At 70.2% G+C, this 56,988-nt stretch carries 53 protein-coding genes and 1 pseudogene; 17 read left to right on the forward strand and 37 right to left on the reverse strand.

The features are described 5' to 3' along the window. Positions 1–216 precede the first annotated feature (216 nt). Positions 217–3,291 carry a DUF3427 domain-containing protein gene (locus FXF52_RS23145; protein ID WP_148799968.1) on the forward strand — a complete coding sequence of 1,025 codons (3,075 nt, stop codon included), beginning with the start codon at positions 217–219 and terminating at the stop codon, positions 3,289–3,291. Between the two features lie 1,287 nt (positions 3,292–4,578). Here the strand turns inward: FXF52_RS23145 and FXF52_RS23150 are convergent. Both FXF52_RS23150 and FXF52_RS23155 read right to left on the reverse strand, forming a co-directional pair. Next, the gene (locus FXF52_RS23150) at positions 4,579–5,223 is read right to left on the reverse strand and encodes a response regulator transcription factor (RefSeq protein ID WP_148799970.1); all 645 of its coding nucleotides are present in this window, start codon (positions 5,221–5,223) and stop codon (positions 4,579–4,581) included. Then, positions 5,175–6,551 carry a histidine kinase gene (locus tag FXF52_RS23155; RefSeq protein WP_255472241.1) on the reverse strand — a complete coding sequence of 459 codons (1,377 nt, stop codon included), beginning with the start codon at positions 6,549–6,551 and terminating at the stop codon, positions 5,175–5,177. Before FXF52_RS23155 ends, FXF52_RS23150 begins: the two co-directional genes overlap by 49 nt. A 38-nt stretch (positions 6,552–6,589) precedes the next feature. Between FXF52_RS23155 and FXF52_RS23160 the strand changes: the two genes are divergently transcribed. Then, on the forward strand, positions 6,590–8,716 hold the full coding sequence (locus tag FXF52_RS23160; RefSeq protein WP_148799972.1) for an MMPL family transporter: 2,127 nt from the start codon (positions 6,590–6,592) through the stop codon (positions 8,714–8,716). 622 nt (positions 8,717–9,338) lie between these two features. On the opposite strand, the gene FXF52_RS23165 is transcribed toward FXF52_RS23160, so the two are convergent. From FXF52_RS23165 to FXF52_RS23200, 8 genes are all read right to left on the reverse strand, one after another. Further along, positions 9,339–10,466, reverse strand: coding sequence for a hypothetical protein (locus tag FXF52_RS23165; protein ID WP_148799974.1), 1,128 nt, complete (start codon positions 10,464–10,466; stop codon positions 9,339–9,341). Beyond that, positions 10,463–11,071, reverse strand: coding sequence for an RNA polymerase sigma factor (locus FXF52_RS23170; protein ID WP_187413648.1), 609 nt, complete (start codon positions 11,069–11,071; stop codon positions 10,463–10,465). Before FXF52_RS23170 ends, FXF52_RS23165 begins: the two co-directional genes overlap by 4 nt. A gap of 132 nt (positions 11,072–11,203) precedes the next feature. Next, on the reverse strand, positions 11,204–11,443 hold the full coding sequence (locus FXF52_RS23175; RefSeq protein ID WP_148799978.1) for a hypothetical protein: 240 nt from the start codon (positions 11,441–11,443) through the stop codon (positions 11,204–11,206). A gap of 316 nt (positions 11,444–11,759) precedes the next feature. After that, positions 11,760–13,913: an MMPL family transporter gene (locus FXF52_RS23180; RefSeq protein ID WP_148799980.1), complete on the reverse strand. Its 2,154-nt coding sequence runs from the start codon at positions 13,911–13,913 to the stop codon at positions 11,760–11,762. A gap of 237 nt (positions 13,914–14,150) precedes the next feature. Next, complete coding sequence (locus tag FXF52_RS23185) at positions 14,151–14,948, reverse strand: ABC transporter permease (RefSeq protein ID WP_148799982.1); 798 nt, start codon at positions 14,946–14,948, stop codon at positions 14,151–14,153. Beyond that, the gene (locus tag FXF52_RS23190; protein WP_148799983.1) at positions 14,945–15,865 is read right to left on the reverse strand and encodes an ABC transporter ATP-binding protein; all 921 of its coding nucleotides are present in this window, start codon (positions 15,863–15,865) and stop codon (positions 14,945–14,947) included. The genes FXF52_RS23185 and FXF52_RS23190 overlap by 4 nt, the downstream gene beginning before the upstream one ends. Then, positions 15,862–16,233 carry a hypothetical protein gene (locus FXF52_RS23195; protein ID WP_148799984.1) on the reverse strand — a complete coding sequence of 124 codons (372 nt, stop codon included), beginning with the start codon at positions 16,231–16,233 and terminating at the stop codon, positions 15,862–15,864. Before FXF52_RS23195 ends, FXF52_RS23190 begins: the two co-directional genes overlap by 4 nt. Further along, positions 16,233–16,838, reverse strand: coding sequence for a helix-turn-helix domain-containing protein (locus FXF52_RS23200; RefSeq protein ID WP_148800102.1), 606 nt, complete (start codon positions 16,836–16,838; stop codon positions 16,233–16,235). Before FXF52_RS23200 ends, FXF52_RS23195 begins: the two co-directional genes overlap by 1 nt. A 279-nt stretch (positions 16,839–17,117) precedes the next feature. Between FXF52_RS23200 and FXF52_RS23205 the strand changes: the two genes are divergently transcribed. Beyond that, positions 17,118–17,891: a DUF2306 domain-containing protein gene (locus tag FXF52_RS23205; protein ID WP_148799985.1), complete on the forward strand. Its 774-nt coding sequence runs from the start codon at positions 17,118–17,120 to the stop codon at positions 17,889–17,891. Positions 17,892–17,988: 97 nt separating this feature from the next. On the opposite strand, the gene FXF52_RS23210 is transcribed toward FXF52_RS23205, so the two are convergent. Further along, positions 17,989–18,927, reverse strand: coding sequence for a PrsW family intramembrane metalloprotease (locus FXF52_RS23210; RefSeq protein ID WP_255472243.1), 939 nt, complete (start codon positions 18,925–18,927; stop codon positions 17,989–17,991). Positions 18,928–19,166: 239 nt separating this feature from the next. Here FXF52_RS23210 and FXF52_RS23215 point away from each other — a divergent pair, with 239 nt between their 5' ends. The 4 genes and pseudogenes from FXF52_RS23215 (at position 19,167) to FXF52_RS42505 (ending at position 21,073) form a co-directional block, all read left to right on the forward strand. Then, positions 19,167–19,520, forward strand: coding sequence for a nitroreductase/quinone reductase family protein (locus tag FXF52_RS23215; protein ID WP_148799986.1), 354 nt, complete (start codon positions 19,167–19,169; stop codon positions 19,518–19,520). 76 nt (positions 19,521–19,596) lie between these two features. After that, positions 19,597–20,121: an SMI1/KNR4 family protein gene (locus FXF52_RS23220; protein WP_148799988.1), complete on the forward strand. Its 525-nt coding sequence runs from the start codon at positions 19,597–19,599 to the stop codon at positions 20,119–20,121. A 251-nt stretch (positions 20,122–20,372) separates the two neighbouring features. Continuing rightward, positions 20,373–20,711 (forward strand): annotated as a pseudogene (locus FXF52_RS44135) (cyclopropane-fatty-acyl-phospholipid synthase family protein); the annotation flags it as partial. Between the two features lie 86 nt (positions 20,712–20,797). Beyond that, on the forward strand, positions 20,798–21,073 hold the full coding sequence (locus FXF52_RS42505; RefSeq protein ID WP_222870622.1) for a hypothetical protein: 276 nt from the start codon (positions 20,798–20,800) through the stop codon (positions 21,071–21,073). A 65-nt stretch (positions 21,074–21,138) separates the two neighbouring features. Here FXF52_RS42505 and FXF52_RS23230 read toward each other — a convergent pair whose 3' ends face one another. The 4 genes from FXF52_RS23230 to FXF52_RS23245 form a co-directional block, all read right to left on the reverse strand. Continuing rightward, positions 21,139–22,347, reverse strand: coding sequence for a low temperature requirement protein A (locus tag FXF52_RS23230; protein WP_148799990.1), 1,209 nt, complete (start codon positions 22,345–22,347; stop codon positions 21,139–21,141). A gap of 165 nt (positions 22,348–22,512) precedes the next feature. Continuing rightward, the gene (locus tag FXF52_RS23235; RefSeq protein ID WP_148799992.1) at positions 22,513–24,747 is read right to left on the reverse strand and encodes an FtsX-like permease family protein; all 2,235 of its coding nucleotides are present in this window, start codon (positions 24,745–24,747) and stop codon (positions 22,513–22,515) included. Next, complete coding sequence (locus tag FXF52_RS23240) at positions 24,744–25,415, reverse strand: ABC transporter ATP-binding protein (RefSeq protein WP_148799994.1); 672 nt, start codon at positions 25,413–25,415, stop codon at positions 24,744–24,746. The genes FXF52_RS23235 and FXF52_RS23240 overlap by 4 nt, the downstream gene beginning before the upstream one ends. Next, complete coding sequence (locus tag FXF52_RS23245; RefSeq protein ID WP_148799996.1) at positions 25,412–25,936, reverse strand: PadR family transcriptional regulator; 525 nt, start codon at positions 25,934–25,936, stop codon at positions 25,412–25,414. Before FXF52_RS23245 ends, FXF52_RS23240 begins: the two co-directional genes overlap by 4 nt. A 141-nt stretch (positions 25,937–26,077) precedes the next feature. Here FXF52_RS23245 and FXF52_RS23250 point away from each other — a divergent pair, with 141 nt between their 5' ends. Next, positions 26,078–26,752 (forward strand): hypothetical protein, encoded by a 675-nt coding sequence (locus tag FXF52_RS23250; protein ID WP_148799999.1) that lies wholly within the window; start codon positions 26,078–26,080, stop codon positions 26,750–26,752. A 251-nt stretch (positions 26,753–27,003) separates the two neighbouring features. Here the strand turns inward: FXF52_RS23250 and FXF52_RS23255 are convergent, their stop codons facing one another. Together FXF52_RS23255 and FXF52_RS43890 are read right to left on the reverse strand one after the other, a co-directional pair. Next, entirely contained in the window at positions 27,004–27,594 is a 591-nt protein-coding gene (locus tag FXF52_RS23255; RefSeq protein ID WP_148800001.1) for a hypothetical protein, read from the reverse strand. Between the two features lie 11 nt (positions 27,595–27,605). Then, positions 27,606–28,103, reverse strand: a complete 498-nt coding sequence (locus tag FXF52_RS43890) for a sigma factor-like helix-turn-helix DNA-binding protein (RefSeq protein WP_148800004.1) — start codon at positions 28,101–28,103, stop codon at positions 27,606–27,608. A gap of 268 nt (positions 28,104–28,371) precedes the next feature. Between FXF52_RS43890 and FXF52_RS23265 the strand changes: the two genes are divergently transcribed. Together FXF52_RS23265 and FXF52_RS23270 are read left to right on the forward strand one after the other, a co-directional pair. Next, a complete protein-coding gene (locus tag FXF52_RS23265; RefSeq protein WP_148800007.1) occupies positions 28,372–28,983 on the forward strand; it encodes a TMEM175 family protein in 612 nt (203 codons plus the stop codon). A gap of 407 nt (positions 28,984–29,390) precedes the next feature. Beyond that, positions 29,391–30,893 (forward strand): IS1634 family transposase, encoded by a 1,503-nt coding sequence (locus FXF52_RS23270; RefSeq protein WP_370518018.1) that lies wholly within the window; start codon positions 29,391–29,393, stop codon positions 30,891–30,893. Positions 30,894–31,780: 887 nt separating this feature from the next. Here FXF52_RS23270 and FXF52_RS23275 read toward each other — a convergent pair. Next, a complete protein-coding gene (locus FXF52_RS23275; protein WP_148800009.1) occupies positions 31,781–32,356 on the reverse strand; it encodes a matrixin family metalloprotease in 576 nt (191 codons plus the stop codon). 293 nt (positions 32,357–32,649) lie between these two features. Then, positions 32,650–33,417 (reverse strand): PPOX class F420-dependent oxidoreductase, encoded by a 768-nt coding sequence (locus tag FXF52_RS23280; protein ID WP_148800011.1) that lies wholly within the window; start codon positions 33,415–33,417, stop codon positions 32,650–32,652. 98 nt (positions 33,418–33,515) lie between these two features. Here FXF52_RS23280 and FXF52_RS23285 point away from each other — a divergent pair, with 98 nt between their 5' ends. Then, entirely contained in the window at positions 33,516–35,513 is a 1,998-nt protein-coding gene (locus tag FXF52_RS23285; RefSeq protein ID WP_148800014.1) for an FG-GAP-like repeat-containing protein, read from the forward strand. A gap of 51 nt (positions 35,514–35,564) precedes the next feature. On the opposite strand, the gene FXF52_RS23290 is transcribed toward FXF52_RS23285, so the two are convergent. The 5 genes from FXF52_RS23290 to FXF52_RS23310 all read right to left on the reverse strand — a co-directional run bounded on the left by FXF52_RS23290 (position 35,565) and on the right by FXF52_RS23310 (position 39,364). Beyond that, positions 35,565–35,939 (reverse strand): YciI family protein, encoded by a 375-nt coding sequence (locus FXF52_RS23290; protein WP_148800016.1) that lies wholly within the window; start codon positions 35,937–35,939, stop codon positions 35,565–35,567. Between the two features lie 13 nt (positions 35,940–35,952). After that, positions 35,953–36,612 carry a DUF998 domain-containing protein gene (locus FXF52_RS23295; RefSeq protein ID WP_148800018.1) on the reverse strand — a complete coding sequence of 220 codons (660 nt, stop codon included), beginning with the start codon at positions 36,610–36,612 and terminating at the stop codon, positions 35,953–35,955. Between the two features lie 77 nt (positions 36,613–36,689). Next, positions 36,690–37,937, reverse strand: coding sequence for an RNA polymerase sigma factor (locus tag FXF52_RS23300; RefSeq protein ID WP_148800021.1), 1,248 nt, complete (start codon positions 37,935–37,937; stop codon positions 36,690–36,692). A 67-nt stretch (positions 37,938–38,004) separates the two neighbouring features. Further along, positions 38,005–38,904 carry an alpha/beta fold hydrolase gene (locus FXF52_RS23305; RefSeq protein WP_148800024.1) on the reverse strand — a complete coding sequence of 300 codons (900 nt, stop codon included), beginning with the start codon at positions 38,902–38,904 and terminating at the stop codon, positions 38,005–38,007. Further along, the gene (locus FXF52_RS23310) at positions 38,897–39,364 is read right to left on the reverse strand and encodes a hypothetical protein (RefSeq protein WP_148800027.1); all 468 of its coding nucleotides are present in this window, start codon (positions 39,362–39,364) and stop codon (positions 38,897–38,899) included. The genes FXF52_RS23305 and FXF52_RS23310 overlap by 8 nt, the downstream gene beginning before the upstream one ends. 132 nt (positions 39,365–39,496) lie before the next feature. Between FXF52_RS23310 and FXF52_RS23315 the strand changes: the two genes are divergently transcribed. Continuing rightward, entirely contained in the window at positions 39,497–39,862 is a 366-nt protein-coding gene (locus tag FXF52_RS23315; RefSeq protein WP_148800029.1) for a VOC family protein, read from the forward strand. A gap of 20 nt (positions 39,863–39,882) precedes the next feature. Here FXF52_RS23315 and yidD read toward each other — a convergent pair whose 3' ends face one another. The 4 genes from yidD to FXF52_RS23335 all read right to left on the reverse strand — a co-directional run bounded on the left by yidD (position 39,883) and on the right by FXF52_RS23335 (position 42,629). Next, on the reverse strand, positions 39,883–40,260 hold the full coding sequence (gene yidD / locus FXF52_RS23320; protein WP_255472245.1) for a membrane protein insertion efficiency factor YidD: 378 nt from the start codon (positions 40,258–40,260) through the stop codon (positions 39,883–39,885). Between the two features lie 87 nt (positions 40,261–40,347). After that, positions 40,348–41,163, reverse strand: coding sequence for a hypothetical protein (locus FXF52_RS23325; protein ID WP_148800034.1), 816 nt, complete (start codon positions 41,161–41,163; stop codon positions 40,348–40,350). Beyond that, complete coding sequence (locus FXF52_RS23330) at positions 41,160–42,176, reverse strand: hypothetical protein (RefSeq protein ID WP_148800037.1); 1,017 nt, start codon at positions 42,174–42,176, stop codon at positions 41,160–41,162. The genes FXF52_RS23325 and FXF52_RS23330 overlap by 4 nt, the downstream gene beginning before the upstream one ends. Positions 42,177–42,329: 153 nt before the next feature. Next, entirely contained in the window at positions 42,330–42,629 is a 300-nt protein-coding gene (locus FXF52_RS23335; protein WP_255472246.1) for a helix-turn-helix transcriptional regulator, read from the reverse strand. 115 nt (positions 42,630–42,744) lie between these two features. Between FXF52_RS23335 and FXF52_RS23340 the strand changes: the two genes are divergently transcribed. Beyond that, complete coding sequence (locus FXF52_RS23340) at positions 42,745–43,605, forward strand: AraC family transcriptional regulator (protein WP_148800040.1); 861 nt, start codon at positions 42,745–42,747, stop codon at positions 43,603–43,605. Between the two features lie 15 nt (positions 43,606–43,620). Here the strand turns inward: FXF52_RS23340 and FXF52_RS23345 are convergent, their stop codons facing one another. Next, on the reverse strand, positions 43,621–44,799 hold the full coding sequence (locus tag FXF52_RS23345; RefSeq protein ID WP_148800042.1) for a phosphotransferase: 1,179 nt from the start codon (positions 44,797–44,799) through the stop codon (positions 43,621–43,623). Positions 44,800–44,943: 144 nt separating this feature from the next. Here FXF52_RS23345 and FXF52_RS23350 point away from each other — a divergent pair, with 144 nt between their 5' ends. Both FXF52_RS23350 and FXF52_RS23355 read left to right on the forward strand, forming a co-directional pair. Next, positions 44,944–45,501: a hypothetical protein gene (locus FXF52_RS23350; protein WP_148800044.1), complete on the forward strand. Its 558-nt coding sequence runs from the start codon at positions 44,944–44,946 to the stop codon at positions 45,499–45,501. An 84-nt stretch (positions 45,502–45,585) separates the two neighbouring features. After that, complete coding sequence (locus FXF52_RS23355) at positions 45,586–46,014, forward strand: VOC family protein (RefSeq protein WP_148800047.1); 429 nt, start codon at positions 45,586–45,588, stop codon at positions 46,012–46,014. A gap of 4 nt (positions 46,015–46,018) precedes the next feature. Here FXF52_RS23355 and FXF52_RS23360 read toward each other — a convergent pair whose 3' ends face one another. Next, positions 46,019–47,176, reverse strand: a complete 1,158-nt coding sequence (locus tag FXF52_RS23360) for a hypothetical protein (RefSeq protein WP_148800052.1) — start codon at positions 47,174–47,176, stop codon at positions 46,019–46,021. Between the two features lie 241 nt (positions 47,177–47,417). Between FXF52_RS23360 and FXF52_RS23365 the strand changes: the two genes are divergently transcribed. Next, the gene (locus tag FXF52_RS23365) at positions 47,418–48,959 is read left to right on the forward strand and encodes a gluconokinase (RefSeq protein WP_148800055.1); all 1,542 of its coding nucleotides are present in this window, start codon (positions 47,418–47,420) and stop codon (positions 48,957–48,959) included. A gap of 36 nt (positions 48,960–48,995) precedes the next feature. Further along, positions 48,996–50,501, forward strand: a complete 1,506-nt coding sequence (locus FXF52_RS23370; RefSeq protein WP_148800057.1) for an SLC13 family permease — start codon at positions 48,996–48,998, stop codon at positions 50,499–50,501. A gap of 162 nt (positions 50,502–50,663) precedes the next feature. On the opposite strand, the gene FXF52_RS23375 is transcribed toward FXF52_RS23370, so the two are convergent. From FXF52_RS23375 to FXF52_RS23405, 7 genes are all read right to left on the reverse strand, one after another. Next, on the reverse strand, positions 50,664–50,936 hold the full coding sequence (locus FXF52_RS23375) for a hypothetical protein (protein WP_148800060.1): 273 nt from the start codon (positions 50,934–50,936) through the stop codon (positions 50,664–50,666). A 462-nt stretch (positions 50,937–51,398) separates the two neighbouring features. Continuing rightward, complete coding sequence (locus FXF52_RS23380) at positions 51,399–51,716, reverse strand: putative quinol monooxygenase (RefSeq protein ID WP_187413649.1); 318 nt, start codon at positions 51,714–51,716, stop codon at positions 51,399–51,401. Positions 51,717–51,735: 19 nt separating this feature from the next. After that, a complete protein-coding gene (locus FXF52_RS23385; RefSeq protein ID WP_148800066.1) occupies positions 51,736–52,494 on the reverse strand; it encodes a MerR family transcriptional regulator in 759 nt (252 codons plus the stop codon). A 140-nt stretch (positions 52,495–52,634) separates the two neighbouring features. Further along, complete coding sequence (locus FXF52_RS23390) at positions 52,635–53,273, reverse strand: hypothetical protein (RefSeq protein ID WP_148800069.1); 639 nt, start codon at positions 53,271–53,273, stop codon at positions 52,635–52,637. Between the two features lie 122 nt (positions 53,274–53,395). Next, entirely contained in the window at positions 53,396–53,908 is a 513-nt protein-coding gene (locus FXF52_RS23395; protein WP_148800072.1) for a hypothetical protein, read from the reverse strand. Positions 53,909–53,970: 62 nt separating this feature from the next. Then, positions 53,971–56,298: a bifunctional diguanylate cyclase/phosphodiesterase gene (locus FXF52_RS23400; protein WP_255472248.1), complete on the reverse strand. Its 2,328-nt coding sequence runs from the start codon at positions 56,296–56,298 to the stop codon at positions 53,971–53,973. Positions 56,299–56,397: 99 nt separating this feature from the next. Then, positions 56,398–56,919 carry a transcriptional regulator gene (locus FXF52_RS23405; protein ID WP_255472249.1) on the reverse strand — a complete coding sequence of 174 codons (522 nt, stop codon included), beginning with the start codon at positions 56,917–56,919 and terminating at the stop codon, positions 56,398–56,400. Between the last annotated feature and the right edge of the window lie 69 nt (positions 56,920–56,988).

The following is a 56,988-nucleotide window of genomic DNA, read 5'->3' on the forward strand; positions in this document are numbered from 1 at the left end:
TTCGTGCATGTCCTGGCTCATGCGATACCGGCGACTCGTCCGCCGCTACGACCGCAAAGGCGACCACTACGAAGCCTTCGCCACCATCGCTAGCACCCTGATCTGCTACCGACGCCTCACCAAATGAGATGCGCCCTTAGTCATGAAGCCGACAGCGGTACGTCGTGCTCGGCAGCGGGGCAGCGCTTCAGCCCTTGACCGGCTACCTTGCCAAAGGTGACGGATCTTGAGCCCGGCATCTATGAGCACCTGATCACCCAGGACCTTGTCAAGCGGCTCCAGCATGTCGGCCCTGCTCAGGTTCAGCACACCCCGCTCGATCCGGGCGATGCTCACGACCTACTTGCCCGGCACATCACCGCTTTAGCCCGACGCGCACTGCTCGCAGTCGGCGGTGGCGAAAACAAGCTCGCCCGCCAGGTCGAGCTAGCCAATCGCATCACGGAGAGCATCGCCCAGGCCGAACCACGCGCCGTCGGCGCCGACGACCAGATCGCCGACGCGGAGCACCTGCTACACGCCATCGCGGCCCCGCCGACTCCTCCTGCCGCCCCCGCCTTCCCAGTACGCCCCACCACCCCCCTGTCCACCGGCGCCCTGCTGGTTAACGGCCGCCACCAGCCGCGCATCGGCCACGAGGTCACCCACGAGATGGCTTCCGCCGACGAGGTTGACCTGCTCTGCGCATTCATCAAGTGGCATGGCCTGCGCATCGTCGAGCCGGCGATCCGCGCCCTGATCGCCCGCGGCGGCCGACTCCGGGTCATCACCACGACGTACATGGGCGCAACCGACCAACGGGCCCTGGATCGGCTCGCCGAGCTGGGTGCCGACATCAAGGTCTCCTACGAGACCAGGACCACCCGGCTGCACGCCAAGGCGTGGCTGTTCCGCCGCAGCAACGGAACCACCACCGCGTACGTCGGCTCGTCCAACCTCTCAAAGACCGCGCTGGTCGACGGCGTCGAATGGAACGTGCGGATCTCGAACCTGGAGCAGCCGCACGTCATCGACACCTTCGAGGCGACATTCACCGACTACTGGAACGACTCTACCTTCGAGGCGTACGACCCCACGAAGGACGCCGACCGGTTGCGGGTTGCGCTGCGCGGCGAGCGTCCCGACGAGGCGCCGACCGAGATCGCAAACCTGGATGTCCGGCCGTTCCCGTATCAGCAGGAGGTTCTGGACGACCTGGACGCCGAGCGGCTGGTGCACGGCCGCTGGCGGAACCTGGTGGTGATGGCGACGGGCACCGGCAAGACGGTGGTAGCCGCGCTGGACTACCGGCGCCTTCGCAAGGCTGGCCAGGTCAACTCCCTGCTCTTCGTCGCTCATCAGGAGCAGATCCTGCGGCAGAGCCGGTCGGTGTTCCGGCAGGTGATGGGGGACGGCAGCTTCGGCGAAACCCTCGTCGGTGGGGCTCGGCCGAAGGACTGGAAGTACGTCTTCGCCTCGATCCAGTCACTGCAGCGGCAGGAAATCGACCCCGACGCGTTCGACATGGTGATCGTCGACGAGTTCCACCACGCCGAGGCACCAACGTACGCCCAGCTGCTGGAACGGCTGCGGCCGCGCGTCCTGCTGGGGCTGACCGCGACCCCGGACCGGAGCGACGGCGGCGACGTGCGGCGGTGGTTCGACGGCCGCGCCTCGGTGGAGCTGCACCTGTGGGAGGCCCTCGAGCGACAGTTGCTGGCGCCGTTCCAGTATTTCGGGCTGCACGACGACGTCGACCTGTCGCAGCTGCGCTGGAAGCGCGGGCAAGGGTACGACCCAGCCGAGCTGGATGGCGTCTACACCGGCAACCACGCACGCGCCCGGATGATCCTGCAGGCGGTCCGCGACACCGTCGACGTGGCGCGGATGCGGACGCTCGGGTTCTGCGTAAGCATCGGGCACGCCGAGTTCATGGCCGACTGGTTCACCCAGCACGGGGTGCCATCGGCGGCCGTGACCTCGCGGGTCGATCGCGACGGCCGGCACGCGCTGATCGATCGCTTCCGCAAGCGTGAGCTGCAGGTCCTATTCACCGTCGACCTGTTCAACGAGGGCGTCGACCTGCCGATGGTCGACACGATCCTCATGCTGCGCCCCACCGAGAGCGCCACCATTTTCCTCCAGCAGCTCGGCCGCGGCCTGCGCCTGGACGACGACAAGCCCTGCTTGACCGTGCTCGACTTCATCGGCGGGCAGCACGCCAACTTCCGCTTCGACCTGCGCTGGCGGGCCCTGACCGGAGTCAGCCGGCGAGCCATCGGGGCCGCCGTGCGCGATGGCTTCCCGTCACTGCCGAGCGGCTGCCACATCGAGCTGGACCGGGTCGCGAAGGAGATCGTGCTCGCCAACCTGAAGTCGGCCCTGCCAACCTCGAAGAACGGCCTGGTGGCAGAGCTGCGGCAGCTCGGTGACGTGAGCCTGGCCGAATTCCTGCGGGAGACCGGCCTGGAAATCGAGGACGTCTACCGTTCGGCCAGCATCGGCGGGTGGGCCGGGCTCCGGCGCCTCGCAGGAATCGACAGCTCGACCGGCGGGCCGGACGACCGCGATCTCGGCCGGGCCATCGGACGGATGCTACACATCGACGACGTCGACCGGCTGGACCTGCTCGCCCGGGTCGCGAGCGGCGAGCAGCCCGGCAGCGGACGGCTGCTGGACATGCTGCATTTCAGCCTCTGGGGGCCGTCAGTGCCGCTGACCGAGCGCGACGCGCGGCTCAAGCGGCTTTGGGCGGAGCCGGCGCGCTGTGCGGAGCTATGCCAGGTCGTCGAGGTGTTGCAGGATCGCATCCACCGGGTCACGCCGGAGCCGCAGTCCGACCGGGTGCCGTTGCGGGTGCACGCCCGCTACAGCCGCAACGAGGCGTGCACGGCCTTCGGGATGGCGAACCCGGGATCGCTGCGTGAGGGCGTGAAGTGGCTACCGGACGAGCAGGCCGACCTCTTCTTCGTCACGCTGGTCAAGTCCGAGGAGCACTACTCCCCCACAACGATGTACGCCGACCGGGCCATCACCGACAGCCTGTTCCAGTGGGAGTCGCAGAGCACCACGTCGTCGGCCTCGGCCACTGGGCAGCGCTACATCCACCACGCCGAGCGAGGGTCGACGGTGCACCTATTCCTGCGGGAGACCAAGATCGCCGACCGCGACCTGGGCGCGCCGCCGTATCTGTATGCAGGGCCGATGACGTACCGGCGGCACACTGGCGACCGGCCTATGCGCATCGAGTGGCAGTTGGCGCGCCCACTCCCCGCTGACCTCTACGCCGCTGCGCGAGCCATCGCCGCCTGAGCGGCGTGCAGACGCCCGCCGCGCCGTTGTCGCAAGCCGGTCCTCTGTTAGGAGCAGCGGCAGATGCCGAGGACCGAGATGCGTACGGCGCACGAGGGGCAGATTTCGGCAGGAGGCCGGGGTGCCGCTCGTAGCGAAGGGCTGATGCCCACCACCGCTGGTCGGCTGCTCTTCGGTGGTGACGACGTCCGAGTAGGGCGCGGGGCAGCGGTGGGACTCATTCCCAACGCCCTCCGCACGTCTGCCTCTGTGCAGGTGGGCCAGCCCCGCCGCTGAAGGCGGCGAGCCATCCCCGCCAAGCTCATTTCGGGGTCGCTCGCGGCTAAGTAACGGGCCGCCTTTGCGAAGCTGCGCAGCCGCCGACCCACCATCGCACTGCCCTGTTGAACAATTACCTCCTGCAGGTGGCCCGGCTGCTGGCTGTCGGCTCGGGTCGCTCTGCTGGGAGCACTGCGGCCCTGGTGCGGGGTGGTGGGGAACGGATGACGTTTCAGCGCCCGGTCGACAGCCAATGAGTCGATGAAGGCCCATCGTTGGCGGAGTCGCTTCGCAATCCCCTTGGGGCCGATGTTTGGGATTCTCGCTCGAATGCCATGGGCGGCATCCGCGATTTCTCGGTCTGTAGGGCGACGGCGAGAAGCGGCAGGGTCCTGCCCTCTTCTAGTCGCAGAACTATTCGTTGACCGTCGTCGGCCCGACGGGCCCTTGGTCGTCCGGGGCGAAGCCACGCCGACGCGCTGCGCCGAAGGCGACGAGACCAGTCTGTCGAGCCAGATGTCCGGAGTACGGTCGGCGGCGTCGTCGTTCTCCCAGTCGTACCCCGGCAGCTCCGAACCGCGTCCTTCAGCATCGGCGTAGAAATCTCCGATGCTTCGTCCCACCACCGCCACCCCCGAGATCTGACGTGCCCCCAGCTGCGAGAGCAGGGATTCTCAGAATGTTGGTCCATGCTGCCCGCCGTCAGAACCGTCGATTGGCCAACAGTCCTGACCGAACGGCGGCTGTTGATGACCGCCATATGACTACAGGCAGCGCGCCTACAGTTCAGTCCGGCCATGGCCGGGCGACGCAAGGGAAGCACGGCTAGGGTGTCGGTCGGCTGTGTGACCATTCTGGAACGACGTGGGCGGATCCGGCGGCATCTGGGCCGCTCTGGCATGGGCACCGCGCTCAGAGCGCCCGTGACACCCGTCCGTCATTCTGCCGAACATTCTCCACTACCCCGCGCGAATCTCACTGGCGACCAGCAACCTTCTCGGACCCTTGACAGTCCTGGCCGCGTGAGTCTCAGCCGTTCAGGTACGCGAGCACCGCCAGCACCCGCCGGTTGTCGTCCTCCGACGGCGGCATCCCCAGCTTGCTGAAGATGTTGTTGATGTGCTTGCTGACCGCCTTCTCGGTGACAAACAGCCGACCCGCGATAGCCGCGTTGGACCGTCCCTCAGCCATCAGCCCCAACACCTCCCGCTCCCGCGCAGTAAGTTCCCCCAACCGATCAGGGCCGGCGTTGCGGGCCAGCAGCTGCGACACCACCTCCGGGTCCATCACCATCCCGCCGCCAGCCACCCGCTGCACAGCGTCGATGAACTGCCCAACGTTGGACACCCGGTCCTTGAGCAGGTAGCCCACTCCCCCAGCTCGATCGGCGAGGAGTTCCCGCGCGTACAGCTGCTCGACGTGTTGGGATAGCACGAGGATCGGCAGCCCCGGCAGCTGCGCCCGGGCGGCGAGCGCCGCTTGCAGGCCTTCGTCGGTGAAGGTGGGTGGCAGGCGTACGTCGAGGACGGCGACGTCGGGGCGGTGCCGGGTGAGCGCCGGCAGGACGGACGGCCCGTCGGCGACCGCTTCGACGACCTTGTAGCCGTAGGCGTCGAGGATGCGGGTCAGCCCGTCCCGGAGGAGGGCGAGATCCTCGGCGATGACAACTCGCACGGCAGCTCCATGGTCACGACGGTGGGTCCACCGGGCGGACTCGTCACCGTCATCGTGCCATCGAAGGCTGCCAGCCGGCGTCGTACCCCGGCCAGGCCGGTCCCCGCGTCCACGGTGGCGCCGCCGCGGCCGTCGTCACCCACCACCATCTTCAACACGCCGTCGTCATAGAAGAGCTGTATCCAGGCGCGGCCAGCGCCGCTGTGTTTGGTGACGTTGGTCAGCGCCTCGGCGACGGCGAAGTACGCCGCGGATTCGACCGCTGCGGGTGGGCTGCCGGCTAGCTGCACGTCGAGGTCGACGGGCATTGGTACGGCCAGGGCGAGGGCCTGCACCGCCCCGTCGAGGCCCCGTTCGGCGAGCACGGGCGGGTAGATGCCGCGGACCAGGTCGCGTAGCTCGGCGAGAGCGTGACCGCTGGCCTCCTGCGCCTCGCTGAGCAGCCGCTGCGCCGCGACCGGGTCGTCAGCCAGGAGTTTCTCGGCCAGGCCGATACTCATCCGCAGGGCAACCAGCCGGGCCTGCGCCCCGTCGTGCAGGTCGCGTTCGATCCGGCGTAGCTCGGCGGCCTGGGTGTCGATGGTGTCGGCGCGGGTGGCGGTGAGGTGCCGGACCCGCAGGGCCAGTTCCTGCGCCCGGGTGGGGGCAAGGAACAGGCCGGCGAAGCGGAAGTGCAGCCACATCAGCCACCGTGCGGCGACCAGCCCGCCGGCGAGGAGCAGCCACCCCTGCGGCGCGGCCAGCCACGCCTTGGCGAGGTTGTCCATCGGCCAGAACACGCCGTAGCCGTACCAGTCGATGGTCAGGTAGAGCACCAACGGCACGAACAGCACACCCTCAAGGCCGTACGCGGGCAGCACGAACGCCAGCAGGCACACGCCGCCGGTGATCGCACCGGGGATCAGCCAGGCGAAGTCCCGCCAGGTCGCCGGGTCCCCGACCACCCACCGGAACCGCCGCCAGGTGCCGATCCGGGCGCCCGCGGGCACCGGCGCGTACGGCGACGCGATCGGCGCCCCGGACCAGCGGCTCAGCCGCCGTTGCAGCGTCAGCGACGCCCGCACCAGCACGGTCACCGCCGGGAAAATCGCGAACCCGATGCCGAGCGCGGGGATGAGCGCGAGCGAGACCACCGACAGCACGAACAGCGCCACGTTGGTGGTCAGGCTGAGCAGGGCCACCGCCAGGCCCTGCACGGCGGCGAGCGCGCCGGGCCGAATGAGCCGCCAGACGACCGCGCGTACGGAGCTGTCCACGCCGCCATTCTCCGCCCCGCGGGCCAGCGGAATCGGTGGTACTACCACCACCTGCCGTTCGGGACCTGCCACTCCTGCCTTCACTCCTTTCCGTCCCAAGGATCAAGGGCATGACCAGGGAAAAGAAAACGGCACTCGCCGGGCTGCCGTCCGGCCGCCGCAGCAAGTACGCGATGCTCGTCTTCTGGCTCGTCCTCATCGCGGCGGCCGGGCCGCTGGCCTTGAAGCTGACCGAGGTGCAGGACAACGACGCCCTCGGCGCGCTGCCCGCCACCGCCGAGGCCAGCCGAGCCGTGCAGCGGGCGCAGGAGGCGTTCCCGGACCCGCAGAAACCCCTGGCCGTCGCCGTCTACACCCGCGACGCCGGCCTCACCGCCACCGACCGGACCAAGGTCAACGCCGACCGCGCAGCCTTCGCCCGGTACGCCGACGGCGGCCAGGTGCCACCGCCGGCGCCCAGCGACGACGGCAAGGCGCTGCTGCTCTCCTTCCCCGTCGCCGGGGACGCCGACCAGCGCGCCGACGCGGTCGCCGCCATCAAGGAACGCCTCACCGACGGCGCACCCGATGGGTTGCGGACGGCGCTCACCGGCCCGGCCGGCGGCGAGGACGACGTCTTCGACGCGTTCGCCGGCATGGACACCACACTGCTGCTGGCCACCGCCGCCACCGTCGCGTTGCTGCTGCTCATCACCTACCGCAGCCCGGTGCTGTGGTTGATCCCGCTCGTCACGGTCGCGCTGGCCAACCAGCTCGCCAGCGCCGTGGTGTACCTGCTGGCCAAGCACGCCGGGCTGGCCGTGGACTTCCAAAGCCAGAGCATCCTGACCGTGCTGGTCTTCGGCGTCGGCGTGGACTACGCGCTGCTGCTCATCGCCCGCTACCGCGAGGAGCTGCGCCGGCACGTCGACCGGCACGCGGCGATGGCCGTCGCGTTGCGCCGGTCGATCGGCGCGATCGGCGCCTCGGCGGCGACCGTGGCGATCGGGCTGCTGTGCCTGCTCGCCGCGCAGCTGCCGTCCACCCGGGGGCTCGGGCCGGTCGGCGCGGTCGGGATTGTCGCGGCGCTGCTGGCCATGACGACGCTGCTGCCGGCCGTGCTGGTGATCTTCGGGCGGTGGCTGTTCTGGCCGTTCGTGCCCCGCTACTCCCCCGACGCGGTCGGAGTCGACGTGGCGGCGCAGCACGGGGTGTGGCGGCGGATCGCCGGGTTCGTCGGCCGGCGGCCCCGCGCGGTGTGGCTGGGCACGGCGGCGGCGCTGGTCGCGTTGAGCTTCGGCATGGTCAACCTGAGCATCGGCATGCCGCACGACGAGTCGTTCACCAAGGAGGTCGGTTCGGTCACCGGGCAGCGAATGATCGAGGCGCACTACCCGAGGGGATCGGTCGCACCGGCCGAGGTCCTGGCCGCCGCCGGTTCGACCGAGCAGGTGGTGGCCGCCGCCCGTACCGTGCGCGGGGTGGCCGAGGTCCGCGCGCCGGAACCCTCGCCCGACGGCCGGTGGGTGCGAATCGCCGCGGTGCTGGCCGACACGCCGGACAGCGACGCGGCGCTGGACACCGTCAAGCGGCTGCGCGCGACGGTGCACGCCGTGCCGGGTGCGCAGGCCCTCGTCGGCGGGGACACCGCGTACCTGATCGACGAGGAACGCACGGTCGACCGGGACAACCGGCTGGTCGTGCCGCTGGTGCTGGCGGTCGTGTTCGTCATCCTGGTGCTGCTGTTGCGGGCGCTGGTCGCGCCGCTGCTGTTGCTGGCCAGCGTGGTCCTGTCCTACGTCGCCGCCATGGGCGCGGCCGGGCTGATCCTCGACGCGATGGGCTACCCGAAGCTGTTCGTCGGGATTCCGCTGCAGACGTTCCTGTTCCTCGTCGCCCTCGGCGTCGACTACACCATCTTCCTCACCACCCGGACCCGCGAGGAGACCGCGCGGCTCGGGCACCGGCAGGGTGTGCTGCACGCGCTGACCGTGACCGGCGGGGTGATCACCAGCGCGGGTGTGGTCCTCGCGGCCACGTTCGGCGCGCTGAGCGTGCTCCCGCTGGTGCCGTCCGTCCAATCGGCCGTGATCATCGGCGTCGGGGTGCTGCTCGACACGTTCCTGGTCCGCAGCCTGCTCGTCCCGGCGCTGGCCCTGCACGTCGGCCGCCGTACCTGGTGGCCGAGCTCCCTGGCCCGGCCGGCATTCCGGCCGGTCGCGGCCCCGCCGGCCGAGCAGATACCGGCGGCGTCGTAAGCATTCACGCGTGCCGGCCGTGCCACAGAGGTACGGCCGGTGCCGCACCCGGATCGGTCACCGCTCGTGGCTTGACCGGCCGCACGGTGCCCCGATGTCGCCGCTCGCATATGCGGCGGCGATCCCATGGATGGCCCTCCGGGGTAGCCGCTCGTCCTCGCGTTTGCAGGCCAGCGCGGAAACCTGACCGGCAGCGTTGCTGCTCTGCCGAGCGAAGTACATATGGCCAGCCATACAAGGGGCAGCACTACCAAAGTGCCGCCCAGCGCCCACAGGATGAGGTGAAGCTTCCCTGAGGCGTAATCCAGCAGTTGGGCCAAAACCCTCGACAATGCCGATCGGTATCCCAAGCGCGACGAGGGCGCCCCACAGGCATGAGCGCGCAGAGGCGCGGCTGGGCCGTTACGGCGATGTCTTGCATGGCGCTTCTTGACCATTTGCAGGCGTTGCAGTGGAATCTGCCACCGACGCTCGGAGGGGGATGGTGCACAGTCAAGTTGTGGTCAGGCCGTCGCCAGGCCGTCTGGCGCCGAGCAGGCATGACCAAGGACGACCATTGGCGACGACGTTTACCCAGGGCACGGGCTGTGGCTGGGCGGCTAGCCAGGTGCGGCTGTAGGACTTACCTGTAGCTGGTGAACTGCAGCAGGGTAAACGCACTGCGGCCCTGCCAATGACTTGCATTGAACGCGTCATCCGTGTATGAGCCAGCAGGAAGATAGGTTGCCGAATCATGACTTTCTTGGCTTACCTTGCGAGCCGGCTCGTTTCTACATGCGGGTAAAGCATCCGTATTCAAACATCTCGGGCTGGTCTTTGCTTCGATCGCCTCCACTATTAGCCTGCCGCCAGAACTCCCGGCCAGGGCGGAGTGGTGGATCAACAGTGCATAGCGCACTGCACCTACTACCACTAGGGGCATGCGAGCGCCAACTCCTTGCGCATTAATGGCGTCGCTGCATTCAACCTCAAGTTGTTGCCTCGGTGCGACCGCTCGGGTGGCTTGCTCGTAAAGCATGCCTTCCAATCGCAGGGGCCCACTCCATCTTGGGGCGGCTGGAGATTGGGATCTGTAGAGTCGCACGAGCCTTCCGAACGTTTCCACATTCTCGGATCGGCACAGCAACGCGGCACCCCCCGCGAAAGCCTCTATCCGGGACTCGACGCACGCCTCAATGACTGCCTTCCTAGCAATTGAAGTGAACCTGTCCGCGGCGCAAAGTCCCTCTAGCGCTTCATTTCGAGTGCTGGATGCGTGCCGAGCCGCAGTATTCAGGCGCTGCTCTTCTTCCTTTGCTTCGCCCAAGATTCTGTCGGCCTCTTGGCGGGCCTCTTCTAGAATCTTTTGGGCTTCCGCACGGGCTTGGGCGATGGTATCGGCGGCGCGTCTTAGGGCAGCGTCCCGATACTCCTCTGCGTCCTTGCGTGCCTGGGCGCGGATCGATGCTGCTTCCCGCCGTGCAGTCATGGTGTACTGCGCGGTCGGCCAATTGAAGTTACGCGATTCCCGGCTGAGTGCCACGATTGGAAGACTTGCCTGATTGCCGATATTAGAGCTGCACGTGACGTCCGAGGGAATGGGCTTCTCGGCCGCCGCCTGCTTGAGCCACTCCCGACGCCTGGCAAGTTCGCCGTTACCCAGTCGCGCGGCGACGATCTTGTCCGCCAGTTCGCTGACTTCGTTTGCCAGCTCCTCCAGGGACTCCGGCTTCGGGTCGGCCGGGTCCAGGTGGCCATCGTAAGTAGTCACCGGGTCTCCTTCCTTGTGCCCTGAGCGCCGAACTCGTTGTTCTCTCGCTGAAGCTCCCGTTCCAGCTCGACCTTGAGCCGGTCGCGAGCGAGCTGCAGCAGCTTGCGCACGTTGGCGGGCTTCTTGCCAAGCTTGACGGCGATCTCGTTGGGGGTCAGGCCGTCGTACTCGTACGCCATCACCGCCCGCTGGTTGTGCGGGAGTTGCTTCAGGTGCTGGAGCACCCACTCCCGCTCCTCCCAAGCGGTCATCGACGTGTCCTCGAAACCAGCGGGGGTGAGATGGCCACCGCGGAGTGTGCGGGGCAGTCGCTCGGCTTCACGCGCTCTGTTCTTCCGGATCCGGTTGATCAGCGCCGTCCGGGCATACGCCAGCGGGTTGTCCACCGTCTGCACGATCGTCTCCCACTTGCGGAGGAGCTCCACCATCACCTGGTTGACGACGTCCTCCGCCTCGTGGATGCTGCGGACCTCGATGAGGGCGGTCTTCAGCAACGAGGGGTAGGTGCTGTCGATGAACTTGTCGACGTCGCTGGCGACCGGCACCGTCGCGTCGGCATGCGGCGCGGGTGCCGCCTGCGCCAAGCCCTTGTCCGCTCGGACCACGGGCGGCCTCCCCATCTCTTCGTCGGTGACTCCCGCTCTAGGGAGGTAGGTCCACGGGAACCAGGATCTGTGAAACTGGTCTTCGAACTTTTTGGGAGGGGCGGCACCCCGCCGGGATGCCGCCCGTCTTGGCTATCGATGCACGATCACGACCAAGCTGCCGATGATCACCGCCGCAGCCGCCGCGATCCCCGTGACGGGGAGGCTGACGGTGGCCAGGTAGACCCCGCCGACTCCCGCCAGAACACCGTTTGTCACCGCGAGCAGGCCCTTGGTGCCCAGCCGGCGCGCCGGGCTCCGGCGGGCCGACCGCTGACGGGTTGCGCCAGCGGCATCGGAGGTGGAACCGGTGTTCGTCACATCCCTGTCCAACTTAGACGATCTCCTCACGTGCCGAGAGCAGCCCTCGCTGCCCTCCCGGGAGATGTGGTCCGCGGGGGTAGGTAAACGTGAAAGTCGCGATCGAGCCGGCTGCGCGGAGGACGCCGGGAGGGCGTGACCGCCTAGGCGACGGCCGTGGGCAGCGTGCTTGTGCAGATCGAGGCGATCTCCTACTGGAGGTCACCCCGGAGGGGGGTGAGGACTGGGCGAAGGCAGCAAGAAGGCAGCGCGAGCTTTGATGAGGGTCTGATCTGAACCTCAGCAGGCGATACCTGGCACCTGCTTAGCCACCTGGGCGCGCCGCCCGCTAGGCGTTCGCCACGCTGGCCGGTTCCGGCGGGAGCTGCCGGTCGCTGGCCGGCCGTTGGTCGCCGTGGCCCGGCCACCACGCCTTGTGTCCGATCAGCGCGGTGAGGGCGGGGACGAAGAACATCGACATGACGAACGCCGACAGCACGATGCCGATCGCCACCGCGAAGCCCATCTGCTGCAGGAACGAGATCGGCGCGAGCATCAGCACCCCGAACGTCCCGGCAAGGATCAGGCCCGCCGCGGCGACCGTCGGGCCGGCGTGTTCCACGCCGATGGCAGCGGCCTCGTGCGGCTCGTTGCCCTCCCGCGCCTCCTCCCGTAGTCGGGCGATCATCAGGATGTTGTAGTCGGTCCCGATCGCCACCACGAAGAGGTAGAGGATGATCGGCAGCTGGAAGGTGACGCCGGGCTTGTCCTGCAGCCCTTGGAAGAGATAGACCGTGGCACCCAGTGTGGCGGCGAAGTTGAGCAGCACCGCTATCACGAGGTAGATCGGCGCGACCAGGCTGCGCAGCAGCAGGGCGAGGATGAGCGCGATCAGGCCGGCCGCCACCGGCAGGATCACCGACAGGTCGCGGTTGTTCGCCGAGTTGATGTCCGCGAAGATCGCGGTGGTGCCGCCGACCAGCGCCCGGGTGCCTTGCGGGGCCGCCTTGTGCAGGGCGTCGCGCAGGTCGTCGCGGACGAGGGTGATCGCCTTGTTGGAGACCGGGTTCTCGTTGAGCAGCAGGTTGACCCGGGCCACGCTCGGGTCGCTGCTGCGCTCCGGCGGCTGCACTCGGCCCACTCCCGGGGCGCCCGCCGCGGCCGCGGCGAAGTCGCTGACCTGTTGCTCGGTCAGCGGTGACCCGTTGCCGGTGGTCAGGTAGACCTCGGTGGGGGCGAGCGCGCCGGCGGCGAACCCGTGCTGCAGGTCCTTGGCGGCCTTCGCCGACTCGGTGTCCTGGGGGAAGCCGGCGCTGAAGTCGTAGTCGGCTTTGTAGCTCAGCACGCCTGCGGCGAGCGCGACCAGCAGGGCGCCGGATGCCGCCGCGACGAGCGCCGGCCGGCGTCCGATGGCGCTGCCGAGGCGGTGGGACATGGTGGCCTTGGGGGGACGCCGCCAGGCCTTGGACGGCCAGAAGACGTACCGGCCGAGCAGCGACACGACGGCCGGGATGAGGGTGAGGGAGGTGACCAGCATGACGGCGACGGCGATCGCGAGCGCCGGGCCGAGCGAGCCGAAGAAGCCCAGGGAGGCCAGGAGCAGCACGAGGAACGCGACGATGACCGCTCCCGCGGCCGAGGTGATGACCTCGCCGACCCGCTGAACGGAGACGATCATGGCGGTGCGCTTGTCGTCACCGGCGCGTAGCCGCTCGCGGTAGCGGAAGAGCAGGAACAGGATGTAGTCGGTGCCGATGCCGAACAGCACGATCAGCAGGATCGTCTGCAGATCCTGGCTGACGCTGAGGTCGAACGCCTTGCCCGCTGCGGCGACGAGCCCGGTCGTGATGGTCAGGACGACACCGATGACCACCACGGGCAGCAGCGCGGCGATGGGACTGCGGAAAATGATCAGGATCAGTCCGATGATCAGGATGATCGTCGCGATGCCGACCACGGAGAAGGCCTTGTTGAAGGTGTCCTCGTTGTCGACGAAGCTCGCCACGTCGCCAGCCACGCCCGCGGTCAGCCCGCTGCCCGCCAGGTCCGGGCCGATGGCCGCCCGCAGGTCGCGTACGGCGTCGAGCAGCCCTGGGTCGTCCGGGGCGACCGCACTGAGCCCGACGTTCACCACCTGCACCGACTTGTCCGGCGCCACCGCCTGCGGGCCGGTCAGATAGCCGGAGGTGTGCGCGATGTTCCTGGCCTTGAGCGACTGGGCGAGCTGACCCACCTTCGCCTGGTCGGCCGGCGTGAGCGGCTGCCCGTCGGCGCGCTTGACCACGATGGTCGCCGTCGCGGTGGCCTGCTGCGGAAATGCCTTCTTGCCGAGTTCGGTGGCCTGCACGGACTCGTACGAGTGCGGCAGGAAGCTTTCCTGGTCGGCGGAGGTGATGTCGCTCAGCGACGGTGTGGTGAAGACGATGGCGGCTGCTGCGAGCAGCCAGCCGCCGATCACCCACCACGCCCTGCGTACGACGAATCTGCCCAGCCGCTCGAACATGGCTACCCCCCGTGTGTTCGGCACCACCGTCTGAGGCCTGGAGCGCTTGTGGACTCCCGCCCGTCACCCTGCCCGGCAGCCTCGGTTACCCCCTGTCACACCATAGCGTCGACTGTCACTCCTTTTCGGATGGCGCGACGTGCAGCTTTTCCAGGTTCGGGTACCCGGCCGGCCCGACCGGGTGCCCGATCTGTCGCACCAGTGGTTGCCGAGCGCGCTCAGCCAGCGCGATGAAGGTCAGGTGATGTCGCGGCGCACGGAGCTGACGACGGCGATCAGAGTGGCGGCGAGTGCGTACGCGGTGAGCAGCAGCGCGCCGGCGGCCGGTGGCAGGAGGTGGACTGCGGTGCTGCCGAGTTCTTGTGACATGGCGTCGGCGAGGTAGGTGAAGTCGGTGAGGGCGGCGGTGGCGCCGCCGGGCAGGACCGGGTAGAGCACGTTGACGCCGGGGATCATCATGAGCAGCGCCTCGCCCATGTACAGGTAGCCGATCACGAGGCACAGGGCTACGACCTGGTTTCGGACCAGGGCGCCCACTCCGACGCCGAGCAGCAGGTACACGACCATGGCGAGGCCGATACGGGCGAGCAACGCGAGAACGGTGCCGGGTGGCAGGCCGAGCGAGTCGCCGCGGGCGGCGGCGACCGTGAACAGGGCCGCGGCGGCGGTGCCGGCGAGGATCAGCCCGTACGCCAGTCCGGCGACGCCGTAGGTGGCGAGTTTGGCGGCGACCACCTGCCAGCGGCGGGGCGCGAACAGGAACGTGACGGCGGCGGTGCGGTGCCGGTACTCGGAGGTGACGGCGAGTGTGCCGGCGGCGGCCGGCACGAATGCGGTGTAGCCGAGGATGCCGAGGATCGAGCGGACCCCGGTTTCGGTGTCCATGCCGGGCATGGGCGGGGTGAAGTTCTCCGGCCCGACGAGCGCCATCGCGCTCATCATGCCGCCGCCGAGCAGGGCTGCGGCGAGCAACAGCCCGCGCCACATCCGGGTGGCGAGCAGCCGGCGGAACTCCGCTTTGATCAGGTGGTTCATGGGGCGGCCGCCTTGTCGGTGGTCAGATGGAGGAAGAGTTGTTCGAGGCCGGGTGCCTCGGTGACCAGCTCGTGCACCCGCAGCCGGTGCGCGGCGGCGAGGTCGGCGACGTCCGGCGCGTCCAGCCCGTGCACCCGGAGCCGGCCGCCCTCGACGGGTTCGACTCGCGGTGCGTCGCGGTCTGGCCGGCTGACCCGCAGGGCGGCGGCCAGTTGGTCGGCATCCGGCGAGCTCACCAGCACCGCCGGTGGTCCGGCGAGCCGCGACCACGGCCCGGCGGCGATGAGCTCGCCGCGCCGGATCACCACCACGTCGTCGACGAGCTGCTGGATCTCGCTGAGCACGTGGCTGGAGATCAGGACGGTGCGTCCCTCGTCGGCCAGCTGGCGCAGGAAGCTCCGCAGCCACCGCATGCCTTCCGGGTCGAGGCCGTTGCTCGGCTCGTCCAGCAGCAGCACCCGGGGGTCGCCGAGCAGCGCGGTGGCGAGGTTGAGCCGCTGCCGCATGCCGGTGGAGAACCCGCGGGTGCGGCGGTCGGCGGCCTCGGCGAGGCCGAGCAGGTCGAGCAGCTCGGCGACCCGGCTGTCCGGGTAGCCGCCCATCGCGGCGTAGACCCGCAGGTGGTCGCGGGCGGTGTGGCCGGGGTGGAACGCGTTCGCGTCCAACACCGCGCCGACGGTGCGTGATGGCCGCGGCAACCGCCGGTACGGCCGGCCGCCGATCGTCGCAGCGCCGGACGTGGGCGACACGAGGCCGGTCAGCATGCGCATCGTGGTGGTCTTGCCGGCGCCGTTCGGGCCCAGGAACCCGGTGACCACGCCCGGCTCGACGGTGAAGGTGAGATCACGTACGGCGGTGACGGCACCGTACCGCTTGGTCAGGTGCGAGACCTCGATCTTCAGGCGGTCGTCGCTCATGCGCGGGCCGCCATCGCGCGTCCGACCGCGTCCGCGATACCGGGCGCGGCCGGGTGGGAGAGCACGACCTCGTCGAACTCCCCACCTGCGGCCGCGCGGTCCAGGACGAGGTGCAGTCCCGGCTCATCCCGGCGCGCGGCCACGAGCTGACGGGGGCCGCCGAACAGACCCCAGACGCCGATCTTGACGAAGCCGGACACGACGATTCCGCGCCGGCCGCCGCGGGCCAGGCGCAACGGGCCGTCGACCGCGGTCGCCTGCCGTACGGCCGCGACCGGGATGGCCAACCGCTCCCGCCCGATCCAGAGCCGCTCCCACCCGGTGAACCGGATGTCGACCAGGTCGCCGGTAACCGTGACCGATGCCATCAGCCACTTCCTTCCGTCGTGCCCGAGCCTTCTTCCCGCTCCGGCGTCTCTTGTGTGGTGTCGCTGGGTGTCGGCTGGTCGGCCGGCAGCAGGATGGTGGCCAGCAGCCGCGGCACCCGGCCCTTGCCGGGCTCGTTGCGAAGCAGCGGCCCGATGACCTGGTTGAGGTCGGCGGCGAACTTGGCCAGCTCCGCGTCGGTCAGGTGAAGCACGAGCTGCTGGTATCCGACCCCGTCGGCGACGAAGTCGATCCGGTCGCGGGCGAGGTAGCGGGAGAATTCCGACAGCAGGCTCGACACGAACGCGGTGAAGTAGCGGGCGTGATCCTCGGGTGTCGCGGTGGCCAGGGCCTCGGCGTCCAACGTCGCGCCGTGGGCGGGCAGCGCGTAGACCCGCTCGACCGCGCCGCGAATCTTGCGCGCCTCCACCACCTCAATCAGGCCGGCCTTGACCAGCGTGGCCAGGTGCCGGTACAGCGTGGCCTGCGGGATGTCCGGCAGCAGCGCCACGAGGTCGTGGGTGGTCAGCCGTCCACCGGATACCGCGCGCAGGATCCGGATGCGCACCGGATGCAGCGCCAGCTCTGCCCAACGCCCACTCGACATCTCCACGGGCCAACCTTATCACTATCGAGATTGATAACGCATCCGGCCGGGTAACGGCGCGTGGACGGGGTAGGGCCAGCACCACCGCCAATGCGGGACCCAGCACCGCTGACCCGACGGCCGGCACAGCGCAGTCGTTCCATCCGGTTCGTCGCGTCACGAGCGGCACAGCCAGCCGTGGTCGGTCGCGGGACCCGGCAGATCGGGCCGGGTGGGTGAACGCCGGCTGCCCTCGGTCAACGAGAAGGCCAGCCGATGTGAGACGACAGGGGAACCGATATGCCCACGACGGTCGACAACTCGTCAACCCCGCCGGCCACCGGCGCACCAGCCGGGCAACCGGCCGGTCGCAGACGCGCGCGGCGGCAGTTGCGCTGGACGGTACCGCTGCTCGTGGTCGCGGTTGCGTTCGTCGGGTACGCGCTGCCGCCCTACGTGACGCTCGATCCGAGCCGGTCCCGGCTGCCGGTCCCGCAGGGCTACCCGCAGTACTACCCGCTGCTGGTGGCGCACATCCTGTTCGGCTCGGTGGCACTGCTCGCCGGCTGTTTCCAGGTCTGGCCATGGTTCCGCCGCCGCTACCCGACCGCGCACCGGTGGATCGGCCGGGCGTACTTCTTCGCCGGAGTCTTCCCAGCGGGCATCGCCGTATTGGGCGTCGCACCCCTGAGCAGCACCGGCTTCGTCTCACAGGTCGGCAACACCATGCTCGCGGTCCTCTGGCTCGCCACCTCGATCGCCGGATACCGGATGGCACGGCAACGCCGCTTCGTCGAACATCGCCGGTGGATGATCCGCAGCTTCGCCCTGACCACATCGATCGTGCTGAACCGGGCGTGGCTGATCCTCTTCGTCATCCTGCTGCTGCCCCACGTCGACACGACCTACGGCGGCGATCAGGACGCGATGATCCGGGCAGCGGCCGGCGCCAGCGTCTGGATGAGCTGGGTGGTCAACCTGCTCGTCGCCGAGTGGTGGCTGGACCGCGGCGACGCCCGCCGCCGGATCCGCCGCACCGGCCAAGCCGCCAGCAGCCGCCACGACGCGACATGACGACAGGTGAACCGGGCCGACCCCGACAGCGGAAGACGATCCCAGCGGCCGGGCGGGATCCGCGCGGCATCGGTTGACCAGGCGTGGCGTCGCGATCTCAGGTGGTCGGCGGGCGGATCGGCACCCGCCACCCGTACGCCGGCGGCGGCATCCGCGGCGCGCGGCGCGCGGACCGCACCAGCGCCCACAGCCAGAGGAGCCCGACGACGGCCACGAGCGCCAGCCCCGCCAACTCCAGTACGGCGAAGACCGCGACCTGCCCAGGGGTCGGCCGGACCAGCCCGCCGTGCCGACTCACGGTGCCTCCGGTGAGCAGCACGGTCAGGATCAGCGCGATCACGTGCATGCCGTCCCAGAACGCGTGCAGCAGGGACACCCCGAGGTAGGCCAGGACGAGCCGCCCGGTGACCACGAAGTGCTCCCGGGTGCTGGACGAGAAGAGCACCCCGCCGAGGATCGCCGTCCACAGCCCATGACCGAACGGTGTAATCACGCCGCGCAGCAACTCGGTCACGACCGCCTGCGTCACCGACAGCCCGTGGGCGGTGAACAGCGCGGTGAACGCATACCCGGCGGTTTCCAGGGCCGCGAAGCCGAACCCGACCGAGGCGCCGAGGATCATCCCGTCCCGTGGCGCCTTCACATGCAGATGCCGGGTGAGGAACGCCAGCACCGCGAGCTTCACGGCCTCCTCGATGAGCCCCACGCCGAGGAACAGCCACCACGACGGGCGCAGCAGATAGGACTCCAGCAGCGACGCGGCCAGCACGCCGAGCACACCGCCGGCCAGGAACGTGCTCAGGATCAGCCCCGGGGTGAGCTCGCCGGTCTCCCGCCGCTGGAACGCCCACACCACGAACGTCACGGGCACCAGGAAGCTGCCGAGCAGTACCAGCGTCGGCACCAGGGCGGGGTTGCCGGTCAGGAAGATGACCACCACGGTGGCGAGCCACAGGGCCAGGCCGACCAGGAAGATCCGCAGCCACGGCCGCCGGCTCCTCGTCAGGGGCGGCGGTTGGGGGTACGCCTGGACCACCGCCGCCTCCTCGGAACTCGTCCGCGGCCTCCGGCACCGCTCGACGCAGGTATGAGATCTGAGAGTTCATCGTAAAAGGTGCGCAGCACCCAAAAGGAGCGTTACGAGAGATGGGCCGGCCGGAACAGGCGGCGCGGGTGCTCCGTGCCGGTGACAAGGTCGCGGAACCGGCGGCGGACCGGCCCGGGGCTTCATAGCCTGGCAGGCGGGAGCACTCGGGGCAGCCGTCGGAGGGCAACGTGGCCAACGCGATCAGGGACGCTCTGCAGGGCGTCAAGGAGGTCGAGATCACCGTGACCGGCCGGAAGACCGGACGGCAGATCTCCCACCCGGTGTGGTTCGTGCAGGAGGAGGACAGCGTCTTCCTGGTACCTGTCACCGGCTCGGACAGCGACTGGTACAAGAACGTCCGACGCACGCCGATGATCCAGATCGCCGCGAACGGCACGGCGTTGAGTTCCAGCGCCACCCCGATCACCGACGCGGACCGGGTCGACCACGTCGTGGCGATGTTCCGCGACAAGTACGGCACCGACCAGTTCGAGGCGTACTACCCCAAGCACGACGTCGCCGTCCAGGTCCCCCTCGGATAGCCCAGCTCCTGCGAGCGGCGGGGCGCGGCCAGCCCGGCAGCCGAGAAACGTCAGACGGCGCGGCTAAGGTGCCGACGTGGATCAGGATCGCCGTGAACTGCCGGTGCCGCTTGCCGAGGCTCACGAGCCGGGATTCGACTACAACCGGGGCGACGGGGTCGACTTCGAGCCGTACGAGGCGTTTCTCACCGCCGAGGAGACCGCCGAGTGGTTCCAGGCGTGGACCGGGAACCCGGAGCTCGACGGCAGCGACTTCCGGGTGTTCGGGCAGGACGGCACCGGCGGCATCGCCGCGTTCTGGCTGGTCCGCCCGGGCGAGCCGGTCGAACGGCAACCCGTCGTGTTCCTCGGCTCCGAGGGCGAGACAGCGGTGGTGGCGCAGGATCTGGCGACGTACCTGTGGCTGCTCGCCGACGGGTTCGGGCCGCTGGAGGCGACGATGTACCCACGGCACGAACACGTCCCACGGGTAGACGCGCACCGGGCGCGGATCGCGGCACGATGGGCGCCACACGCCCGACGGTCGGCGGCCGAGGTCATCACCGCGGCCCGCGCCGAGTTCCCCAGGTTCGAGGAACTGGTCGACTCGATGTGCCGGTAGGCGTACGACTATCAGCGGATCGTCAACGTGACCGCCGCAGTGGCCTCGACGCGGCCGGCCGCCAGGCTCTTCTGTACACCCTTGTGACTGGGGTGGCCGAGAGTTGACCGGCGCGGCCGCTCTGCGGGCTACTGAGTGGCCGCCATCGATTGCCGTGGCGGCCGCGAAACGGGGATGCGCCGTCCAACCGGGCTTGGCACCCTCAGCGGATGCAGACCACTGACGACCTCGCCGCCTCGCGCTACGTGCGGATGCGCTGGAACACGCCACTATCGGAGGAACACGCCGCTCTGCTTCTGCAGCGGCTCGACGTCCGGCCGGGCGCGCGCGTGCTTGATCTCGGCTGCGGGTGGGGTGAGTTGCTGCTGAGGGCGGTTGCCGCCGGAGGAGTGAGCGGCGCAGCTGTGACGACGGGCGTCGGGGTCGACACGGATGATGGCGCTCTCGTGCGGGGGCGGGCACTGGCGGCTGGGCGGTCGTTGGACAAGCACGTCACCTTCGTGACGGGGGAAGCGGCGACCTCGCGGGAGACAGGCGATCGTGTCCTGTGCGTTGGCGCCTCGCATGCCTTCGGCGGAACGGTCAACGCCCTCAAGGCGCTCGCCGAGTTCGTGCGGCCTGGTGGCCGGCTCTGTTCGGCGACGCGTTCTGGGAGAAGCCACCGACGGCCGAAGCTGTGGAGATCTTCGGGGAAGAGACGGCGTCGCTCGCGGATCTCATCGAGCAGGCCCGTGAGCTGGGCTGGCGAGTCCTGCACTTCAGCACCGCCGATCAGCGAGAGTGGGACGACTTCGAGTCCACCTGGCGCGCGGGCCGGCAGGAGTGGCTGCTGGAACACCCGGAGGACCCTCGCGCGGCGGCGGTTCGCGAGGAACTCGATGACCGGCTGCGGGAGTACGTCGGCATCTATCGCGGTCTTCTCGGTCTTGGCTACTTCGTCCTCGGTCGCTGAACGGCCCGACTCCTGGTCCTGCCATCGCTACCTCAGTAATCCGCTTGCGAGACTGCCCCACGTTGTCAGGGTGGGGTGGGCTGTTCGTCGGGGTGGCGGTGTGAGCGCCGGGTGTCGGCGATGGCGACAAGGAGCAGAACGATGGCGGCGGCGCCGGAGACTGCCAGTGGTGGGGCGAGGGTCATCGGGACGACCAGGGCCACAAGGGCGGTGACGCCGACAGGGCGGGACCGGGAGACGCGGGCATAGACGACGTACTCCAACACGGAGCGGCCGACGAGGAAGATGGCAGGCCCGGCGAGGATGACGGACGACCAGGTGAGAGGGGTGTGCATCGCGGGGTGCTTCTCGACCAGGTCGTGCCCCACGCTGGTGGTGATGACCCCGAGGATCATGGTCAGGTGAGCAACGCCGGCGACGCGGCCGGCGTGGGCCGGGTGTGACGCGGCCAGGACCGCCTCGTCAACCAGTTGACCGGCGACGTGAAAGTACAGGCGCCAGAGCAGGACGGTGGTCAGGAACGCCACGGCCAGTGCGGTGATCCGGTACGGGCTGGCCGGCACCTGGGTGAAGGTAACGCCCACGGAGAGCAGCGGCTCACCGAAAGAGATCATCAGCAACTGTTGGTAGCGCTCGGCGAGGTATCGGGCAGCCGTCGCCCACAGGTTGGCCAGACCGGCGCCGAGTCGGGGCACGGGCCAGCCGCGGGCGTTCGCGACGAATTCAACGAGCACCGCCAAGGCCCACAGCGCCGGGCGGACGGGCCCGTGGGACACCGCGCCGACCAGCCACGGGACGGAAACGACCGCGTACCAGTAGAAGAACCGGAGGTAGGCGGTACGCACCTCGGGCACCGTGGCGAGGAGACCGATCGCCAGGGTTCTGCCGGCCTGCATGATGATGTAGGTGCAGGCGAAGGCCACGGCTCGCCCGTCGAAGGCCCACGACACGCTGACACCGAAGATCAGCACACCGAACACGCTGGCGATGACGGATCCCTGCACCGCGGGCCGCCGCGGATCGAAGCGGGCGGTGATGTAGGTGGTCAAGGTCCAGACCCGCATCAGTGGCAGGAACAGCAGCAGGGCCTGCCCCAGCACCGCCCAGCCTGAAGGCCCGGGCGACTCGGCCAGCACGTCGAACGCCAGTGCGACCAACCGGCTGAGGATGAACACCATGGCCAGGTCGAAGAACAGTTCAACGAACGTCGCCTGCTCCGCCGCGCCCTTGCGGAGCAGCGAGCCCCGATCCCAGCGCGGAGCGTTCGTCGTCACCACCTCAGTAAACCCAGGTGTCGACAACGAAAACGTCGAAGACGGACAGCCCGCGTGCCGCTTACCGAGCGCGCCTCAGTCCGCACCGTCGGATGTGCGGGCGCGGCCGGACGGTGGTTGCCCGTCCGGCCGCGCCCCTCGGTGAACCTGATGCAGGACGCGGGGTTACTCGTTGCGGGCGGTCTCCGGGCCGGTGATGCGGCGCAGGAGCGGCAGTGTCGAGGCGATGATGCCCAGCGACACCGCAAGCCCACCGGCGACCATCAGGTAGAACGACAGGTGCGGCGCCAGCAGCGTGTAGCCCAGCTGCGCCCGCAGGAACAGGTGCGCGGCCAGGAATCCCATCCCGATCGCCACCGCGGCGACGAGCAGCAGCGGTACGACGGTCTCCAGCGCGACCACCCGGCGCAGGGTACGCAGCCGTACCCCGGTGAGGCGCAGCATGCTGAACGGCCGCTTCCGGTCACTCAGCCCGCCGGCCACGCTCACCGCCAGGCTGCAGCCGGCGATCGGCAGGCTGGCCAGCATGACCACGTTGGCCAACTGCTGGAACTGCACCATCTGTTGCGCGGAGTTCGCCTCCCATTCGCCGACGCTCGCGGGGAAACGTCCGAGCGGGAACGCGTTGATCAGCATCGTCCGGGCCTGCTCGAAGGCGGAGGGGCTGGTGGTGTTGACGACCACTGACAGGATCGGCTGCCGGTCCACGTCGGTGGCGGCGACGCCGGCGGCGGCGCCCCAGACGTACGTGTCATTGGTCAGGTCGAACGCCCGCATGCCGATGAGGTCGGGGGGAACGACCGCGACCTGCCCGCCGGCCGGGCAGCTGCCGAACACCTTCAGACGGTCCAGCTCGGCGCAGGTCACCAGGCCCGGCCAGTCGACCGGAGCACCGCCGTCCCCGCCGACACCGGCTTCACGCCCGGAGTTGACGTGCACCACCGTCACGCTGCGCACACCGGGGATCGCGGCGAGCCCGGCCGGGATCCGGTCCGCGGCCGGCGCGGGACCGTCCTCGGGCCAGAACGTCTTGGCCAGCGACGTGGCGGCCACCGAGTCGGTGCGCGGCTCACCGCGGTTGGCCACGTACGTGGTGATCGTGCCGGTCGCCACGCTGGTCACGAACAGCGCCACGATCAGCCCGCTGACGGACCGGAAGCCGGCCTGCGGGTTGTCCGCGAGGCGCCGTCCGGCGATGAGCGTGGCGGGCCGGCTCGCCCGCCCCGCGAGGACCCGGGCACCGATCATGGTCAGCCACGGCCCGGCCAGCACCAACCCGACCAGGATCAGCACAAACCCCGACAGGTACGCGGTGATCTGGCCGTTGGTCGTGGCGGGCCGCCGGCCGATGAAGTAACCCAGCTCGGCGAGGCCGGCGATCAGCGGGATCAGCCGCCAGGCGCGCGGCGGCTTCGGGGTCACCCGCCGGCTCACGCCCAGCGGTGAGATCTGCACCCGGCGCAGCGCCAGCACGGACGCCACGACCGCGCCGAGCGGGATGCCGAGCGCGACCGCCAGGACGTTGATGACGGTGAGCGACAGGTCGGCGGGGAAGAACGGTTCGCCAGCGAACGGGATCGCGGCGAGTCCCGGCCGGCACGCGAAGAACAGGCCGAACCCGACCGCCGTACCGGCTGCGGCCGCGACTGTCGACTCCACGGCCGAGATGACGGAGATCTGCCGTGGCGTGGCGCCGATCAGCCGCATCGCGGCGAACCGCTGCTCGCGGCGGTTGGCGGCCAGCCGGGTCGCGGTGCCGATGAAGATGAGCACCGGGAACAGCAGCGCGGCCGCGACGACGGACAGCACAAGGGTCAGGCCGGCACCGTTGATCCCGACGTAGCAGCCGTGGCTGCAGTCGCTCGGGGAGGTGGTCATGATCTGGTTGACCTTCTTGGCCCCCAACTGCTCCAGCTCGGCCGGGGCGCGGCCGATGACGATCAGCAGCGACTCCGGGGAGGGCAGCGCCGCCCGCCCGATCGTGCCGACCTCGTGGCCGGGGAAGCGGTCGCCGAGTTCCGCGGCCGGGGTGGCCCGCAGCAGCTCGCCGAGCGCGGGCGACACGTAGTACTCCCCAGGCCCGGGCAGGCGCGGGAGGCCCGGCGGGACGGGCGCGTCCGGGCCCAACGCCGCGACCTCGACCCGGCCGATGGACTTGCCGTGGTAGTAGTCCTCCCGCAGCAGCCACCACATCGGGTCGGCCGACGCATCGGAGGACGCCGGCGCGACAGCGGTGTTGAGCCAGCCGTACCGCTGGTTCTGCGCGTCGACCGCGTTCATGCCGGCGAGTGTCGTCAGGAGCATGCCGACGCCGAGCGCCACCGCGGCGGCGATGATGACGAGCCGGACGGCCGCCTCCCGGCCACCGGACAGCGCCAGCCGCAAACCGAACCGGATCACGAGTGCACCAGCGCATTCACCTTGCCGTCGCGCACGATGACCTGCCGGTCTGCGTACGCGGCGACGCGGGCCTCGTGGGTGACCAGCACGACGGTGGTGCCCTGCTCGCGGGCGGAGGCGACCAGCAGGTCCATGACCTGCTCACCGGTCAGCGAGTCGAGCGCCCCGGTCGGCTCGTCGGCGAACAGCGCCCCGGGCCGGGCGACCAGGCCGCGGGCCAGCGCGACCCGCTGCGCCTGCCCGCCGGACAGCTCACCGGAGCGGCGCCGCTGCAGCCCGGCCAGGCCCAACCGCTCGAACCAGGGCCGCGCCTGCTCCAGCGCGGCGGCCCGCTTGACGCCGCTGAGCAGCAGCGGCAGGGCGACGTTCTCCTCGGCGGTCAACTCCGGCACGAGCTGCCCGAACTGGAACACGAACCCGAACTGGTCCCGGCGCAGGACGCTGCGCTGATGCTCGTTGAGGGTGTCGATCCGGCGGCCGTCGAAGTGGATCTCACCGGCGTCCGGCACGAGGATGCCGGCCAGGCAGTGCAGCAGGGTGGTCTTCCCGGAGCCGCTCGGGCCCATGATGGCGACGATCTCGCCGGGAGCCACCGCAACGCTGGCCCCGCGCAGCGCCGGGGTCTCGCCGAAGGACAGGTGCACCTCGCGCGCCTCGATGGCCTTCATCGCCGGACCACCTTGCGCAGGGCGTCCAGCCGGGCGACGGTGGTGTCGATCCAGTGCAGGTCGGCTTCCAGGTGGAACAGGCCGTGGTCGGCCAGCATGGTGTCGACCAGGTCGCCGCCGCGGCGGATCTCGGTGAGTTCCTTCATCCGCCGCAGGTGCGCGGCGCGCTGCCGGTCGAGGTACTCCTCGGCTGGGCGGTCGAGCATGAGCGCCAGCACGACCTTGGTGAACAGCACGGTCTGCAGGTTGGGTTCGGCCTCGACCGGCTCGGTCAGCCACGACTCGACCTCGGTCGCGCCGCGTTCGGTGATGACGTAGCGCTTGCGTTCGGGGCCGACGCCGGGCTCGACCTCGCCGATCACGATCTTGCCGTCGCGGGCGAGCCGGCCGAGGGTCGCGTAGACCTGGCCGAACGGCAGCGGCTTGCCGCGACTGAAGAAGGTGTCGTAGTCGCGCTTGAGGTCGTAGCCGTGGCTGGGCTCGCATTCGAGCAGGCCGAGGAGGGTCATGGGAACGCTCATGCCGACACCATACCCTGAGGGTATACCTCGCGTATATATCCCCGGAGTATATCGACGATGATGCACTCCGGGCACCCGCGGCAGCCACCGGTGGTGCAGTCTCTGTCGAGAATGGAGAGGTTCTACGACCGAGGAGCCCCGGTGGATTTCGGACTGGACCAGGCGGACAAGATCGCCAGCGTGGTAGGCGCCGTCATCGCGGTGATCGCGCTGGCCTTCACCATCCGTGGGGCAAGAGGGCAGCAGACCGATTCTCGGACCGGCTCCGGTGCCAAGACGGCGATCTGGCTGACCGCCGGGTTGGCGGTGATCGTGCTCTGCAGCGTCGGGTCCTGGGGCCTCATCAAGGCCGTCTCGAAGCTCGCTGATGGCAACTCCGGCGACAGTCCGTCGGACGCACCGGCAACCTCCACGGAAACCACATCCGGTGCCCCCGCCTCGCCGACCACACCCGCCGCCGCCCCCGTGCTATGGCAGGACGAGATCCGCCTTGACAGCACGCCGCGCGACTTCGACAAGGAACCACCAGCGCTCGGGAACACCAGCACCGACCGCGAATCGGACGGATATCTCAACGACTCGAGGTACAACGAGTTCTGGGGCGGAGGAGTGGTGCTGTGGCCAGAGCAGGCCGACCCGTCCCGCAACGACTGCGCGCAGCGCTTGCAGACCCACGGTGTGAAGGAAGTGAACATCGATGCGCGCAGCCGGATCTGCCTGAAGACCAACCAGGGCCGAATCGTGTTCATCAAGGTGCTGCGCCGCGACGGCGACAGCGGATACCTCGCCCAGGTGACGTTGTGGAGCAGCAACTAACTGGCCTCTGCGGGCGTACGCCGACCCCGTCACCGCCACCACCAGGGGAGTTCCCGCTCCGGGATCCCCGCCACGACCATCCGGTCCCACTGACCGACCGCACCAGGCGCCGGCTCGGGTGCGTTTGCTGCCACGTGGCCGACAACAAACGCACCCGGACGCAGCGACGGACAAACCGCTGGGTCGGCTCCCGCTCGACGGAACTCAGCGCCCGACGGCTCGCGACAGGCCCGGGACGAAGGCGACGCGCGTCACCGTCGCGGCTTCGAGCAGGTCAACTTGTCCTCCCAGGCGAGGCCGAAGGCGACAACCCCGCCATCCGGCTCGACCACTTGGATTACCACCACCGACCCGGGCTTCATGGCCGCCGGGTCGATCACCACGACGACCTCGTCGGGCTGCTGCTTTGTCGACGGGAAGACCGCCCCCATGTTGCGCGGGGCCGGGACCGAATTGCACATCGTGCCATCGGTCGTGACCTTCGCCCGCACCCCGGCGTCGGCGAGCGCCTTGCGCAGGGCGTCCGGGTCGGCGAGTTGCTTCCTCGACAGCGTCAGGGCCACGGTGCCGTTGGGATTGCTGACCAACGAGAACGCGGCCGGGTGCATGGGGGTCGTGGCGGCCGGCCGCTGCGCGGTCGGCGGCGCGCCCGGCCCCGAGCCGGCCAGCGACGGCACGCCCACCGCCAGCCCGGCGGCGAGCGCCACCGCGGCCATGGTTACCACGCCCGCCCGGCGCCGGCGGCGCGCATTGCCCGCGGCGACGATCTCCTCCGCCGGCCGCTGCATGTCCAGGCCGGACAGCCCGTTCGACACCGCATTCAGTACATCTTCGTCTCGCACGTTCGTTCTCCTCAGCTTTTGGCAGGGGCGAGTTGGCCGCGCAGCGTCGCGACGGCTCGCGAAAGGTGAGCGGCGACAGTTCCCGCGGCGATGCCGAGCACCTCAGCGGTGGCACGGGTGTCCAGGTCGAGGAAGACCCGCAACGCGACCACCTCGCGTTGTCGGGCGGGCAACTGCCGCAACGCCGCCATCAGCGTCGGGTCCACGCCGCCCGGGTCCCGGTCGACCACCACGTCGTGCACGTCGGCCAGGGCGACCTCCCGGCGCCGTCGCCGCCACGCCGACACCCTCGCGTTCAGGGCGGTACGGACCACCCATCCCTGCGGGGCCGGGTGCCGGCTGACCTTCCGCCAGGACATCCAGGCCCTGGTGAAAGCCTCCGCCACCAGGTCCTCAGCGCCCTGGCGATCACCGGTCGCCGCCACCACCGCCTTCAGGCAGGCGGCACGGTGGAGCCGGTAGAACTCTGCGAACTGTGCGTGCTCACGTCCCACGTGCCGTACACGCATCAGAGCGCCGGCACCCTTACCGCCCGGCCGAATTCGGCGAGAAAATTTTGCCGGTGTGCGAGCGGCATCCGAGGGTGCGGTCGCCGTTCACATCTCGGAACAACGCCGGAGGGCGGACCGGGTTCGCGCGGTGGTACCGCCGCCACAACCGCCAACCAACGACAAGAATCTCCGTGGGGCGGCCGTACCTGCACCTCGTCGCAACGTCTAGTGTGCATGTCCCGTAGCAGGCCAGGCCGCGTGCCTGACGGAGAAGGGCGGTGGCGCGGTGAGGACCAGCCGGCTGGAGGCGTTCAGCGATGGCGTGCTCGCCATCATCATCACGATCATGGTGCTTGAGCTGAAGGTGCCAGAGGGTCACAGCTTCTCCGACCTCGTCCACACCAGCGGCCTCGGGCTGCTGACGTATCTCCTCAGCTTCGTCTATGTGGGCATCTACTGGAACAACCACCACCACATGTTCCATCTTGTGCAGCGGGTCAGGGGCGGGGTGCTGTGGGCGAACCTGGCGTTGCTGTTCTGCCTCTCGCTGTTCCCGTTCACGACGGCCTGGATGGACGACTCAAGGTTCGAGCGAACCCCGGTCGTCATCTACGGTCTGAACCTGTTCGCCGCGGCCATCGCCTACTTCGTGCTCCAGACGGTGATCATTCACCAGCAGGGACCAGAGTCGCCGCTGCGGCGAGCCATCGGCACCGACGTCAAGGGCAAAGTCTCCCCGGTGTTCTACACCGTCGGGATCCTCAGCGCCCTGCTTGTCCCGGGCGGGCATGTCGGAGTGGGCATTGCCCTGGCCTGCTTCGTCGCCGTGGCGATCATGTGGGTCGTCCCCGACCGCCGCATCGACCGGGTGATCCGTCAGCACGAAACCCAGGGCTGAGGAGCGCACAAGTTCTGGGCGCTCCGTGCGGCGGGATCCGCCCCATCCGCGACCTCGGGCGACTTGTCTGTGGCCGGCCGCTGGCGGCAGTCCTCGGCAACCGGCATCCGCCACTGAACTGCTCATCAACGCCCTTTCCTGGTGTGCAAAGCGTGCAGCGTTGCAGGGCGTAGGGCTCGGATTGCAGTCAGGGACCTGTGCAATCACGCGGTCTAATTCCCGACTTGGCTCACGGTTGGCTGATTCTGGGGCCTGCGAGGCTGTGACCTGGGGTGTTGCGTCGGGAGGCACGCACTAAATGGGTCGGGTTCTATCGTGTCGGCTGTGGCGTACGTGCGGACGGTGAAGACGGCGTCCGGAGCGCGGGCGGTGCAGATCGTGCACTCCGAGCGGCGGGCTCGCGGGATATCGAGCACATCGGGTCCGCGCACACGGATGCGGACCTGGAACTGCTGAAGGCGGTGGCTCGGCAGCGGATGGCCGTGGGGCAGGGCGAGTTGGATCTGCGTCTGCCGAGCAGCCCGGCCAACGGGGGTGACCCGTTGCCGATCACGTCCACGAGGGCCGGGCACCTGTTGGATGCTTTGGGCCGCGGGTACGACGCCCTGGGGTTCGCCGCGGCGGCCGAGCAGGACGAGGTGTTCAAGGCGTTGGTCCTGGCCCGGATAATTGACCCGACCAGCAAACTCGACTCGGTGCGGGTGTTGGACGAGGCCGGCGCGTGGGCGCCGTCGTACGCGACGATCAAGCGGCGGTTGCGGCTGTATGCCACGGGAGGCAAGGCTTCCGGGGCCGGCGAGAAGACCGAGGGCGTGCCGGTCGAGGACGGCGCTGAGCCGACGTGTGATCCGGCTGGTGGCCCGTGGCGGGCGCGGCTGGCCCGCGCCTGCGCCGAGCATGTGCGCCTCGGGCCGGCGACGTTCCTGCTCTACGACGTCACGACGTTGTACTTCGAGGCCGACGAAGGTGACGGGTTCCGTGAGCCTGGCTTCAGCAAGGAGAGGCGTCTCGAACCGCAGATCACCGTCGGTCTGCTCACCGACGGGTCGGGATTCCCGCTGATGGTGCATGCGTTTGAGGGCAACCGGGCCGAGACCACCACCATGATGCCGGTCCTACGGGCCTTCCTCGACGCACACCGCCTGTCGGATGTCACCGTCATCGCCGACGCGGGGATGGTGTCGGAGGCGAACAAACGCGCGATCGAACAGGCTGGGCTGTCGTTCATTCTCGGCGCCCGCCTTCCCGACGTGCCCTACGTCGTCACAGAATGGCGCGACGCCCACCCCGACGCCGAGATCCCCGACGGGCACGTGTTCGTCCAGCCGTGGCCGGCCGGCCACGGCGACAAACGCCGCGACCACACCATCTTCTACCAGTACCGGGCTGACCGGGCCCGACGCACCCTTCGGGGTATCGACACCCAGGTCGCCAAGGCCGAGAATGCCGTCGCCGGCAAAACAGCGGTCAAGCGGAACCGGTACGTACGCCTGACCGGAGCGACCAAGAGCGTGAACCGGGCCCTGGAGGCCAAGAACCGGGCCCTGGCCGGCATCAAGGGCTACGTCACCAACCTCCCGAACCCGGACCCGCAGCAGGTGATCGGCGCCTACAGCCGGCTGCTACAGGTGGAGAAGTCCTTCCGGATGTCCAAGACGGACCTGGCTGCCCGGCCGATCTACCACCACACCCGCGAGTCGATCGAAGCCCACCTGACCATCGTGTTCGCCGCCCTGGCCGTGTCCCGCTGGATCGAGAACACCACCGGCTGGACCATCAAACGCTTCGTCACCACCGCCCGCCGCTACCGCACCATCCAGATCCAAGCCGGCGACCACACGATCACCGCAGCCGACCCCATACCCGCCGAGCTCCAAGCCGCCCTCGACGTCATCCAAGGCACGCACTAAATGAGCCAAGTCGGGTCCGCCCCATCCGCGACCTCGGGCGACTTGTCTGTGGCCGGCCGCTGGCGGCAGTCCTCGGCAACCGGCATCCGCCACTGAACTGCTCATCAACGCCCTTTCCTGGTGTGCAAAGCGTGCAGCGTTGCAGGGCGTAGGGCTCGGATTGCAGTCAGGGACCTGTGCAATCACGCGGTCTAATTGCACATTCCGAATGCCGAGCAAGCACCCGTGTGGCCGAAACCAGCGGCTACAGGGGCCACATGGACGCGCGGAAGAGAACCCTGAATTTAATCACCAGGGCTCTCTTCCGCATCCGTCCACCTAACTCCTAAGATCTGCCGATCTTGGGTCAACCGTGGTAGGCAATTCCGTAGCCACACCAACGTTTCGGTAGACTCCATCCCGGAGCTCGAATATTCCCTGGTCGCCAGTAATCGTGAAGCGACCAGTGCTGTCATTCGGCTCAAGATGAAAGGGACTGACAAAAAGTAGGTAATCCTTGCCAGCCCTCAGCAGTGGAGAGGTCAACGGAGAGGGCACAGCACTCGTACCGAATTGTTGAATGGAGAGGCGACTGGAGTCCGTTGATCCAGAAATAACAGACTTGACCTCAACTTGCGTGATGGTGATCGGTATGCCGTTGAGATCCCCCGTCGAGGCCGATGTCGGGGATACAACAACTACGGCGCTGCTGTCCTTACGCAGTTCGGAGATCGAGCGGTAGGTAACAGACCGGCTAACGTTAATTTTCGAGTCCTGTGTGCCGTTGGCCTGAGTGCCCATACCGCAGGCCGCAACAAGCGGACCCATAAGAACGAGCGAGGTTAACACGAGAATCGTGCTTTTTCTGAGGCTCATCACAGACGGTCGCCCCCATGTCGTGACCCCAATTAGTACAGGAAGTTCACGCCGTCGATGTCGCCTGCCCGAGGAGTTGTCAGTCTGCAGACGTCGTAGCGGGTATAGGTGTCGGGCTGCATGATCGGCACATTCGTACAAGAACCTGCGGAAGAGTGTGCTAAACCAAGTGCATGACCCAGCTCGTGAACCATAACGCTCTGACGCTTTGCGCTTGAATAGCCGTCAGTGTAGTAGGAGTTCCACCAAGTGACGAGGCCGATACTCCACAAGCCACTCGATCCGCAACTGGGATTGTTTTGGTTGCCATCGAGGGTGATGCCGTCATAACCCGAATTGCCGAAGTTTCCGTTGGCGATGGTGATGTTGGCACCCGACGTGACCTTAGTGAGCGAAACCGGCGTCGACGTGTTCGTCCATGCATTTGCGCTAGCCGTCGCAACGCTAGCATAACCGGACGTTGTGGTGCTGTCCTTCCATTTTAGGGCTGGGGTAGAGAACTTGCAGCCCAGGAGGGCGTAGGCTGAGGCTGGGGAAGCGGGAGTTAGTACACCGCCGACGACGACCGCAGCAGCTACTGCCACCGAGCCAAGTTTACGTAGATTCATGGAGACCCTTCTATGGTAGTGATTGTCAGATCTTGACATGATAATCCAACGTCGTCAATGACTAAGCGACGTCTCGTAACCTCGGGTCGCCCGGCTCTGCTCTGCGCAGCAGATTGGTCGATGTCCGCTAGGAAGAAGGGCTTGACCAGGCGGGCGGGGCCGCCGGTGCCCGACGACCTGGCGCGACGACTCACATCCATCGAGTTTGAGACAATCAACAGGCCCGCACACGTGGCCAATCGCCGGCACCCAGCAGCAAGGAGTGCGGACGGCTGGAACGATCGGCCAGACCTTCAGCTCAGCTCGAAATGCACCGTGCGGCCGGTCTTCGCCCGCCCGAGCCGGTGCATCAACGGCACGAGCACCCCGTGCAGCATCGGGTGCTTGCGTACGAGCGCCCGGCTGGCCGCCCGATACTCCGCCCCGCTCAACCGCCGCGCCACCGCCTCCACGGCCGGCCCGGTCGGCTTCCCCAACGCCGTCGACGGCGCCACGGTCACCCGCGGGTTGTTGCAGAGCCGCCTGGTCTTCCACGCCTTCTCGAAGCTGCGCACGTACGCCCGCTCCCCCGCCACCGCGATGCTCACCGCCGTCGGCACGGCCGTCCCGTCCCGCCTGTACGTCGTGAGCACGACCGTCTTCTGCCGCACCAGCGGCGCCCAGGCCGCATCCGGCGCGGAGTCGACATACCCGACCACCCAGCCGAGCTGCCGCAGCCGGGCGACCAGCCCGGCCAGCGCCAGGACCGCCAACAACCCGACCGTCCAGGTCTGCGCCGCGCTGCCGCCGAGGTGCGCGTCGATCACGTGCGACACCGTGTGCGCGACCCCGCCGACCAGGTAGCCGGCGAGCGCCACGGACAGGGCGTCCGCCCAGATCAGCGCCAGCAGCAAGGTCGCCCCGATGCCGAGCTGGAACGCCCCCACGTCGTGCACGAAGTGCTCGTGCGGCGGGAAACCCACCGCCGAGCTGAACGAGTCCGGGGACATCAACGCCCACACCCCGGCCACCAGCGACGCCGCGCCGAGCAGCGCGGCCACCGCGCGTACCAGTGCTCTCATGCCGGTGGGACGGGCCCGCGGCCGGCGATGTGACGTGCCATGACGGTGTGACGCCGTTTCCAACGGATTGATCTACAACGGGGGACGGAGGACGCCTGATGGCGCGCACATCCCTGCGACGACTCGGCATCGCCCTGGTGGCGGCGCTCGTCGCGGTAACCCAACTGACCGCAACGCCGGCACAGGCCGGGCCGGCGATCTACCCGCCACCGGCGACGAGCGCCGCAGCAGTCTCCTCCACCCAGATCCGAGTGAGCTGGCAGGCCGCCCCGCAGGCGTCCGCCTACCGGATCTCCCGATCGACCGGGTCAAGCGGCCCCTACACCCAGGTCGGCAGCAGCACCGGCCTGGAATTCCTGGACTCCGGGCTCGCCCCGGCCACCACCTACTACTACGTCGTGCAGGCCGAGTACCGCAACAAGCTGTCCGGCCAGTCGCCGCAGGCCAGCGCCACCACCCTCCCGGTGCTGCCCGCACCCACCGGCCTCCGGCTCACCGGCACGCCGTCGACCATGGATCTCACCTGGACGGCGGTGACCGGCGCGGCCCGCTACGAGATCTGGCGCCACCACCCAATCGACGGGGACACGCTGATCACCTCGACCACCACAACCTCCTTCCGGGAGACCGGGCGGACGGACGGGTACTACTACCAGTACAAGGTGCGGGCGCTGACCGACAGCGGCGCGGCCGGGCCGTTCGCGTCCGGATCGGCGTACAGCGGGCCGGCGACGTCCACCACGATCGCCGTCAACCCGACCCGGTCCGAGCAGGGCCAGTGGGTGGCGCTGTCGGCGCGGGTCAGCCGGGCCGACGGGGCCGAGCCGTGGGGCAAGGTGGTCTTCGTCTCCGGCAGCGAGGTCGTCGGCCAGGCCGACCTCTGGCACGGGTACGGCGCGGTGGTGATCACCCCGAAGTCGAGCTCAATGACCTACTACGCCCGGTTCGAGGGCTACGGCGGCATGTCCAACAACGGGGGCAGCTCGTCGGCCGATGTACCGCTCCAGGTGGACCCGGCGTACGGGAAGGTGTCCTTCGGCCCGGCCGAGGCGGCCGAAGTGGGCTCGACCGAGACGGCGATCGCCGCCGGCGACCTCACCGGTGACGGGCTCACCGACGTCGTGCTCACCACGGGCATCCAGGCCGACGCCGGGGACCTGAACCACTCCGTCTACCTCTACGTCCAACTGCCCGAGCACCGGCTCGCCGCGCCCGTCCGATACGCCACGACCGTGCCGACCGGCGGCAGCATGGTCCCGGTCATCGCCGACGTCGACGCGGACGGGCGCAACGAACTTCTTGTCGCCTCCGGCGACGGGCTCGACCTGTACCGCCAGTCCGCCGGCGGCCTGTCCGCCCCCGTGGCGTTGCCGTTCGGCGCGGCCCTGGGCGACGTGCACGCCGTCGACCTTGACCGGGACGGCCAGCTCGACCTGGTGGCAACCATCAACGAGTCGGTGCTGGTGCGCTACGGCACCGCTGCAGGCGAGTTCACCGCGCCGGTCACCGTGGCCACCCCGCTGTCCGGCTCGGTCCTGGGCATCGCCGACGTGACCGGCGGCCCCGGCCTGGACCTGGTACGCCTGGACGGACGGCAGGTCATCGTCGTCGAGCAGACGTCGGCGCGCACCTTCGCCCCGCCGTCCGGCATTCCCATGCCGCAGGGACAGGAAATCGACGCACGATCCCTCGCGGCCGGCGACGTGACCGGCGACGGGCGGGCCGACGTGGTACTCACCGTCACCGGCAACATGCCGGACCCGCGGATCTCCGTCCTCACCCACGACACCGCCGGGACGCTCGGCACCTGGCAGATCTACGTCTCCTACGACATGCCCGAACCGCTGGTCCTGGAGGACATGGACGGCGACTCGCGCCTGGACGTGGTGATCGCGCACGGCGGCTGGTACCGGGTGGGGGTGATGCTCCAGCGACCCGACGGCCGGCTGGGCCGGGAGCAGCTGGGCTCCAACCCGTACTACGCGACCCACTACGAGCACCGGGGCCTGGCGGTCGGCGACATCAACAACGACGGGCACAAGGACGTGCTGCTGGCCGACTACAACAACGGCCTCGTGGTGATTCCCGGGGCGTGACGCGACGGCGGGCGGTACCGGCGCAACACCGGTGCCGCCCGCCCTCTCCGCTCAGGCCTGACCCGGACCCTCGAACACCCGGCGGACGTCGACCTCGACGTCGATCCCGTGGTCGATGAAGACGGTGATGAAACGCTTACCCCACTCCACCGCCTCCTCCTTCGACCGCACCTCCAGCAGCGCGAACCCGGCGATGAGTTCCTTGGTCTCGGTGAACGGCCCGTCGGTGATGGTGGTCTTGCCCTTGGTCGCGGTGATCCGCGACGCGTCCTCCTTGCTGCTCTTGCACAGCCCCTCGGCGGCGAGCAGGATCCCGGCCTTGGCCACCTCCTCGATGAAGGCGCCCATCTGCTTGATGAACTCCGGGCTCGGGTCGAACGCGCCCGGAGTGTTCTCGTCCAGCTTGTGCATCAACATGTAGCGCATTGCAGGGTTCCCTTCAGGAAAGGTCCGCGCGGACGCGCGCGGACACGGCGGTGAGCCAACCGAGGATGAAGACCGAGCCCAGGGCCATCCGGATGCTGATGCTGCCCTGGTCGGGCCACGCCATGACGATCACGGTCGCCAGCGCGCACAGCACCGAGCACAGCGCCCAGCCCCACGCGCCGAGCCGCTGGAAGCGGCGGGCGAACACCAGGCACGCGATGGTGAGCGACCCGAACGCCAGCATCGCCCCGACACCGTGGCCGACGGAGTGCCAGCTCATCGTCTCCGGGTTGCCCTCGGGCGCGCCGGCCGGCCAGCCCATGCTCGGATCGGCGCGCAGCACCCCGGCGACGATCATGCCGACGCCGAACACCGCGACCAGCGCCGGCCCCCACGTGCGGGCCGCCGCACCTCGCACCGCGCGACGCAGCCCGGCCGCGCCGGCGAGGGCCAGCAGCCCGGAGACGACGAAGTTGGCGATCTGGATCCAGCCGTGGTCGCCGAGGGAGAGCAGGCTGAGCGGTTGCCGGCTCAGGTCGAAGCCGTCGCGGGTGAGCACCTGGGCAGCGGCCACCACCCCGAACAGCGGCCCGGCGGCCATCCCCCCAGCGAGCAGGGTGGCGGTCGGAACGACCCGGGTCGCCCCGGCCTGCGGCAGCGTCGTACTGGTCATCTCGATCTCCTCGTCAGCGGTTCTCACCGACGCGTCGACCGGGTCGACCGGGATCCGACATCCCGTTTCAAGAATTTTTACGCCCGGCACGCGGCGGCCCGGTCGAGCAACAGCGCCCGCTCCCGGGCGTTGCCGGTCAGCGACGCCGCCCGCTCGAACTCGCGCCGGGCCTCGTCGTGCCGGCCCAGCTTGGCCAACAGGTCACCGAGCACACTGGGCAGCAGGTGGTAGCCCGCCAGCGCCGGTTCGTCCGCCAGCGCGCGAGCCAACTCCAGGCCGGCGGCCGGGCCGTCGGCGTAGGCGACGGCAACCGCCCGGTTCAACTCCACCACCGGCGAGGGCACCAGCCGGGCCAGCTCCGCGTACAGGGTCGCGATCCGCGCCCAGTCGGTCTCCTCCGGGGCACGCGCCCGCGCGTGGCAGGCCGCGATCTCCGCCTGCAGGGTGTACGGGCCGGCCTGGCCGGCGCGGGCCCGGTCGAGGGCGGCGAGACCACGCCGGATGAGCAGCTGATCCCAGCGGCTGCGGTCCTGCTCGTTCAGCAGGATCGGCTGCCCGTCCGGGCCGGTGCGGGCATGGGTGCGCGACGCCTGGATCTCCAGCAGCGCCGCCAGCCCGTGCACCTCGGGCTCGTCGGGCATCAGCCCCTGCAGGAGCCGGGCCAGCCGCAGCGCCTCCTGGCAGAGCGCCGGGCGCATCCAGTCGTCCCCGGCGGTGGCCGCGTACCCCTCGTTGAAGATCAGGTAGACCACTTCCAGCACCGAGTCGAGGCGTTCGGCGCGCTCGGCCGGGCCGGGCACCTCGAACGGCACCCGGGCGGTGGCGAGGTTCTGCTTGGCGCGGGTGATCCGCTGGCCGACGGTGGACTCGGTGGTGAGAAAGGCGCGGGCGATCTCGCCGGTGGTCAGGCCGCCGAGCAGCCGCAGGGTGAGCGCCGCCCGGGCGATCGGCGACAGCACGGGGTGGCAGGAGACGAAGATCAGCCGCAGCAGGTCGTCCTCGATCCGGTCCTCGACGGCGGCGTCGAAGTCGGGGGTGACCTGCTCGTCGAGGTCGCGGCCGAGCTCGGCGAGCGTACGCTGCTGGGTCTGCCGGCGGCGCAGCGCGTCGAGGGCCCGGCGCTTGCCGACGGTCGTCAGCCACGCGCCCGGGTTGGCCGGTACGCCGTCGCGCGGCCACTGCTCAAGCGCGGCCACGAGGGCGTCCTGGGCCAACTCCTCGGCCTGGCCGACATCGCGGACGATCGCCGCGATGCCGGCGACGACCCGCCCGGCCTCCATCCGCCACACCGCCTCGACGGTGCGCCGTGTCTCGGACTCCCCCATGCGCCCATGACAGCAGCCCGGTCCGACGTTCGCCAGTACCGGGGTCCGTCCGTGTCCCGGGCTGGTGTCAGCTGAGGAAGTCGGTGATGAGGGTGGCGAGTTCCTGCGGGCGTTCGGCGACCATCGCGTGGCTGGCGCCGGCCAGGTGCAGCACCCGCAGCGACGGATTGTCCAGCGCGGCGAGCCGCTCGGCGGTGGCCCGCCGGTAAGCCTCGTACAGCTCGTGGAACGCCTGCTGTTCGGGCAGGTCCTCGGTGGCGAGGACGAGCAGTAGCGGGCAGCGGGTGTCCCGGTAGGCGGGGATCAGGTCGAGCGACTCCATCGCCTCCCGCAGCTGCCCGGTCAGCTCCGGCCCAGGGCGCAGCCGGCTACGGCCGTCGTCGCCCGGCAGCAGGTTGCGCTCGAAGGCCGCCACCCACTCCTCCGGCGCGGCACCGTACCGCTCGGCCATCGCCCGCTGCCCGGCCAGCACGGCGGCCAACTGTTCGGCGGTGAGCGGCTCGGCCAGCATCGCGGCCATCCCGTCGAACGCGGCCCGCAGCTTGGCCAGCTGCGTCGCCGCCTGCTCCGGGTCCATCCCGGCGAGCTGCTCGGGGCGGCCCAGCGTCGGGTTCCCGTCCAGGCTGACGACGCCGGGGCACTCCGGGTGGCGCTGCGCCCACAGCGCGGCCACCATCCCGCCGAGGGAGACGCCGACCACCGCGGGCCGGTCCAGGCCGAGGCCGTCGGCGACGGCGGCCAGATCGGCCAGCACGTCGTCCCACCGCCACGGGCCGTCTCCGGACCGCCCGTGCCCGCGCAGGTCGACGGCGACCACCCGGTACGCCGGCCGCAACTGCTCGGCCAGCGTCGTCATCTGGGCGAGGTTGCCGCCGGCGCCGTGCAGGAGCAGCAGCGGGCGCCCGGGTCCGCCGAAGTCGCGGTAGGCGATCGGCACGGATCCGGAGCTGATGAAGGTGTCAGGCACGTCGGGTTCCCTCCTGGAGCAGTCGGTCACGGACGGCAGCGGACAGCACACCGCCGGCGGGGTGGCGGGCGAGCTTGCCGCGTGAGGCCAGGTCGTGGACGCCCTGGCGGGTGATGCCGAGCATGGCGCCGGCCACCGCGTACGACACCGCTTCGGCGGTGGGGTGGCCGACCCGCCGCGCGACGATCTGGCCGAGGGGGCTTCGCCACCAGTCGAGGGGCGGGTCGAACGGGCCGTCGCCGGGATAGAGCGTGGAGATCGCTCGGGCGATCACCCCGTAGGCGGCCTGATCGTCGCCGCTGACCATCGTGGCGGCCCAGGATCGTGCCCGCTCGCGGACGACGGCCCGCAGCGGGTCGATCGCGTGGTGGCCGTTGACCAGGATCTCGAGCGGATCGAGCAGCCGGATGTCGATCAACCTGGTGAGCTGCTCGACCAGTTCCTCTTCAGCCGGTGGCATGCCGCCTCCCTCGTTGCTTGACAGCTATCGTCAAGTACTTGACGCATGCTGTCAAGCGGAGGCGCGCGACCGCTTGAATGTCGTAGCCGGTTCATAGCCTGACGCGGTCATCACGGATCGCAGGGAGACCAGATGCTCGACCACTTCTCCGTCATGGTGCGCGACCTGCCCACCAGCGCCGCCTTCTACGACACGGTGCTGGCCCCGCTGGGCGGCCGCCGGATCATGGAGCCCGGCCCGATCGGCTACGGCGTCGACAGCCCCGACTTCTGGCTGGTCCCCGCGCCGGCCGGGGCCGCGCCGCTGGAAGCGCACATCGCCTTCACCGCCCCCGACCGGGCCGCCGTGCAGGCGTTCCACGACGCCGCGGTCGCGGCCGGCGCGGAGGTGCTGCACGCGCCCCGGGTCTGGCCCGAATACCACCCGACCTACTTCGGCGCGTTCGTCCGCGACCCCGACGGCAACAACGTCGAGGCGGTCTGCCACCGCCCCGGGTAGCCGACGGGGCCGGCGGGCGGTCAGCGCAGCGGGTCGTGGGTGCCGCGCGGCACGTGCGGCTTGCAGCGGCGTACCCGGTCGGCGGCCAGCCGCCCGCCGACCGCGAGGCCGTACTTCTCCACCGCCGCGAGCCCGTACGCGCTGCACGTCGGGGTGTAGCGGCACTGGCCGGGCCAGCGGTGCGACAGCCAGCGGCGGTAGCCGAGGATGGCCGCCCGGCCGGCCCGGTCCACGATGGGCTTCCCGGTGGCGGTGGCGGCCACCGAGCCGAGCGTCAGCAGAAACGAGAACAGCCCGAAGTCGCAGCAGTCCGGGCCGTCGCAGTCACAGCCGTCGCAGGTGTCGCAGTCCGAACGGCCCTTCTTCTTGTGGTGCCGCTTGCGCTTCAGCTTGATCACGACGCCATGATGCGACACCCGCGCCACCGCGGCGCCATCTCAAGGATCACGCCAGCGCTCCTGACATAGTCCTGCGTGGTGGTCGACTCATGCGGGTCGGGCGACGACGTGTTTCACCAGCGCCTGCATGCGTGTCCAGTCGGCCCGCGTCGCGGACACCTGGGTAAGGCCGGTCGCGCTGGGCGCCCCGAAGAAGCGGTGCAGGATCTGGGCAGCCGTACGGCCGGTGGTGCTGGTTGGCCAGGTTTCCGCCGTCAGCCCTGCAGCGTAGGCAGCATGAAGGAGGCGCCAAAGGTCCACCGCATCCTTGGCGGCGAAGCGGCCCCGGTACGCGAGCGCCTTCAGGCAGAGCGCCGAGGCCACGTCGGGCAGAGCGACCTGTAGCGCCAGCGTGTCGGCACTCGTCAGGCGAACTTCCAGCTGAATCAGGCTGGCTGGGCGGTGGAGCGCAAGGATCAGTCCGGGTACCTCATCCACGATGAGATCACCGTGGCGTTGATTCGGCACCAGTTTGCTCTCGAACGACGGGGCAAGGATGTCAACGACGAGATCCACCGGCCCGTGGTTGTCCTGGTAGTGGCGGACGAACCGATTCGCCGCATCCCCGCGTCGGTAACCGCACTCGGCTAGGGCCTGAGGTAGCCGAGGATCTGCGACGACAGCAGGCAATGCGGCGAAGTCGGCGTCAAGGGTCTCCCGCATCGGCACCTGTCCGGCGACACCGTGCGCTGCGGTGAGCAGGGTAACCATGTGTCCACCGACGATCCGGTGATCCAACTCCAGTGCTGCGGAGATCGCCGACAGGTCGGCGAGCGTCCGGAAGCCGGCATCGGCCGCCCGGCTGGTGGAGTTCAGAGTCAGCACGCCGGGCGGCGTTGCACCAGGTGGCACGGGTCCGATCATGCTGCCCGGCTCCCACTCGCTCGCCGGCGGTCCCGCAGCGTTCGTCGCAGGTGCCGCACTGCCTCATCGGTGTCGGGCCCTGGGGCCCGCGCCACATCCCACAGGATCTGCAACGGGTCCGCCAGCGGCACGCTCCTCCCCGGTGCCTCGTCAGCCGGCCGACGGGGCCAGACTCCGGGATCCTTCGGCACGATCAGTTCCACCGTCGCGTCCTCCTCGTCGGCGGGCGTGAGGCCAGCGCCGGTCAGGTCCACGCCGGTTTGGGCGTAGACGACCGCTCGACGCGGGGCTCGCCATGGGGCGACGCGGTCGGCCGCGACGTCACCCGAGATCGCCATCCGTCCAGGGTCGCCGCTCGTCAACCGACCGATGACGGCTTCTGCCTGCTGCACCGGCGGCTCCAGGCCGTACCAAAGGGTTCTCAGGCCGCCAGGCCCCGGGTACGAGTTCAGCCACCAGTCGAAGACCGCATCGATGTCGGCAACGTCCCAACCGGCCGACGTTCGGTGCGCGAGACCTTGTTCGGTCAGTGCGGCGAGCGCCTGTGACACGCGAGGCTGAGAGACGCCGGTGACCGCCGCCAACTGCTGCTGCCCGGCCCAGGGTCGCTCGGCCAACCGTCGCACCAGGGTGAAGGTGCCCCACGGCACGCGACCCGGCCGGGCCCGTGCGGGCACGGTATCGGCGTCTCTCGTCTCGATGGACACCTGCTTGCCTCCCACCTGCAGGAGACCCGTGACCTGCCGCCTGTTGTCGACCAACCAGGACCAGCCGGCCGCCTCGACTGCGGATCGGACAACGGGCGTGGCTGAGGGCACGACGAGCAGGACCTGCTCCCGAACTCGACTCTTCAGGTGGGCGATGTCGCTGGGACTGAGCACAGCTGACGAGGCCACCACTCTCAGGACCCCGCGGTGAGGGCCAATCCGCAACTCGACGTGATCGGCGTCGAGCGGCACGACAAGAACTCCGGCATCAACCAGAGCCCTCCACGCCGTCGCCGATATAAGCATTTTCCCTCCTCCTCAGATAATACTTATAACACGGGCGCTGGCTGCGGCACGGAGATCTGCCCAGACGTCAGCTCATGATCTCGCTCGGACCCACGAGCCGTTCGTCCGCCGTCGTGGGCGCACGGGCTCGACCCGCGCGAGGCCCGGCGGTTGTCAGAACGTGTCGACGGCCGGCAAGAAGCGAACGCCGAGCCGCCGGTCCAGCGCGCGGGCCAGCCGTTCGAGGACGACGAGCGTGGGCACAGTGCCGCCGGCCTCGAAGCGCGCCACTGCGAACTGGGTCATGCCAGCCGCCCGCGCCAGCTGGGTCTGGCTCCAGCCGTCCTGTTCCCGCAGCCCGCGGACGGCCTGCCCCAGCTCGAACGCAATCCGCGCCGCCGCGTACACCTCTTCCGCCCCCGGCTCGGCCATCCGACGCCGTCGCAGCACGTCAAAGTGACGCCGGCGGCTCAAAGCGTTGATGCTATTGCGTCCGGGAGCCGATCCGATCGCATCGGGCTGCCTGTGATCGGGTCCAGCGAGTCGAGTGTGCCTAGCGTCGAGGGCGTAACGAAGGAAGGAGCACCGAGTGCTGGAGCGGCTGAACCAGGCCATGGACCACCTCGAACGGCACCTCGACCAGCCGGTCGACGTCACCGAGTTGGCACGGATCGCATGCGTGTCGGAGCACCATTTCCGACGGCTGTTCTCCGCACTGGCCGGCATCCCGCTGTCGGAGTACGTGCGCCGGCGGCGGCTGACCGTGGCGGGCGCGGAGGTCCTCGCCGGGGAGGTGCCGCTGCTCGACGTCGCGGTCCGCTGGGGCTACGGGTCGAACGAGGCGTTCGCCCGGGCGTTCCGGGCGGTGCACGGGGTCGGCCCGGGTGAGGCCCGGCGTACGGGGGCGCCGCTGCGCGCGCAGCCTCGGATGTCCTTCCGGCTCGTCGTGGAAGGGAGCAGCAGCATGGAGTATCGGATCGTGGAGAAGGATGCGTTCCGCCTGGTGGGGCGCAAGGCGCGGGTGCCGCTGGTGCACGAGGGGATGAACCCGGCCATCGTGGCGTTCGTCAAGAGCATCGACCGGGAGACGGTGGGCCGGATCGAGGCGCTGTCGGATCAGGAGCCGCGCGGGATCGTCAACGTCAGCGACGACCTGGCCGGCTCCCGTGCGGAGGGTACGGAACTGGACTACTGGCACGGGGTGGTGACCGGTGCGGACACGCCCGATGACCTGGACAGCCTTCCGGTGGCGGCCGGTTCGTGGGCGGTGTTCCGGACCTCGGGGGCGTTCCCGCACGCGGTGCAGTACCTGTGGCGGGACGTGTTCACCCAGTGGTTCCCGTCGAACCCGTACGAGAGTCGGCCCGGTCCGGAGATCTCGCAGGTCCGGGTGTCGGCGGACGGCACGGAGGCCGACGCGGAGCTGTGGATCCCGGTGCGGCGGGTCTGATCCCGGCCCGCGCCGTCAGTTTCCGGTAGTCTCGGCGGCGGCCCGTTTCAGGCAGGCCGGCACATCACCAGCGTGGTACGGGTGTTCGCTCGGTTCGATACCGGCGAGGAACATCGCGTACACGGCGGCCATCCGCAGCGGGGCGACCGGGCGGAGCAGGTCGACGGCCCGGTGCGGGTCGCTGCCGGGCGCGTCGGCCCGCCAGCGGGCAGCCCAGGCGTGGAGCAGCGGCGCGGCGGCGGCCGGGTCGAGGGTTTCGGTGAGGCGCAGGATGTCGAAGGCGGGGTGCCCGACGAACGAGTCGCCCCAGTCGATCATCACTCGCCGCACGCCGTCGCCGCGCACGTTGCCGGGGTGCAGGTCGCCGTGGACGAGGGTGTCGGGCAGCCCGCAGCGGCGTACCTCGGCCAGCCGGTCGTCGAGGTCGGCGAGCAGGTCGGCGGCGACGGACAGGTCGTGCGGGGCGAGCCGGTCGCGGATCCAGCCGGCCAGCGCGGGCCCGCGCAAGTCGGGTACGCCGGCGGTGAGCAGCGCGCTGACGTCGTCGGCGGCGGCAAGTTGGACGGTGTGGTGGTCGGCGGCGATGGCGGCGCGTTCGGTGTCGTCGGCGGCGTAGCGGTCCTCGCCGGGCGCGTGGTCGAGGAGGATGCGGCCGGTGTCGTCGGCGGCGAGCAGCGTCGGGGCGGTGCCGGGCGCGGCGGCGGCGAGCCAGCGCAGCACGGTGGCCTCGTGCCGGAAGAACACCGGTACCTGCTTGAGCCAGGCGCTGCCGTGGTCGCCGTCGAGCCGCCAGATCGCGGACAGGTTCCAGGTCCGGTGCTGCTCGACGGCGGTCACCGGCCGGCCGAGGCGGTGCAGTTCGGCGGTGGCCCAGGCGAGGCTGCGGGCCGGGCCGCCGGGTTCGGCCCAGGGGGCGCGCAGCGGGTGCGGCGCCAGGTCGACCGCCACCGGTTCCAGGGGTACGGCCGGGGGCGCGGTGACCTGCCCGAGGTAGGTGAGGTGGCCGCCGGGTGGTTCGGGCCGGTCGGCGGCGAGCAGCCGCAGCACGGCAACCTCGAGGTCGTGGCGGCGGCGGGCCTCGTCGACGATCGCGCCGACCTGCTGCCACCACGGCTCCGGCACGTCGAACGCAGGCAGGGCGCCGAGCGGCGCGCCGTCCCGGTCGACCAGGACGAGGGTGATCGTGCGGGACACGCCGCGACGGTAGCGTCGGGGCCGCTGCGCGGCGAGCGGTTATCGACCGGGCCGCTCCCCGAGCCGAGTCAGGCTCGCATCTCCGGGACCGCTACGGGTCCGACCCCCGATGTCCCCGCCCCGCTCCGCTGACACGCTGGGGCAATGACAACGACCGATTCCCGGGTCTCCACGTACGCCTGGCTGCGGCCGGTGGCGCTGACCGCGTCGCTGCTGCTGCTCGGCTACGGCATCCTCCGCCTGGTCGACGGCCTAGACGGCCACCGCGACAAGTCGGCGTGGGCGTGGATGACCGGGCACACGCTGTTCCTGTTCGGCATCGTCGCGTTCGGGGCGATGATCGTGGGGTTGCACGGGCTGCTGCGTACCGCCTCGTCCCGGCTGCACACGGTGGACGACGTAGCCGCGCTGGCCGGTCTGGTCGGGGCGGCCGGCTTCGTCTGGGTGATCCTCGGCGACCTGTTCCCGCGCTTCGCCGACGCGGTGACCACGCCGGACCTGGTGCTGCTCGGCGGGCCGGCGCTGTTCGAGCTGGGGCTGCTCACGCTGCTGGTCCGCGCGGCCGTAGCGCGGCTGCTGCCGCCGTGGGGGCCGCTGCTGGTGCTGGTCGGCTTCGGCGCCATCGCCGTCAACCTGGACCTGCTGCCGGTCGGCGCCGGCCTGGTCTTCGCCGGCCTGCTTCCGCTCAAATCGCACCGCTGACCGGCCGGGCCGCGGGCGGAGGCAACGGCGGCGCGGCCACGGAGCGGACCCGCGATGTCGGCGGTCGCCGGTACCGTCCGGGGCATGGAGCAGCGCGTCAGCATCATCACCCTCGGCGTGGCCGACGTGGCCCGGGCCCGCACCTTCTACGAGCGCCTCGGCTGGCGCGGCCAGGAGGTCGAGGAAACCGTCTTCTTCCAGGCCGGCGGGCTGGCGGTGGTGCTCTGGGGCCGGGACAAGCTGGCCGCGGACGCCGGGTTGACCGACCGGGGCGCCGGCGGGTTCGGCGGGCTGGGCCTGGCGCAGAACGTACGCAGCCGCGAGGAGGTCGACGAGATCCTGCGTCGGGCGGCGGAGGCGGGCGCGACGGTCACCCGCCCGGCCGGGGAGACCTTCTACGGCGGGTACGCCGGCTACTTCGCCGACCCGGACGGTCACCTGTGGGAGATCGCCTGGAACCCCGGCTTCCCGCTCGGCCCGGACGGCTCGCTGACCGTGCCCGACTTCGGCTGACCGGTCAGCTCCACACGGTACGGCGGTAGCCGCGGTGGCCGGCGCACGAGTCGCGCTGCCCGCCGGTCAGGCTGACCGTGCCGTCGCGGCACTGCACCAGCCAGCCGCGTCCGGACCAGAATCGGGGGACGCAGTCGAACCAGTCGCAGACGCCCCGGGCGGGCTTGCGGACCCGGGAGCCGCCGCAGAAGTCGTACCCGAAGGGGTTGGCCGGGGCGCCGCAGCGCCGCTCGACGACGGCCGGCCGGGGAGCGCGCGACGACGTGGGTGCGGGCGTGGTGTGTCGGGGTTTCGGCGCGGCGGTGGGCTCGACCCGGACGGCCGGGGCGATCACCAGCGGCGTGGGTGTGGGGGTGGCCGCCGGGGTGGCGGCGGCGGCCAGCTCCGACCCGCCGGTACGCCCCGGCGGGTCGGACTCGAACAGCATCGCCGGCACGATCAGGGCGAGGGCCGCACCGACCGCGACGGCGCGCGGGCCGACGAACGCGGCCAGGCGGGCCTGGCGCGGGGTGGCGATGGCGGGCCGCACGGGCCGGGCCGCGGCATGTTCCTCGATCAGCTCGTCGAGTTGCGCGACGACGGCGGCCCGCTGCTCGATCGCGTCGGCGAACGCCAGGGTCAGCTTGAACCGGAAGTCGGCCACCGCGCCGGTGGGCACCATCAGGCCGGAGGTGCGCCGCCGGTCCAGGACCTGGAGCAGCGTCACCGGCGCGCCCGGGTCGTGGGACAGTCCGGTCATCCGCCCGTACGCCCAGTCGCGCCGGCCGCGGCCGCCGAGCAGCACCAGCCGCCGGTTGGTGAGCACGGCGAGCCCGGCGTCGACGGCCCGGACACCTTCGGGGCGGCGCGGGCGCAGCTCGGGCGGGTCGGGTTCGACGGTCAGTTCGGGGGCCGGTAGCACGGCGGTGTGCCGTACCTCCACCAGTTGCGCGGCCGGCAGCGTCCAGAAGACCACCTCACCGGGGGCCAGCTCCATGGGCAGGCCGACGCCCGCCTCGGCGGAGCCGTGGAAGGACGCGGCGAGGGTACGCAGGCGGCGCAGTTCGTCGTCGCGTCGTCGCCACGCCTCGTCGGCCGCGTGGAAGGTGCGCAGCCGCCGTTCGTTCTGGCGGTGCGCCCACCGGTACCGCCACGTGGAACCCGTCGAATCAGTCATCGCCACGCCGACTCCTCCGCCGCGCGAGCCCACCGGGGTGTCGTTCCTGTCAACTGCGGCGGAGGGGCAACAAGACACGCGCAAGTTGCAAATCCAACCGATCGGGTGATTGACCTGCACGTTAGGCCGAATCCCACTCATCGCCTCCCCCACGATCTCGGCTGCCCCGCTTCACCCTGCGAGGGGGTCGGACCGTCGGTAACGTCAGCCGCAACGGGCCGTGGCGTGACGGCGAGGAGGTGGACCGGTGGGCGAACCGACCGTCGTGGTGGCCGTGGACATCGGTACCACCAGCACCAAGGCGGTCGCCTACGACACCGGCGGACGGCAACTCGTCGCGCACTCCCACGGCTACCCGCTCGACGAGCCGCACCCCGGATACGCCGAGCAGGACCCGCAGCTGATCTTCGACGCGGTGGTCCAGTCGATCCGGGAGGTGGTCGACGAGCTGCCCGGACCCGTCGCCGGGCTGTCCTTCAGCAGCGCCATGCACAGCCTGATCGGGCTGGACGCGGACGGCGTTCCGCTCACCCCGTCGATCACCTGGGCCGACTCCCGAGCCAGCCTCCAGGCCGAACGGCTCCGCGCCGTGCCGTCCGGCCTGGCCATCCACCGGCGCACCGGCACCCCGGTCCACCCGATGGCGCCGCTGCCGAAACTGGTCTGGTTCTCCGAGCAGCAACCGAAACTGTTCGAACGCGTCGCGCACTGGGTCGGCATCAAGGACTACGTGCTGCTGCGGCTGGCCGAGGCGCTGGTCACCGACCACTCCGTCGCCTCCGCCACCGGCCTGATGAACATCCACCGACTCGCCTGGGACGCCGAGGCGCTCGGCATCGCCGGCATCACCGAGGAACAGCTACCCCAGCTCGTACCGACCACCCACGTGCTGCCCGGGCTCACCCCCGAGGCGGCCGCGGCCACCGGCCTGCCCGTCGCCACCCCGATCGTGGTGGGCGCCGGCGACGGACCACTGGCCAACCTGGGCCTCGGCGCGGTGCACCCCGGCGAGGTGGCCTGCTCCATCGGCACGAGCGGCGCCATGCGGGTGATGGTGGAACGCCCCGGCGTCGATCCGCTCGGCGGGGTCTTCTGCTACGCCCTCACCGAGCGCCGCTGGGTGGTCGGCGGCGCGATCAACAACGGCGGCATCGTCCTGCAGTGGGCCGGCGAGGCACTCGCCCCCGAACTCGGCGAACACGCCGAGGAGGAACTGCTCGAACTGGCCGCCCACGCGCCGGTCGGCTCCGGCGGGCTGATCATGCTGCCGTACCTGCTCAGCGAACGCGCGCCGCACTGGAGCGCGCTGCCCCGCGGCGCGTACGTCGGGCTCACCCACGGCCACCGCCGCGAACACCTCGTCCGGGCCGCGCTGGAGGGGGTCTGCCAGCAGCTCGCCCTGGTCCTCGCCTCCGTCAGGGCGGCCGGCAACGAGGTACGCGAGGTCCGCGCCAGCGGCGGCTTCGCGCGCAGCCCGCTGTGGCGGCAGATCCTCGCCGACGCTCTCGGCATGCCCGTGCGCTTCCCCCACGGCCACGAAGGATCCAGCTTCGGGGCCGCACTGCTCGGCATGCAGGCGCTCGGCCTGATCGAGTCCATCGACGTCGCCGCGGACCTGGTCCAGATCGAGGAAACGGTACGCCCCGACCCGGCCTCCGCCGCCATCTACGCCACCCTCCTGCCGCTCTTCTCCGAGCTGTACGACGCGCTCGTGCCAACGTTCGCGTCGCTGCGGCGACTGGCGCCGAGCCTGCCGCCGGAACCACCACCCATCGCCCTTCCCCGCTGACCCGGGGGCGGACGACTCCCGAAGGTCGTGATAGCCGTGGTCGCACTGCTCGCCGCACCGGCGCCGCTCACGAACGCCGGTCACACCCAACTGGTCATCGCCGCCGTGCTCGGCATCGTCGCGGTGGTGCTCCTCATCGCCTGGGGCAAGGTGCACCCGTTCCTCGCCCTGATCCTCGGCGCGGCCGTACTCGGGGTGGTCGCCGGCGTCGCCGTCGACAAGATCGTCACCTCGTTCAGCGCGGGCGTCGGCTCGACCGTCGGCGGCGTCGGCCTGCTCATCGCCCTCGGCGCGATGATCGGCGGCCTGCTCGCCGAATCCGGCGGCGCCGACAAAATCGTCGAACGCGTCGTCGCCCGGGTCTCGGGCGGAGCCCTGCCCTGGGCGATGGCCGGCGTGGCCGCCCTGATCGGGCTCCCGCTCTTCTTCGAAGTCGGCGTGGTCCTACTGGTGCCGATCGTGCTGCTGGTCTCCCGCCGGGTCGACATACCGCTGATGAAGATCGGCATCCCGGCGCTGGCCGGCCTGTCCGTGCTGCACGGCCTGGTGCCGCCGCACCCCGGCCCGCTGGTTGCGATCGACGCCCTCGGCGCCAACCTCGGCCAGACCCTCGCCCTCGGCCTCCTGATCGCCATCCCCACCGTGATCATCTCCGGACCGGTCTTCGGCAACCTCATCGCCCGCTACGTGCCCGCCACCGCACCGGAGGCGCTGCTGCCCACCCGCCGGCCGGTCACGGCCGCCGAACGACGCCCCACCACCCCGTCCGGCGGCCGACTCGACGCCGACGGCGACCTGGTCACCGAGGACGACCTGATCAACCCGGGCACCGGCCGCCCCGGCGCGCCGATCAACGAAGGACAGCGCCCCCGCCGCGCCCCCGCCCTGTGGGCTGCCGTGATCACCGTGCTGCTGCCCGTGGCGCTGATGCTGCTGCGCGCCATCGGCGAGCTCACCCTCGCCAAGGACACCGGCGGCCGCAAGGCGCTGGACATCGTCGGCACCCCGATCATCGCCCTGCTCGCCGGCGTCATCTTCGCGATGATCTTCCTCGGCTACCGCACCGGATTCAGCCGCAACCAGGTCTCCGGCTTCCTCGGCGGATCACTGCCGGCCATCGCCGGCATCCTGCTGATCGTCGCCGCCGGCGGCGGCTTCAAGCAGGTACTCGTCGACGCCGGCGTCGGCAACCTCGTCGCCGACGCCGCCAAGGGCGCGAACCTCTCGCCGCTACTGCTGGGCTGGCTGGTCGCCGTCGGCATCCGGGTCGCCACCGGCTCGGCCACCGTCGCCACCATCACCGCCGCCGGCATCGTCTCACCGCTCGCCGCCACCCTCGGCGGCACCGAGGTGGCGCTGCTGGCCCTGGCCGTCGGCTGCGGGTCACTGTTCTTCTCACACGTCAACGACGCCGGCTTCTGGCTGGTCAAGGAGTACTTCGGGCTGACCGTCGGGCAGACCATCAAGAGCTGGTCGGTGATGGAGACGATCATCTCCGTGGTCGGCTTCGCCGGCGTCCTCATCATCGACGTCTTCGTCTAACGGCCATCAGATACGCCGTCCCGCACGGCACAGCGCGCTACCCAGCCGAGAGAACCTGGGATCAGCCGCCCGCCACACGTGGAGAGGACCGGCCGGCCAGGTCGGCGAGGCTGGGGGAACCGGGCGTGGATCCCCCAGCGGCCTACCGGCGCCGTTCTTCCTTCAGCACTCGGCCGTGAGCGTCGCCTTCCAGTAATGCATCGAACCGGCGGGCGAGTAGGTCGTGCTCACCTCATAACAGCTCGGGCTGTAGGCGTGCATCTGCGCCAATGCGTCCTGGTGCGCGTTCTCGGGCAGGTAGCCGTATCCGATGAAGGTTTCGGTAGTGGCTGTTGCCGGGCTGGCGTTGGCGGGAGTTGCGCCGGCAATCGTCGTGACGATCAAGCCGAGGACGGCTGCGGTCGTCACACGTGCGAGGATCCGCTTCCTGAGCATGAGCCCATCCCTCCTACTGCTAGATATGTGGCTTGGGAGATGCTGGACAATTGCTATGGCACCAGAGCGTGCCAGGTGAGCCAGAACGGGAGCGCCCGCTCCCACCTCCTCTCGGTCAGAGGACTTCCGCATCGTGGTCGGTCAATATCCTAACCATATCGGCGACTTTGACCTCCTCGGGTATCACGTGTGGCCTCCTTGATCCACGAGCTGTCGGAGAAAGGCAAGTTCGCGTCGCACCGTCGAGACGTAGTCGGCGACCCACAGGCGATTCAGCTCCAAGGCGATGAAGAGCAGGTCCGCAAGCGGCGGCGGAAGCCACGGCCGAGTAAGCGGCACCCGCGCCAACCCGCCGTACCCGTGGAGTCGCCAGCGACCACCCTGCGCTGGCTGGCCTTCCCGGTGTGCTGCCACCCGGGCACCCGCACGTCCGACTACGGCACAGCGGTGCCGTGATCTGGGTCAGGGCGCCTCGACGCCCGAGATGCGGAACTTGTGCACCTCGGCACCGCGGATCGCCGCCACCTGCTCCTCGGCCGGGCCGGACCCGCGGAACGCGAGCAACTGCTCGTCGGACTCCCACCGCTCGTACACGTTGATCCGGCCCGGCTCGACGAGGTCCGCGCTCACCGCGAAGTCGACGCAGCCCGGCGCCGAGCGGGCCGCCCGGACGGCCGCCACGCAGGAGGCCAGGTAGGCGTCCCGCTCGGCGGGATCGACGTAGAGGGTGCCGGCGACGATGATCAAGGAGACCTCCCGCGGGTGAGCCGTCCGGCCCATCCTGGCACCCCGGCGAGGGTCAGGCCCGGTTGATCGCGTTGGCGTGGATGGCCTCGCTCAGGTACGCGGCCATCCCCGGCCGGATCTTCTCGTAGTACGCGGTGAACCGCGGGTCGCCGACGTACATGTCGGCCAGCCCGGTGTGGATCTCGTAGGAGCAGTCGTAGAACCAGCGGGTGATGCGCTGCCGGTGCTCCTCCGCCAGCGCCATCGCCTCCGGGCTGTCGGCCGGCGCGCCCGAGGCCATCAGCTCGGCAAACCGCCGCCCCCAGTCCTCGTTCTCGGCCTTGTTCCGCAGCCAGTCCTCCTTCGAGTACCGGCCAACCCGCTCGGTCGACTGCCGATACGCCTCGGTGCCGCCCCAGCGCCGCTCCGCCTCCTCGGCGTGCGCGTCCGGGTCGAAGTCCCCGAAGACCTCGAACCGTTCCTCCGGCGTGAGCTCAATGTTCAACGTTCTCGCCTCCATCGCAAGCTCGATCGCCGCGACCATCTCCCGCAGCTTCCCGATCCGCCCGGTGAGCAGCTCGTGCTGCCGCCGCAGGTGCGGCAGCGGGTCCGCGCCCGGGTCGTCGAGGATCTCGGCGATCTCCTCCAACGGGAACCCCAACTCCCGGTAGGCCCGGATGACCTGCAACCGCTCCAGGTCCGCGTCCTCGTAGCGGCGGTAGCCGGCCGGGGTGCGTCCGCTCGGCGACAGCAGCCCGATCTCGTCGTAGTGGTGCAGCGTGCGGACCGTGACCCGGGCCGCCCGCGCCACCTGACCCACCGTGTACGGCATGGGTTCCCTCCCTTCCACGGCCAAGGGTCCCGCCTCTCGCTACGTGAGGGTCAAGCCAGATTCTGCATCCCACCTCACACCGGCGTGCCGGAAAGCCGATCGCCCCCGGCCTCACCAGGCCGGGGGCGATCGTGGCGGGATCAGGCGGTGACCGGCTCCCGGGTCTTCTCCGGCGCGGCGAACGCCTCGCTGGCCGGGGTGCGGAACGCGTGCACCAGGCCGGCGATCGACAGCAGCAGGAGCAGCGCCGCACCCAGGTACATGGCCAGGGCGCCCTGCCCGGCCTTGCGGCCGAACTCGCTGAAGCCGTACGAGGTCAGCAGCATGCCGCGCAGGCTCTCACCCTTGAAGACGGTCTCCCGCTGGGCGGTGACCTGCGCGAGCTGCTTCTGCAGGTCGGCCAGGTTGGCGGCGTTGCTCTGCTCGGCCTGGGCCACCTGCTGCTTCAGCGCTGCCTCCGGCTGACCCAGATCGGCGTAGGTCTTGCCGCCGGAGATCGACTTGAGGTGCAGGCCGATGAACTCGTTGGCGTAGCACTCGGCCTGCTTGCCGGTGGTGAGCTGCTTCCCGGCGTACTCGCGCAGGCAGTCCGACTTCTTCTCCTCGTCGGTGAGCTGGTCGGCCGGCTTGAAGCTGATGTGCTGCGCGGCGAGCTGGTCGTGCACGTAGGTGTTGGCGAAGTTGGCGTTCGTCGTCAGGACGATGCCCACGACGAGCAGCAGGACCGCAAGGCCCAACCCGCCGATGCTGAACAGCAGATCCAAGGTCCGGCGCTTCATGACTGCTCCTGTGTGGCTGGTGGCGTCTTTCGATGTCCGTTTCATCGTCGCCGCCGGCGCAGCCCATCAAGCAGGGCCGAACCCCCTGTTCCACCCGGGACCTTCGACCTGCCGTCGGCGGGTCAACATTCCTCGGCGCCCCGCCGGGCGAACTCCTCAAGGGTGAGTTCACGCAAGGACTCGGACTCGTCCTGGTAGCCCGTGACCAGGACCAAACCGGGCTTCAGCCCCGCCAGGTCGGCGAGCCGGAAGGTCACCCGTGCCGCAGAGAAGGAGTTGTCGTCCGTCGCGGCGTACATCGCGAAGTCGACTACGCCGGTGGGAAGCGTTGACGGTGGAAAGCCGGTCAGCGGCACCGTCGCCGGGGAGGTCGCGTCGTCCGGTACGCGATATTCGCGCCCGGGCCAGTCCCACTCGGTGCGCCGAGGATGCCGGTCGTCGGCGGTGGCGTCGAAGAGCAGCACGACGTCCGGCGGGTGTGAGGCGCACCAGGCCAGCATGGCCACCGGCTGCCCGGATCCGTCCACGCTGACTCCGGTGACCCCTTTGATCTCCGGGGAGCAGGCCGTCAGACCGGCAACAGTTATCAGCGCGGCGGCGGACGCGGCGACGGCTCGGCGCAGCGGAATGGCCATGGACCTACTGTCTCGTCACCGGGTCAACGTCCCCACCCGAGGCCGTAACGGGTAGGTGACGATCAGCCGGTCGCGTCGACCGGGGTGAGGATGGTGAGCAGCTCGGTCAGGGTGGCCGGGCGGCCGTACCGCCAGCCCTGGCCGTGCAGGCAGCCGATCGCGGTCACCGCCGCGTGCTGGGTGCCCGTCTCGACCCCCTCGGCCACCACCACCAGGTCGAACGCGCCGGCCAGCCGGTTGACCATCTCCACCGTGGCGTACGCCTGCGTGTCCTCGGCGTCCAGGCGGGACACGAAGGACCGGTCGATCTTCAGCTCGGTCGCCGGTATGCGGTGCAGGTAGCTCAGCGAGGAGTAGCCGGTGCCGAAGTCGTCGATGGCGATGCGGATGCCGAGGTCGCGCAGCTGACGCAGCCGCTCCAGCACGGCCTCGCTCCCCTCGATCAGCGCCGACTCGGTCAGTTCGAGGGTGAGCGCGCGCGGCGGCAGACCGGCTGCGGCGGTGGCGGCGGTGACCGTGGCGATCAGATCGGGGCGGCGCAGATGGGCGGCGGCGATGTTGACCGCCACGGTGACCTCGGGCGCCTGTTCCCGCCAGGTCGCGGCGGCCCGGCACGCCAGCTGGATCACCCACCGGTCGATCGCGAGGATCAGCCCGGTCTCCTCGGCCAGCGGCAGGAACTTCGCCGGCGGGAGCACCCCGAGCCGCGGGTGCCGCCACCGCACCAGCGCCTCCGCGCTGCGGACCGCGCCGGTGGCCAGGTCGACGATCGGCTGGAACTCCATCATCAGCTGTCCCTCGTCGACCGCGCGGCGCAGGTCGGCGATCAGCTCGGCCCGGGTCACCGCCGACTCGCGCAGCTGCGGGGTGCAGGTCCGGTACGCCGACTTGCCGGCCGCCTTCGCCGCGTACATGGCGATGTCGGCGTCGCGGAGCAGGTCGGTGTGGGAGGTGTGCTGCGGGCCGTACTCGGCGATGCCGATGCTGGCCGACGGGTGCACGCCCAGGTCCTCCTCGCCGGGCAGCGGTTCGAGGGCGGCGAGCAGGCGCTCGGCGAGCCGCTCGGGCGACACCGGCCGGTCCCGGTCGAGCAGCACCGCGAACTCGTCGCCGCCGAGCCGGGCGATCATGCCGTCGGCGCCGACGGCGTCGCGCATCCGGTCGGCGATGGTGGTCAGCAGCCGGTCCCCGGCGGCGTGCCCGAAGCGGTCGTTGACCTGCTTGAACCCGTCCAGGTCGAGGAGCAGCACGGCGACCGGGCCGCCGTCGCGCAGGGCCCGGCGCAGCCGCCGGGTGAAGGTCAGCCGGTTGGGCAGGCCGGTGAGCTGGTCGGAGTAGGCGAGCCGGCGCAGCCGGACGACCAGCCGCAGGTTCTCGTTGGCGGCCAGCCCCTGCCGCAGCGCCAGCACCCCGAGCAGCGCCATCATGGCGACGAAGATCAGGTGTGGGCTCTGCCCGGTGGGCCGCCGGGCGAGGACCACGGCGATGATCGCCCCGCCCACCGGCAGGTAGGGCAGGGCGACCCGCCACCACGGGGGCAGCGGCGACTCCGTGCCCTCGTCGTCCCCGTCGTCGCCGGCCGGTGGTGGGCACCGGGTGGCGGCGCCGATCAGCAGGTAGCTCAGCGGCCAGCAGAGGTCGATGGGGTGGCCGGGGGCGTAGCTGCCGTGTGCGACGAGGGAGACGTAGATGGTGTCGGCGATGGCGCGGGTGGCGAGGCTGACGCCGATCAGGGTGTGCGCCGGCCACATCGGGCGGGCTGGCCCGGCGACCGCCACGAGGATGGTGAGCTGCATCAGGTCGAACATCGGGTAGAGCAGCCCGAAGGTGCGCAGCGGGTCGGTCAGGTCGGCGGCGGCGATGTCGCGGAACACCACCAGCCAGGCGATCGGGATCAGGGCCAGCCCGACGATCACCCCGTCGAGCAGGGTGCGGGACTGCCCGACCAGGTTGCGTGGGGCGGCCAGCGAACAGAGCAGCGCGGCGGTGCCGGTGACGATGCCTGCGGTGAAGAGCCCGCCGACGAGCGCGGTGTGCGGCAGGTCGTGCCCGGCGAGCCGCTCGACTGTCCACACGCTCCGGCCGATCGCCGCGAGCGCCATGGTGACGGCCAGCAACGTCCAGAACCGTTGTAGCGTCTCCGGGTGCCGCCGGGCCGCCCCGGTGCAGGCCACCGCCGCCCAGCTGGCCACCGCGACCGCGCCGAGGTCGCTGGCCAGGGCCGCGCCGGGCAGGCCGGCCACCAGCCAGAGGGCTTCGGAGAGTACGACGAACGCGGCCGCGACGAGCCCGACGCGGCCGGAGAGCGAGGGACGGGCCACGCCCGGGGCGGCGAGGCTCACGTCCTGCTGGGGTACAACGAACTTCGCTCCGGCCTTCTGTGCGCGCACCCTCGACGATGAGGACCAGTTGCGGACGGCGAACGCCCGCCAGCCTAGCTACCGCCTGGTACCGCCGCCAGAGCCAATCGGCGTCGGCCACCGTCCCGGTCAGGTCGGTGACGGCGTGTCGTGGCGGCGGTAGAGGGCGACCAGGACGCCGTAGCGTGGCTGGTCCGGGCCGGCCTCCTCGGCGTCGCTGACGAGGTCGTCCAGGGTGGCCCGGAGCCGGTGCGCCTGCTCCGGGGTGAGCCGCAGGTGCCGCAGGTGCAGCAGGTGCAGCAGCGGATCCGAGTCGCCGGTGAGTTCCTCGGCGACCGCGCCGAGCATGGCGGCGGTGGTCTCGGAGTCGACGGTCTCGCCGACGAGGCGGCGGTAGCTGCGTTCGTGGTACTGCTCGGTGCCGCCGCGTACCTGGCGGGTGTAGGCGGGGCGGACCATGCCCGCCTCGGTGAGGACCTTGAGGTGGTGGGCGACAGTGCCCTTCGCCGTGCCCAGGCCGGCGGCGAGTTGGCTGATGGTGGCCGGGCCGGGTCCGAGCGCGAAGAGCAGCCGGTGGCGGAACGGGTGGGCCAGCGCCTTGAACTGGGCCGGGGTGCGGACCTGCAGCGCGTCGGTGATCTCGTTGGCCACCCCGAAAGGGTCCACTTCTCTTGACGCTTTGTCAATCCGGCTGCTCTACTGACGCTCACCACACCGGAC

Source organism: Micromonospora sp. MP36, from assembly GCF_008119785.1.
Classification (GTDB): Bacteria; Actinomycetota; Actinomycetes; order Mycobacteriales; family Micromonosporaceae; genus Micromonospora.

Excerpts from the sequence above, each read along its gene's own strand:
- FXF52_RS23185 (WP_148799982.1), bottom strand. The coding sequence starts at position 14,948 with ATGAACCACCTGATCAAAGCGGAGTTCCGCCGGCTGCTCGCCACCCGG.
- FXF52_RS23285 (WP_148800014.1), top strand. The coding sequence starts at position 33,516 with ATGGCGCGCACATCCCTGCGACGACTCGGCATCGCCCTGGTGGCGGCG.
- FXF52_RS23295 (WP_148800018.1), bottom strand. The coding sequence starts at position 36,612 with ATGACCAGTACGACGCTGCCGCAGGCCGGGGCGACCCGGGTCGTTCCG.
- FXF52_RS23245 (WP_148799996.1), bottom strand. The coding sequence starts at position 25,936 with ATGAGCGTTCCCATGACCCTCCTCGGCCTGCTCGAATGCGAGCCCAGC.
- FXF52_RS23160 (WP_148799972.1), top strand. The coding sequence starts at position 6,590 with ATGACCAGGGAAAAGAAAACGGCACTCGCCGGGCTGCCGTCCGGCCGC.
- FXF52_RS23330 (WP_148800037.1), bottom strand. The coding sequence starts at position 42,176 with ATGCTTATATCGGCGACGGCGTGGAGGGCTCTGGTTGATGCCGGAGTT.
- FXF52_RS23375 (WP_148800060.1), bottom strand. The coding sequence starts at position 50,936 with ATGCTCAGGAAGCGGATCCTCGCACGTGTGACGACCGCAGCCGTCCTC.
- FXF52_RS23290 (WP_148800016.1), bottom strand. The coding sequence starts at position 35,939 with ATGCGCTACATGTTGATGCACAAGCTGGACGAGAACACTCCGGGCGCG.
- FXF52_RS23280 (WP_148800011.1), bottom strand. The coding sequence starts at position 33,417 with ATGAGAGCACTGGTACGCGCGGTGGCCGCGCTGCTCGGCGCGGCGTCG.
- FXF52_RS23395 (WP_148800072.1), bottom strand. The coding sequence starts at position 53,908 with ATGGCCATTCCGCTGCGCCGAGCCGTCGCCGCGTCCGCCGCCGCGCTG.
- FXF52_RS23380 (WP_187413649.1), bottom strand. The coding sequence starts at position 51,716 with ATGGGCCGGACGGCTCACCCGCGGGAGGTCTCCTTGATCATCGTCGCC.
- FXF52_RS23390 (WP_148800069.1), bottom strand. The coding sequence starts at position 53,273 with ATGAAGCGCCGGACCTTGGATCTGCTGTTCAGCATCGGCGGGTTGGGC.
- FXF52_RS23350 (WP_148800044.1), top strand. The coding sequence starts at position 44,944 with ATGACAACGACCGATTCCCGGGTCTCCACGTACGCCTGGCTGCGGCCG.
- FXF52_RS23355 (WP_148800047.1), top strand. The coding sequence starts at position 45,586 with ATGGAGCAGCGCGTCAGCATCATCACCCTCGGCGTGGCCGACGTGGCC.
- FXF52_RS23240 (WP_148799994.1), bottom strand. The coding sequence starts at position 25,415 with ATGAAGGCCATCGAGGCGCGCGAGGTGCACCTGTCCTTCGGCGAGACC.
- FXF52_RS23325 (WP_148800034.1), bottom strand. The coding sequence starts at position 41,163 with ATGATCGGACCCGTGCCACCTGGTGCAACGCCGCCCGGCGTGCTGACT.
- FXF52_RS23315 (WP_148800029.1), top strand. The coding sequence starts at position 39,497 with ATGCTCGACCACTTCTCCGTCATGGTGCGCGACCTGCCCACCAGCGCC.
- FXF52_RS23300 (WP_148800021.1), bottom strand. The coding sequence starts at position 37,937 with ATGGGGGAGTCCGAGACACGGCGCACCGTCGAGGCGGTGTGGCGGATG.
- FXF52_RS23275 (WP_148800009.1), bottom strand. The coding sequence starts at position 32,356 with ATGAATCTACGTAAACTTGGCTCGGTGGCAGTAGCTGCTGCGGTCGTC.
- FXF52_RS23205 (WP_148799985.1), top strand. The coding sequence starts at position 17,118 with ATGCCCACGACGGTCGACAACTCGTCAACCCCGCCGGCCACCGGCGCA.
- FXF52_RS23180 (WP_148799980.1), bottom strand. The coding sequence starts at position 13,913 with ATGTTCGAGCGGCTGGGCAGATTCGTCGTACGCAGGGCGTGGTGGGTG.
- FXF52_RS23195 (WP_148799984.1), bottom strand. The coding sequence starts at position 16,233 with ATGGCATCGGTCACGGTTACCGGCGACCTGGTCGACATCCGGTTCACC.
- FXF52_RS23385 (WP_148800066.1), bottom strand. The coding sequence starts at position 52,494 with ATGCCGTACACGGTGGGTCAGGTGGCGCGGGCGGCCCGGGTCACGGTC.
- FXF52_RS43890 (WP_148800004.1), bottom strand. The coding sequence starts at position 28,103 with ATGCGTGTACGGCACGTGGGACGTGAGCACGCACAGTTCGCAGAGTTC.
- FXF52_RS23310 (WP_148800027.1), bottom strand. The coding sequence starts at position 39,364 with ATGCCACCGGCTGAAGAGGAACTGGTCGAGCAGCTCACCAGGTTGATC.
- FXF52_RS23200 (WP_148800102.1), bottom strand. The coding sequence starts at position 16,838 with ATGTCGAGTGGGCGTTGGGCAGAGCTGGCGCTGCATCCGGTGCGCATC.
- FXF52_RS23190 (WP_148799983.1), bottom strand. The coding sequence starts at position 15,865 with ATGAGCGACGACCGCCTGAAGATCGAGGTCTCGCACCTGACCAAGCGG.